The organism is Paraburkholderia sp., assembly GCF_047605525.1.
GTDB lineage: Bacteria > Pseudomonadota > Gammaproteobacteria > Burkholderiales > Burkholderiaceae > Paraburkholderia.
Genome location: NZ_JASGFN010000011.1, coordinates 1 through 57,671, shown reverse-complemented (window position 1 = coordinate 57,671; position 57,671 = coordinate 1). Strand labels below are relative to the sequence as shown.

The 57,671-nt window shown below is 62.4% G+C and carries 48 protein-coding genes and 1 pseudogene (1 of these 49 running past the window's edge); 8 read left to right on the top strand and 41 right to left on the bottom strand.

Features of this window, described 5'->3' with window-relative positions:
* On the top strand, positions 1-1,064 hold the 3' portion of the coding sequence (ampC, locus tag QM685_RS17100; RefSeq protein ID WP_415117558.1) for a class C beta-lactamase. It extends 154 nt beyond the left edge of the window; only the last 1,064 of its 1,218 coding nucleotides appear in the window; its start codon lies off the left edge, out of view; the stop codon is at positions 1,062-1,064.
* Positions 1,065-1,138: 74 nt separating this feature from the next.
* Here the strand turns inward: ampC and QM685_RS17095 are convergent, their stop codons facing one another.
* The 7 genes from QM685_RS17095 to QM685_RS17065 form a co-directional block, all read right to left on the bottom strand.
* Positions 1,139-2,569 (bottom strand): MFS transporter, encoded by a 1,431-nt coding sequence (locus QM685_RS17095; protein WP_415117557.1) that lies wholly within the window; start codon positions 2,567-2,569, stop codon positions 1,139-1,141.
* 165 nt (positions 2,570-2,734) lie between these two features.
* Entirely contained in the window at positions 2,735-2,998 is a 264-nt protein-coding gene (locus QM685_RS17090; protein WP_415117556.1) for a hypothetical protein, read from the bottom strand.
* An 84-nt stretch (positions 2,999-3,082) separates the two neighbouring features.
* A complete protein-coding gene (locus QM685_RS17085; protein ID WP_415117555.1) occupies positions 3,083-3,739 on the bottom strand; it encodes a sarcosine oxidase subunit gamma in 657 nt (218 codons plus the stop codon).
* Positions 3,729-6,731 carry a sarcosine oxidase subunit alpha family protein gene (locus tag QM685_RS17080; protein WP_415117554.1) on the bottom strand — a complete coding sequence of 1,001 codons (3,003 nt, stop codon included), beginning with the start codon at positions 6,729-6,731 and terminating at the stop codon, positions 3,729-3,731. Before QM685_RS17080 ends, QM685_RS17085 begins: the two co-directional genes overlap by 11 nt.
* The gene (locus tag QM685_RS17075; RefSeq protein ID WP_415117553.1) at positions 6,728-7,075 is read right to left on the bottom strand and encodes a sarcosine oxidase subunit delta; all 348 of its coding nucleotides are present in this window, start codon (positions 7,073-7,075) and stop codon (positions 6,728-6,730) included. Before QM685_RS17075 ends, QM685_RS17080 begins: the two co-directional genes overlap by 4 nt.
* A gap of 32 nt (positions 7,076-7,107) precedes the next feature.
* Positions 7,108-8,352: a sarcosine oxidase subunit beta family protein gene (locus QM685_RS17070; protein WP_415117552.1), complete on the bottom strand. Its 1,245-nt coding sequence runs from the start codon at positions 8,350-8,352 to the stop codon at positions 7,108-7,110.
* Positions 8,353-8,410: 58 nt separating this feature from the next.
* Positions 8,411-9,805: an L-serine ammonia-lyase gene (locus QM685_RS17065; protein ID WP_415117551.1), complete on the bottom strand. Its 1,395-nt coding sequence runs from the start codon at positions 9,803-9,805 to the stop codon at positions 8,411-8,413.
* Positions 9,806-10,135: 330 nt separating this feature from the next.
* Between QM685_RS17065 and QM685_RS17060 the strand changes: the two genes are divergently transcribed.
* Positions 10,136-11,218 carry a GlxA family transcriptional regulator gene (locus QM685_RS17060; RefSeq protein WP_415117550.1) on the top strand — a complete coding sequence of 361 codons (1,083 nt, stop codon included), beginning with the start codon at positions 10,136-10,138 and terminating at the stop codon, positions 11,216-11,218.
* Between the two features lie 49 nt (positions 11,219-11,267).
* Here the strand turns inward: QM685_RS17060 and QM685_RS17055 are convergent, their stop codons facing one another.
* The 6 genes from QM685_RS17055 to QM685_RS17030 all read right to left on the bottom strand — a co-directional run bounded on the left by QM685_RS17055 (position 11,268) and on the right by QM685_RS17030 (position 17,832).
* Positions 11,268-12,266, bottom strand: coding sequence for a GlxA family transcriptional regulator (locus QM685_RS17055; protein WP_415117549.1), 999 nt, complete (start codon positions 12,264-12,266; stop codon positions 11,268-11,270).
* Positions 12,267-12,272: 6 nt separating this feature from the next.
* On the bottom strand, positions 12,273-13,175 hold the full coding sequence (gene choW / locus QM685_RS17050) for a choline ABC transporter permease subunit (protein WP_415117548.1): 903 nt from the start codon (positions 13,173-13,175) through the stop codon (positions 12,273-12,275).
* Positions 13,168-14,343, bottom strand: a complete 1,176-nt coding sequence (locus QM685_RS17045) for a quaternary amine ABC transporter ATP-binding protein (RefSeq protein ID WP_415117547.1) — start codon at positions 14,341-14,343, stop codon at positions 13,168-13,170. Before QM685_RS17045 ends, choW begins: the two co-directional genes overlap by 8 nt.
* Before the next feature lie 388 nt (positions 14,344-14,731).
* Positions 14,732-15,037 (bottom strand): hypothetical protein, encoded by a 306-nt coding sequence (locus QM685_RS17040; protein WP_415117761.1) that lies wholly within the window; start codon positions 15,035-15,037, stop codon positions 14,732-14,734.
* A gap of 200 nt (positions 15,038-15,237) precedes the next feature.
* A complete protein-coding gene (locus QM685_RS17035; protein WP_415117546.1) occupies positions 15,238-16,944 on the bottom strand; it encodes a long-chain fatty acid--CoA ligase in 1,707 nt (568 codons plus the stop codon).
* A 114-nt stretch (positions 16,945-17,058) separates the two neighbouring features.
* Positions 17,059-17,832 (bottom strand): SDR family oxidoreductase, encoded by a 774-nt coding sequence (locus QM685_RS17030; RefSeq protein ID WP_415117545.1) that lies wholly within the window; start codon positions 17,830-17,832, stop codon positions 17,059-17,061.
* Positions 17,833-18,112: 280 nt separating this feature from the next.
* Between QM685_RS17030 and QM685_RS17025 the strand changes: the two genes are divergently transcribed.
* Positions 18,113-19,918: an acyl-CoA dehydrogenase gene (locus QM685_RS17025; RefSeq protein ID WP_415117759.1), complete on the top strand. Its 1,806-nt coding sequence runs from the start codon at positions 18,113-18,115 to the stop codon at positions 19,916-19,918.
* Positions 19,919-20,177: 259 nt separating this feature from the next.
* Positions 20,178-20,564 (top strand): BON domain-containing protein, encoded by a 387-nt coding sequence (locus QM685_RS17020; protein ID WP_415117544.1) that lies wholly within the window; start codon positions 20,178-20,180, stop codon positions 20,562-20,564.
* Positions 20,565-20,710: 146 nt separating this feature from the next.
* Here the strand turns inward: QM685_RS17020 and QM685_RS17015 are convergent, their stop codons facing one another.
* Positions 20,711-21,280 carry a helix-turn-helix domain-containing protein gene (locus QM685_RS17015; protein WP_415117543.1) on the bottom strand — a complete coding sequence of 190 codons (570 nt, stop codon included), beginning with the start codon at positions 21,278-21,280 and terminating at the stop codon, positions 20,711-20,713.
* Between the two features lie 235 nt (positions 21,281-21,515).
* Between QM685_RS17015 and QM685_RS17010 the strand changes: the two genes are divergently transcribed.
* Together QM685_RS17010 and QM685_RS17005 are read left to right on the top strand one after the other, a co-directional pair.
* A complete protein-coding gene (locus QM685_RS17010; RefSeq protein WP_415117542.1) occupies positions 21,516-22,922 on the top strand; it encodes an LLM class flavin-dependent oxidoreductase in 1,407 nt (468 codons plus the stop codon).
* 74 nt (positions 22,923-22,996) lie between these two features.
* The gene (locus QM685_RS17005) at positions 22,997-23,524 is read left to right on the top strand and encodes a flavin reductase (protein ID WP_415117541.1); all 528 of its coding nucleotides are present in this window, start codon (positions 22,997-22,999) and stop codon (positions 23,522-23,524) included.
* Between the two features lie 28 nt (positions 23,525-23,552).
* On the opposite strand, the gene QM685_RS17000 is transcribed toward QM685_RS17005, so the two are convergent.
* The 6 genes and pseudogenes from QM685_RS17000 to QM685_RS16975 all read right to left on the bottom strand — a co-directional run bounded on the left by QM685_RS17000 (position 23,553) and on the right by QM685_RS16975 (position 28,534).
* Positions 23,553-24,704: a DUF1501 domain-containing protein gene (locus QM685_RS17000; protein ID WP_415117540.1), complete on the bottom strand. Its 1,152-nt coding sequence runs from the start codon at positions 24,702-24,704 to the stop codon at positions 23,553-23,555.
* A gap of 5 nt (positions 24,705-24,709) precedes the next feature.
* A complete protein-coding gene (locus tag QM685_RS16995) occupies positions 24,710-26,218 on the bottom strand; it encodes a DUF1800 domain-containing protein (protein WP_415117539.1) in 1,509 nt (502 codons plus the stop codon).
* Positions 26,219-26,300: 82 nt separating this feature from the next.
* Positions 26,301-26,831 (bottom strand): periplasmic heavy metal sensor, encoded by a 531-nt coding sequence (locus tag QM685_RS16990; protein WP_415117538.1) that lies wholly within the window; start codon positions 26,829-26,831, stop codon positions 26,301-26,303.
* Entirely contained in the window at positions 26,828-27,247 is a 420-nt protein-coding gene (locus QM685_RS16985) for a hypothetical protein (RefSeq protein ID WP_415117537.1), read from the bottom strand. Before QM685_RS16985 ends, QM685_RS16990 begins: the two co-directional genes overlap by 4 nt.
* Positions 27,244-27,828 (bottom strand): annotated as a pseudogene (locus tag QM685_RS16980) (RNA polymerase sigma factor); the annotation flags it as partial. The gene QM685_RS16985 and the pseudogene QM685_RS16980, both read right to left, overlap by 4 nt.
* Positions 27,829-28,216: 388 nt before the next feature.
* Complete coding sequence (locus tag QM685_RS16975; RefSeq protein ID WP_415117536.1) at positions 28,217-28,534, bottom strand: hypothetical protein; 318 nt, start codon at positions 28,532-28,534, stop codon at positions 28,217-28,219.
* A 231-nt stretch (positions 28,535-28,765) separates the two neighbouring features.
* On the opposite strand from QM685_RS16975, the gene QM685_RS16970 reads away from it, so the two are divergent.
* Positions 28,766-29,452, top strand: a complete 687-nt coding sequence (locus QM685_RS16970; RefSeq protein WP_415117535.1) for an HAD family hydrolase — start codon at positions 28,766-28,768, stop codon at positions 29,450-29,452.
* Between the two features lie 221 nt (positions 29,453-29,673).
* Entirely contained in the window at positions 29,674-29,913 is a 240-nt protein-coding gene (locus QM685_RS16965) for a hypothetical protein (RefSeq protein ID WP_415117534.1), read from the top strand.
* Between the two features lie 37 nt (positions 29,914-29,950).
* Here QM685_RS16965 and QM685_RS16960 read toward each other — a convergent pair whose 3' ends face one another.
* The 21 genes from QM685_RS16960 to QM685_RS16860 form a co-directional block, all read right to left on the bottom strand.
* Complete coding sequence (locus tag QM685_RS16960) at positions 29,951-30,742, bottom strand: GNAT family N-acetyltransferase (RefSeq protein WP_415117757.1); 792 nt, start codon at positions 30,740-30,742, stop codon at positions 29,951-29,953.
* Between the two features lie 77 nt (positions 30,743-30,819).
* On the bottom strand, positions 30,820-32,295 hold the full coding sequence (locus QM685_RS16955) for a glycosyltransferase (protein ID WP_415117533.1): 1,476 nt from the start codon (positions 32,293-32,295) through the stop codon (positions 30,820-30,822).
* Between the two features lie 13 nt (positions 32,296-32,308).
* A complete protein-coding gene (locus tag QM685_RS16950; protein ID WP_415117532.1) occupies positions 32,309-33,394 on the bottom strand; it encodes a CgeB family protein in 1,086 nt (361 codons plus the stop codon).
* A 5-nt stretch (positions 33,395-33,399) separates the two neighbouring features.
* Positions 33,400-34,713, bottom strand: coding sequence for a glycosyltransferase (locus tag QM685_RS16945; RefSeq protein ID WP_415117531.1), 1,314 nt, complete (start codon positions 34,711-34,713; stop codon positions 33,400-33,402).
* A complete protein-coding gene (locus tag QM685_RS16940) occupies positions 34,710-35,681 on the bottom strand; it encodes a polysaccharide deacetylase (RefSeq protein ID WP_415117530.1) in 972 nt (323 codons plus the stop codon). Before QM685_RS16940 ends, QM685_RS16945 begins: the two co-directional genes overlap by 4 nt.
* A 5-nt stretch (positions 35,682-35,686) precedes the next feature.
* Positions 35,687-36,238, bottom strand: coding sequence for a hypothetical protein (locus QM685_RS16935; RefSeq protein ID WP_415117529.1), 552 nt, complete (start codon positions 36,236-36,238; stop codon positions 35,687-35,689).
* Positions 36,235-37,347, bottom strand: coding sequence for a glycosyltransferase (locus QM685_RS16930; protein ID WP_415117528.1), 1,113 nt, complete (start codon positions 37,345-37,347; stop codon positions 36,235-36,237). Before QM685_RS16930 ends, QM685_RS16935 begins: the two co-directional genes overlap by 4 nt.
* Complete coding sequence (locus QM685_RS16925) at positions 37,344-38,513, bottom strand: nucleotide sugar dehydrogenase (RefSeq protein WP_415117527.1); 1,170 nt, start codon at positions 38,511-38,513, stop codon at positions 37,344-37,346. The genes QM685_RS16930 and QM685_RS16925 overlap by 4 nt, the downstream gene beginning before the upstream one ends.
* Positions 38,514-38,664: 151 nt before the next feature.
* Positions 38,665-39,759 carry an alginate lyase family protein gene (locus tag QM685_RS16920; protein ID WP_415117526.1) on the bottom strand — a complete coding sequence of 365 codons (1,095 nt, stop codon included), beginning with the start codon at positions 39,757-39,759 and terminating at the stop codon, positions 38,665-38,667.
* Positions 39,760-39,863: 104 nt separating this feature from the next.
* Positions 39,864-40,556, bottom strand: a complete 693-nt coding sequence (locus QM685_RS16915; RefSeq protein WP_415117525.1) for an acyltransferase — start codon at positions 40,554-40,556, stop codon at positions 39,864-39,866.
* Positions 40,553-41,650, bottom strand: a complete 1,098-nt coding sequence (glf, locus tag QM685_RS16910) for a UDP-galactopyranose mutase (RefSeq protein ID WP_415117524.1) — start codon at positions 41,648-41,650, stop codon at positions 40,553-40,555. Before glf ends, QM685_RS16915 begins: the two co-directional genes overlap by 4 nt.
* The gene (locus QM685_RS16905) at positions 41,643-43,700 is read right to left on the bottom strand and encodes a glycosyltransferase family 2 protein (RefSeq protein WP_415117523.1); all 2,058 of its coding nucleotides are present in this window, start codon (positions 43,698-43,700) and stop codon (positions 41,643-41,645) included. The genes glf and QM685_RS16905 overlap by 8 nt, the downstream gene beginning before the upstream one ends.
* A 98-nt stretch (positions 43,701-43,798) precedes the next feature.
* Positions 43,799-46,555: an FkbM family methyltransferase gene (locus QM685_RS16900; protein ID WP_415117522.1), complete on the bottom strand. Its 2,757-nt coding sequence runs from the start codon at positions 46,553-46,555 to the stop codon at positions 43,799-43,801.
* Positions 46,548-47,819 (bottom strand): UDP-N-acetyl-D-mannosamine dehydrogenase, encoded by a 1,272-nt coding sequence (gene wecC, locus QM685_RS16895; RefSeq protein ID WP_415117755.1) that lies wholly within the window; start codon positions 47,817-47,819, stop codon positions 46,548-46,550. The genes QM685_RS16900 and wecC overlap by 8 nt, the downstream gene beginning before the upstream one ends.
* A gap of 98 nt (positions 47,820-47,917) precedes the next feature.
* A complete protein-coding gene (locus QM685_RS16890; protein WP_415117521.1) occupies positions 47,918-49,090 on the bottom strand; it encodes a chain-length determining protein in 1,173 nt (390 codons plus the stop codon).
* Positions 49,087-49,749 (bottom strand): ABC transporter ATP-binding protein, encoded by a 663-nt coding sequence (locus tag QM685_RS16885; protein WP_415117520.1) that lies wholly within the window; start codon positions 49,747-49,749, stop codon positions 49,087-49,089. The genes QM685_RS16890 and QM685_RS16885 overlap by 4 nt, the downstream gene beginning before the upstream one ends.
* Positions 49,746-50,564 carry an ABC transporter permease gene (locus QM685_RS16880; RefSeq protein WP_415117519.1) on the bottom strand — a complete coding sequence of 273 codons (819 nt, stop codon included), beginning with the start codon at positions 50,562-50,564 and terminating at the stop codon, positions 49,746-49,748. Before QM685_RS16880 ends, QM685_RS16885 begins: the two co-directional genes overlap by 4 nt.
* A gap of 6 nt (positions 50,565-50,570) precedes the next feature.
* Positions 50,571-51,740 carry a polysaccharide biosynthesis/export family protein gene (locus tag QM685_RS16875; protein ID WP_415117518.1) on the bottom strand — a complete coding sequence of 390 codons (1,170 nt, stop codon included), beginning with the start codon at positions 51,738-51,740 and terminating at the stop codon, positions 50,571-50,573.
* Between the two features lie 16 nt (positions 51,741-51,756).
* Positions 51,757-53,091, bottom strand: a complete 1,335-nt coding sequence (locus tag QM685_RS16870; protein ID WP_415117517.1) for an aminotransferase class I/II-fold pyridoxal phosphate-dependent enzyme — start codon at positions 53,089-53,091, stop codon at positions 51,757-51,759.
* A 33-nt stretch (positions 53,092-53,124) separates the two neighbouring features.
* Positions 53,125-54,078, bottom strand: coding sequence for a UDP-3-O-acyl N-acetylglycosamine deacetylase (locus tag QM685_RS16865; RefSeq protein WP_415117516.1), 954 nt, complete (start codon positions 54,076-54,078; stop codon positions 53,125-53,127).
* Positions 54,048-57,671: SDR family NAD(P)-dependent oxidoreductase (locus tag QM685_RS16860; RefSeq protein WP_415117515.1), on the bottom strand; the 3,624-nt coding region annotated here is incomplete at its 5' end. The genes QM685_RS16860 and QM685_RS16865, both read right to left, overlap by 31 nt.

Sequence of the window (57,671 nt, the reverse complement as noted above, 5' to 3'; positions counted from 1 at the left end):
TCGATGCGGCGATCCAGCCGCTGATCGCGAAGTACCGCGTCGCCGGCATGGCGGTCGGCGTGATCGTCGACGGCAAGCCGTACGTGTTCGACTATGGTGTCGCGTCGACGCAAACCGGCAAGCCCGTCACGCGCGACACGCTGTTCGAAATCGGCTCGGTCAGCAAGACCTTCACGGCGACACTCGCGTCCTATGCGCAACTGAACGGCAAGCTGTCGCTATCGGACAGCACCGACCGCTATCTGCCGACGCTGCGCGGCCGTCCTTTCGGCAAGGTCAGTCTGCTGAACCTGGGCACGCACACGCCCGGCGGGCTGCCGCTCCAGGTGCCGGACGATATTCACGACAACGCGCAACTGTTGCAGTACTTCAGGAACTGGCAACCCGCTCATCCGCCCGGCACGTACCGGACTTATGCCAATCCGGGCATCGGCACGCTCGGGCTGATCACCGCGAAGAGCATGGGGCAGGATTTCACCGCGCTGATGCAGCAACGCGTGTTTCCGGCGCTCGGCATGAAGAGCACCTACATCGATGTTCCGGCGGCGAAGATACCCGATTACGCGCAGGGCTATACGAAGGACGACGCGCCGATACGCATGACGCCCGGCGTGCTGTCCGCCGAAGCGTACGGCGTCAAGACCACCGCCGCTGACATGCTGCGTTTCGTGCAGGAGAACATGAACCTGATCGCGATCGACGACACGTTCCAGCGCGCGATCACCGCGACGCACACCGGCTACTTCCAGGCCGGCGTGCTGACCCAGGACCTGATCTGGGAGCAATACCCGTATCCGGTCGATTTGAAGACCTTGCTGGCGGGCAATTCGACGGAGATGGTTCTCAACGCGACGCCCGCGACTGCAATCAAACCGCCGCTGCCGCCACAGCAGAACGTCTGGATCAACAAGACCGGCTCGACCAACGGGTTCGGCGCCTATGTCGCGTTCGTGCCGCAACAGCGCATCGGGATCGTGATGCTCGCGAACCGCAATTTTCCGAACGACGCACGCGTGAGCGCCGCGCATCAGATTCTCACGGCGCTGGTTGGCGAGGACCATTGATGGATTGAATAACCGGGACCGGTGCGCCATTGAGCATGGCGCACCCGGACCCTGACTTTTCATGCCGCTGGCGCTCACTCCCGCACGGGGTTCAACGCGTCGCGCGCATCGGTTTCGAGCGCTTCGGACACAAGCGTTTCCAGCGCCATGCCACGTGTTTCGATCCCGAGTACCCACACTGCCGCCGCGGCAATCAGGAAACACATCGCACCGAGCGAAAACACGCCGCCCTGCCCGAAAACCGGCAGCACGACGCCCACCACATAAGGGCCGATGAGCGAGCCGACCCGGCCGATCGCGGACGCGAAACCCGAGCCGGTTGCCCGCGCGCCGGTGCCGTAAAGCTCGGGCGTATAGGTGTACAGCACCGCCCACATCGCGAACATGAAGAACTGCATCGCGAGTCCCGCGCAGATCAACGGTACCGGCGTCTGCGCATGGAGAGCCGTTTGCCCGTACACGTACGCCATCAGCGCGCTGCCCGCGAGCGACGCGACACAGGTCGGCTTGCGGCCCCAGCGCTCGACGAGCCATGCCGCACAGATAAAGCCGGGCACACCGCCCAGAGAGATCAGTACCGTGTACAGCACGGATTTCGTCACGGCGAAGCCGGCCTGCTGCATCAACGCGCCGAGCCATGACGTCAGTCCATAAAAACCGAGCAACGCGAAGAACCACAGCGTCCACACCATGATCGTGCGGCGCCGGTACGCGAGGCTCCAGATTTCACGCAACGCGCCAGTGCCCTTCGCCGTCGCGGGTTCCGCCAGCATCGCCGGCGCGCGCAACTGGCTCACGCCCGTAGAACGCATCACTTTCGTCTCGATGTCGGCGAGAATGCGATCCGCTTCGGCATGCCGCCCGCGATGTTCGAGCCAACGCGGCGACTCGGGTACCACGCGGCGCACGATCAACACGAACACCGCCGGAATCGCGAGCAGCGCAAACTCGGTGCGCCAGCCGGGATCCGGCAGCACGAAATACGACACCACGCCCGATGCGATGAAACCGAGCGGCCAGAAACCGTCCATCAGTGCGATCAGGCGGCCGCGCGATGCCGCGGGCACGAACTCCGACAGCAACGTCTGCGCGATCGGAAACTCCATCCCCATGCCGATGCCGAGCAGCACGCGATAAAGGATCAGCGCGTCGACGCTTTGTGCGGTCGAACACAGATACGATGCGAGCCCCCACAGCACCATGCTCCACTGAAACACCGGCCGGCGTCCGAAGCGATCCGCCAGCAGTCCCGCCACCGCCGCGCCGAGCACCATGCCGAAGAAACTCGCGCTGGCGACGAGCCCCGTCGTCGCGGTCGACAGATGGAACTCGTTCTTGATCGATCCGAGCACGAAGGTCATCGTGCCGAGGTCGACCGAATCGAAGAAGAACGCGATCGCGATGATGATGAAGAGGGTTCGGTGATAGCTGGAGAACGGCAAGCGTTCGAGTCGGGCGGCTGCGCTGGCGCGTAGCTGAAAGCGAGGCTGAAAAGCGCTGGACATGTCATCCCCTCGTGGATACCACGGTTGACGCGGTGAATTCCGCGTAGATGGGCCGAACTGTGTCCTCAGTAGACGCCGACATAAATCGGCCACATAGAAGAAATGCGTCGTCGGGATGGAACGGGGGCGTCGTGATGAGTCCGCGCTGCCGCGAAGCGTCGAGCCTTATGTCCGCAGCCGCGCCCGCGCGGCGCCGGCAATGCGCGCAAGCGCATCGGCGCTCAGACGGGCCGCGATTTTTTCGACGTAGGCATGATGCCGCGCTTCGAGCGGCGCGCCGAGTTGCCGCGCGAGCAGATAGCGGATCAGCGCGATGCGCCGGTGACGCAGCGCGATGCTTTGCTCGAGCAGCGCGAGCGCGGCGCCGGCGTCGCCTTCATCGCGCGCCCGCGCGGTGAGACGCGCGGTGGCTTTGCGTGTCGACGTCATGGCGGAAAGTGGGCGCAAGAACGATGAAAACGGCAGGCGGTGGATACAGCCACAGCCACCGCCCGCCGCATCCGGGAACCGCGTCTAGGACATCAACGGCTCGGCGGCGTCGAGCATGATCCTGACGAAGTAGTCCGCGAAACTGCGGCGCACGACGATATCGAAACTGTCCGCGCCGGTCGGCAGCAACGTCATCGATGCCTTGAAATAGTGGCTCTGCGCGCACTGCCCCTCGCCGAACAGCCGCGGATGCAGATCGAGCGGACAGCCGCGCGCAAGCACGTCGCGCGTACGCGTGCCGCTGATTTCGAGCACCGTATAGCCGCTGCCGACATCGACCGCCGACGCGAACACGCCCGCAAACGCCGCGCCGAGCTTCGTCTGCAACGGCGCGCTGCGCGTCGCGTCGTGCGCGGCGGCCGAGCGCGCCAGCCACTCGTCCGGGCCGAGCCACAGCATGTCGTAACCGTTGCCGCGCGCGCTGGTGTTCGCCTTCTCCGGCGGTCGGCAGCCGATCACCTGTTCCACCGCGCGGATAAACGCCGCGTCGCGGGTGTCGCCGCGCACGTTCACGAGTTCGAGGAAGGGCCGCTCGCCGAGCCTGAATGCGGCGTTCGCGGTTGCCTGATGGTGCTCGAGCAGCGCAGCCGCGGCGACCAGCGGCGATTCCTGCCACACGCCCGTTTGCCGTCCGACCGTGCGGTCGACGATCGACACCGTTCCGCCTGTTTCATTCCACATGTTGACGTGCTCCTTCGCTGTCGTAGAACACCGAACTGGTGATCTTCGCCGCGATCTGTCTGCCGCTTGCGAGCGGAATCGTGACCGTTTCGCCGATCCGGTCGAGACCGCCCTTGACGACCGCCATCGCGATCGAGCGCTTCAGGATCGGGCTGAAATAGCTGGACGTGACGTGCCCGAGCATCGGCGCGGTATCGCCCTGGAACGGCCCCGCGACGATCTGCGAGCCTTCGGGTATCACGAACGACGCGTCCTCCGATAAGAGTCCGACAAGCTGCTTGCGCCCCGCCTTCGCGGTGTCCGAGCGGCTGAGCGAGCGCTTGCCGAGAAAGTCTTTCGACTTCGCGACGAGCCCGCCCATGCCGACGTCGTGCGGCGTCATCGAGCCGTCCGTATCCTGGCCGACGATGATGTAGCCCTTCTCCGCGCGCAGCACGTGCATCGTCTCGGTGCCGTACGGCGTGATGTCGAATTCCGCGCCCGCGGCCATCAACGCTTCCCACACCGCGCGCCCGACGTTCGCCGGCACGTTCACTTCATACGCGAGCTCGCCCGAAAAGCTGATGCGCATCACACGCGCCGCCGCGCCCGCGACGGTGCCTTCGCGATACGTCATGAACGGGAACGCCGCGTTCGCGAAGTCGATGTCGTCGCACACCTTTTGCAGCACCTTGCGGCTATTCGGCCCGACCACCGCGAAGGTCGCCCAATGATCGGTAACCGACGCGAGCCGCACGCGCAGGTCCGGCCACTCCGTTTGCAGCCAGCGTTCGAGCCACGTGAGCACGCGCGCCGCGCCGCCGGTGGTGGTCGTCATCATGTAGTGCTGGTCGGCGAGCCGCACGGTCACGCCGTCGTCGAAGATCATGCCGTTTTCGTCGAGCATCAGGCCATAGCGGCATTTACCGACTTCGAGCTTGCTCCACGGATTCGTGTAGACCCAGTTCAGCAGCTTCGCGGCGTCCGGACCCTGAATGTCGATCTTGCCGAGTGTCGACGCGTCGAGAATGCCGACGCTCGTGCGCACCGCGAGCGATTCGCGCGCGACCGCCGCATGCATGTCCTCGCCCGCCTTCGGGTAATACCACGGACGCTTCCAGTTGCCGACGTCCTCGAACGCCGCGCCGTTTTCGACGTGCCATTCGTGCACCGCCGTCTTGCGCACGGGGTCGAGAAATTCGCCCAGTTCGCGGCCGGCAAACGCGCCGAACGTGACCGGCGTGTAGTTCGGCCGGAACGTCGTCGTGCCGGTTTCTGCGATCGTCTTGCTGAGCGCCTGCGCGAGAATCGCCATCCCGTTGATGTTGCCGAGCTTGCCCTGGTCGGTGCCGAAACCCATCGCGGTGTAGCGCTTCACGTGTTCGACCGATTCGAAGCCCTCGCGCGCGGCAAGGAAAATATCGGCCGCCGACACGTCGTTCTGGAAGTCGACGAATTGCTTCGGCCCGCGCGTGGCCAGCTCGCGCCCGCCGACGAGCCACAGCGGCTGCAACCGGGTCTCGGTCAGCTCGGCCACCTGCACCGGCGCCGGGCGCGCGACGATGTATCCGGCCGCGCGCGCGGCCTCGACGCCCGCATCGACGGCGAAGCGGATGCCCTGGCCGAGCGTGAAGTCGCCCGCGCATGCGCCGACGCTCGTCTCCGCCTGCATCGCCTTGCCCGGTACGAAGCAGGCCTTGTCGTCGTGCCAGTGCGCCTTGCCGCCGGACTGCGCGAACAGGTGCAGCACCGGGCTCCAGCCGCCCGACATCGCGAGCAGATCGCATGGCAGCTCGCCCTGCTTCGCCGCGATCTGTCCTTGCGCGTACGACGCGATCTCCACCGCTGCGACGCGCAGCTTGCCGTGCGCGGCCGTCACGACCGTGCCGTTCATCACCTTGACGCCGTGGCGCCGCGCGAGCGCGGGCAGCGTGCCCTTCGATTCGCCGGCGCGCGGATCGATCACCGTCACCTGCGCGCCGGCCGCTTTCAGGTCGAGCGCGCATTGATAGCCGTCGTCGTTATTCGTGAACACGATCGCGTTGCGCCCCGGCAGCACCGCATAGCGATGCAGATAGATCGACACCGCCGACGCCAGCATCACGCCGGGCAGATCGTTGTTGCCGAACACGATCGGCCGCTCGTGCGCGCCGGTCGCGAGAATCACGCGTTTCGCGCGGATTTTCCACAGCAGCTCGCGCGTGCCCTTGCGCTGCGATACCGGCAGATGATCGGTGAGGCGTTGCGTAACCGTGACGAGATTGTGGTCCTGATAGCCGAACGCGGTGCTGCGGCTCAGGATCTTCACATCGGGCATCTGCCGCAATTCGTCTTCGATTTTCTGCACCCATTGCAGCGCGGGCTTGCCGTCGATTTCCGCGCGGCACGACAGCAGCGAGCCGCCCAGTTCAGGCTGATCGTCGACGAGCGTCACGCGCGCGCCGGACAAGGCCGCCGCATGCGCGGCCGCGAGCCCGGTCGGGCCGCCGCCGACCACCAGCACGTCGCAATGCGCGAAGCACTTGTCGTAACGGTCCGCGTCCGGCTGTCGCGGCGCGGTGCCGAGACCGGCGGCGTCGCGAATCGCGTCCTCGTACTTCGGCCAGAATCTGCGCGGCCACATAAAGGTCTTGTAGTAGAAACCCGCCGGAATGAAGCGCGCGATCTTCTGGTTGATCGCCATGCGGTCTTTCTCGATGCTCGGCTTCGCGTTCACGCTGTTCGCGACGAGCCCCTGATATAGCTCCACCTCGGTGGCCCGCGCGTTCGGCACCGTATAGGCGCCGGTTTCGAGTTGCACGACCGCGTTCGGCTCTTCGACGCCCGCGGTGACGATGCCGCGCGGCCGGTGATATTTCCAGCTACGCGCGACGAAATGCACGCCGTTCGCGAGCAATGCGGATGCGAGCGTATCGCCCTGATAGCCCTGATATTCGACGCCGTTGAACGTGAAGCGCAGCGCGATCGCGCGGTTGATGCGTCCGCCCGCGGGGAGTCGGTCTTTCTGGCTCATGATGCTTTGCCCTCTTGTGCGCTGCCTGCCTGTGCGTCGGCTACATTGCCTGCATTGGCTTGGTTGCCGTCCAGCGACAGCAGCGGACGTTCGAACGTCTCGTAGCCCTGGAACGCGTAGCTCACCGTGTCGCGCTGCGCCTTGAACCAGCGGCGGCAGCCCTGAGCATGCAGCCATTGCTCGCGATGCACGCCGCGCGGGTTCCTGCGCATGAACAGGTAGTCGCCCCACTCCCTGTCGGTGAGGTGTTCGGTGTCGAGCGGGCGGGCGATATCCGCTTCGCCGCCACAGGAAAATTCGGTTTCGGCGCGGGGACCGCACCACGGGCATTCGATCAGCAACATCTTTCTCTCCTCTTCGTCGCGGCGCGTGCGCGTTAGTGAGCCACCGCCGCGGCGCCATGCTCGTCGATCAGATGGCCGGTATAGAACCGGTCCAGCGAAAACGGCGCATTCAACGGATGCGGCTCGTCTTTCGCGATCGTGTGCGCGTAGACCCAGCCCGACCCGGGCGTCGCCTTGAAGCCGCCCGTCCCCCATCCGCAGTTGAAATACAGCCCTTTCACATCGGTCTTGCTGATGATCGGGCACGCGTCCGGCGACACATCCACGATGCCGCCCCACTGCCGGTTCATCCGCACGCGCGAAAACACCGGGAACATTTCGACGATCGCCTCGAGCGTGCCCTCGATGATCTGGAAGCTGCCGCGCTGCCCGAACCCGGTGTACTGATCGACGCCCGCGCCGATCACCAGGTCGCCCTTGTCGGACTGGCTGATATACGCGTGCACCGCGTTCGACATCACGACCGTATTGACGACCGGCTTGATCGGCTCGGACACCAGCGCCTGCAACGGATGACTCTCGAGCGGCAGCCGCACGCCGGCCATATCGGCGAGCGTCGACGTATTGCCCGCCGCGACCACCGCGACCTTCTTCGCCCTGATGACCCCTTTCGTCGTCTCGACGCCCGTCACCTGGCTGCCGTCGCGCCGGATGCCGATGACCTGGCAGTTCTGCACGATATCGACGCCCGCCTGATCCGCGCCGCGCGCGAAGCCCCAGGCCACCGCGTCGTGCCGGGCCACGCCGCCGCGCCGCTGGATCGACGCGCCGAGCACCGGATAGCGGCAGTTCAGGTTGATGGTCGGCTCGATTTCCTTGATCTGCGCGGGCGTGAGGAATTCGGCGTCGACGCCGTTCAGGCGGTTCGCATTCACGCGGCGTTCGGTGTCGCGCACGTCCTGCAGCGTGTGCGCGAGATTCATCACGCCGCGCTGGCTGAACATCACGTTGTAGTTCAGGTCCTGCGCGAGCCTTTCCCACAGCTTCATCGCCTTTTCGTAGAGCGCGGCGGATTCGTCCCACAGATAGTTCGAGCGCACGATGGTCGTATTGCGCGCGGTATTGCCGCCGCCGATCCAGCCCTTCTCGAGCACCGCGACATTGCGCACGCCGTGTTCTTTCGCGAGGTAGTACGCGGTCGCGAGACCATGGCCGCCGCCGCCGACGATCACGACGTCGTATTCGCCCTTGGGCTCGGGGCTGCGCCACTGCCGCTCCCAGTTCTCGTGATACGACATCCCGTTGCGCAGCAGGCTGAATATCGAATAGCGGCTCATCGTCGGTCCTTTGCGGTTTTGCTGGGTTTTGCTGGGTTTTGCTAATAGGGCTGGCGGTTCAACACTCGATGACGTTCACGGCCAGCCCGCCGCGCGACGTCTCCTTGTACTTCGTTTTCATGTCGGCGCCGGTTTCGCGCATCGTCCTGATCACGCTGTCGAGCGACACGACGTGCTGGCCGTCGCCCTTCATCGCCATGCGCGCCGCGTTGATCGCCTTGATCGCGCCCATCGCGTTGCGCTCGATGCACGGAATCTGCACGAGTCCGCCGACCGGGTCGCAGGTCATGCCAAGGTTGTGTTCCATGCCGATTTCGGCGGCGTTCTCGACCTGAGCCGGCGTGCCGCCCATCACGGCGGCGAGCGCCGCGGCGGCCATCGAGCAGGCCACCCCCACTTCGCCCTGGCAGCCCACTTCGGCGCCGGAGATCGACGCGGTTTCCTTGTAGATGATGCCGATCGCCGCGGCGGTCAGCAGGAAGTCGACGATGCCCGCGTCGCTCGACGCATGCATGAACTTCACGTAGTAGTGCAGCACCGCGGGGATCACGCCGGCCGCGCCGTTGGTCGGCGCGGTGACGACCCGGCCGCCCGCCGCGTTTTCCTCGTTGACGGCCATCGCGTACAGGTTGACCCAGTCGAGCATCGACAGCGGATCGCGCAGCGACTCTTCCGAGCGCGCGCGCAACTGCGCGCACAGTTCGGCCGCGCGGCGCTTCACGTGCAGCGGGCCGGGCAGCTCTCCACGCGCGTTGCAGCCGCGCTCGACGCACGCGGCCATCGCGCGCCAGATCGCCAGCAGCCCTTCGCGCACCTCGTGCTCGGGGCGCGTCGCGCATTCGTTGCGCAGCGTCACTTCGGCGATGGAAAGACCGCTTTCGCGGCACACGCGCAGCAGATCGCCGCCGGTGCGAAACGGATAAGGCACTTCCGCGCTCGCGCGCCGGCCGTTCACGCGGTCGCCGTCGCGATTGACGACGAAACCGCCGCCGATCGAGTAATACTCTTTCTCGACCAGCAACTGACCGTTTTCGTCGAACGCCTGAAAACGCATGCCGTTCGGATGCACGACGCCCGAACCCGGCGCGCCCGGCATCAGCTTGCGGTAAAAGCCGAGATGCTCGCGCTCGTCGAACCCGACCGGATGCCTGCCGAGCAGCGCGAGCTGCTTCGTGTCGCGGATCGCCCGCAGACGCGGCTCGATCAGGTCCGGGTCGAGCCGATCGGGCAGATTGCCTTCGAGGCCGAGCAGCACCGCCTTGTCGGTGCCGTGCCCCTTGCCGGTCGCGCCGAGCGAGCCGAACAGCTCGGCTCTCACGCGGCGCACGAAGCCGAGCAGATTCGCGTCTTCGATATGCGACGCAAAGCGGCAGGCGGCGATCATCGGCCCGACCGTATGCGAGCTCGACGGACCGATACCGATCTTGAACAGATCGAAAACGCTGACGTTCATCGCGTGCCCTGTGCGTTGCGTTGCCGGATTGGAGGTGCGTCTATTGCACCGCAGGCCCGGCGCAATCGATAGAATAAAAACGGCATCGCAGTGGGATGGCGGCGTCAGGGGTGTCACGGGCGCCATGAAGCGGGCTATGAATCGGGCCATGAATCGGGCTATGAAGCGGACCGCCGGCCGGACGCCGCGGCGCATTGGCGCTGACTTCCGGCGCATTGGCGCCCGGCAATCCTGAAGGTCCCGGTGCTATGCTTGCTTTTCACCCTTTGCGCTTATTTTCATGCCTGTTTCGTTTCTCTTTTGTTCTTCTTTTGCCGACCGGCCGCGCGCATGAATTCCGCTGAACCGCTTCCCCCTCGATCGATCGACGGTACCTCGAAGCAGCGCATCCGCTTCGGCATCGTCCTGCTGCCGAACTTCACGCTGACCGCGTTCTCCGGTTTCGTCGATCTGCTGCGCCTGTCCGCGGACGAAGGCGATTTCAGCAAGCCCGTGCGCTGTTCGTGGAGCGTGATCGGGGAAACCCTTGCTCCGGTGCGCGCGAGCTGCGGCATCCAGATCACGCCGTGGGAAACCTTCGAGCATGCCGAACCGTTCGATTACGTGGTGGTGGTCGGCGGCCTGCTGCACTCGGGGCCGGCCGCGAGCGAGGCGACGCTCGCGTTCATCCGTCGCGCCGCCGCCAGCAATGCGACGCTCGTCGGCATGTGTACCGGCGTGTTCTCGCTGATGCGCGCGGGCGTGCTCGACGGCCATCGGATCTGCGTGAGCTGGTTTCACTACTGGGATTTCATCGAGCGCTTTCCGTCGGTCGACGAACAGATGCTGGTCGCCGACCGGCTGTTCGTGATCGACCGCCGGCGCATCACCTGTTCCGGCGGACGGGCGTCGATCGACGTCGCCGCCGCGATCCTGCTGCGTCATTTCGAAACCGCGACGGTGCAGAAGGCGCTGCGCATCCTGCTCGTCGACGACCTGCAGAAAGGCAACGCGCCGCAGCCGCATCCGCCGGGCCTCGCGCCGGCCGCGCATCCGAAGGTCAAGCGCGCGATCCTGCTGATGGAGCAGCACGTGGGCCGTTCGCTGCCGCTCGACGAGCTCGCGCGCAAGCTCGACCTGTCGCCGCGCCAGCTCGAACGGCTCTTCAAGGCGCAGACCGGCAAGGCGCCGCAGGCTTACGCGAAGCAGGTGCGGCTGCGTACCGCCGCATGGCTGCTGACGAGTTCGGACAAGACCGTCGCCGATATCGCCTCGAGCTGCGGCTTTTCGGACGCGTCGCATCTGGGTCGCGAATTCCGCAAGCAGTTCGGCCTGCCGCCGATGATGTACCGCGAGCAACGCGGCACGGCCGCGCAGGCCGACGACGGCTCGTGCTACGACGAAACGTTTCCGGGCCGCGCGCAGGCGATCTGAATTCGCGGCGCCACCCCGTGAATGGCGGCGCGACCGGCGCAGCGAACCGCTACGCCGACAACCGCCGCTCGACGCTCGGCGCATGCCCGAACTGCGCGCGATACGCCTTGCTGAAATGACACGGCGAATGAAAACCGCATACGGTGGTCACGCGCGCGATCGACGCATCGGTGTTGCGCAGCAATTCCCGCGCGCGGCGCAGCCGCAAGCTCAGGTAGTAATGCGTCGGCGATACGCTCAGGAACATCTTGAACATGCGCTGCAAATGACGCTGCGACAGTTTCACGAGCCGCGCGAGTTCATCGAGCGATAACGGTTCTTCGATGTTCGCTTCCATCAGCCGCACCACTTCGATCAGCTCGGCGCGGGAGAAGCCGACCCGCGCGTCGACCGGAATATGCTGATAATCGGTCGAACCGCGAATCCGCTCGACGACGAACTGTTCCGACACCTGCGCGGCCACCGCGGACCCGAGCCGCAGGCCGACCAGATGCAGCATCAGATCGAGCGGCGCGGTGCCGCCGGTGCAGGTCAGCCGGTCGCGATCGATCACGAACAGCTCGTCGGCGAAACGCACGTGCGGATGGCGCTGATGCAGCGGCGACATGTCCTCCCAGTGCACGGTCGCGCGATAACCGTCGAGCAGGCTGGCCGCGAGCAGCGCATACGGCCCCGTGCAGATGCCGCCGAGCGGTACGCCCTGCGCGGCCGCGTCGCGCAGCAGCGCGATCACCGCGTCGTCCACGTAGTCGCGCACATGCCAGCCCGCGCAGACGAACAGCACGTCCGGCAGGCCGGCTTCGGCGAGCGTGGTGGTGGGTCTGACCGTAATGCCGTTGCTCGCGCGCGCCGGTTCGCCGTCCGGCGTGATCACCGACCACCGGTAGTGCTGCGCGCGGCCCACGTAGTTCGCCATGCGCAGCACCTCGACCGCGCTCGTGAACGCGATCATCGAAAAATTCGGCAACGTCAGAAAGCCGATGTGCGCGAGCCCGGACAGCCGCGCATCGGCGTGAGGCTCGACGGATGCGATCGCGTCGCGCTTCATCGGGAATCAGCCGTGCTGCGCGGCCGGCTCGCGGCGCACTTTCATCGCGTTGCGCAATCCCGCGAACAGCGGCGCGCGGGCCTTGCCCGGCGCCCGGCCGAAGCTCTCCGTGATGCGGTCCAGAATGATCGCGAGCATCACGACCGACAAACCGCTTTCGAAGCCGAGCCCGATATCGAGCCGCTGGATGCTCGCAAGCACGTCGTTGCCGAGGCCGCCCGCGCCGACCATCGACGCGATGATCACCATCGACAGCGCCATCATGATGGTCTGGTTCACGCCGGTCATGATCGACGGCAGCGCGTTCGGCACCTGCACCTTGTAGAGCAGTTGCCACGGCGTGCAGCCGAACGCCTGCCCCGCTTCGACGATTTCGCGATTGACGTGCCTGATGCCGAGCGCGGTCAGGCGCACCGCGGGCGGCATCGCGAAGATCACCGTCGACAGGATGCCCGGCACGCGGCCGAGGCCGAACAGCATCGCGGCCGGAATCAGATAGACGAACGCGGGCATCGTCTGCATCAGATCGAGCACCGGACGCACGACCATCTCGACGGTGCGGCTCTTCGCCATCCAGATGCCGAGCGGCACGCCGAACAGCAGGCTGATCACCGTCGACGACAGCGTGAGGCCGAGCGTGATCACCATCTGATCCCAGAAGCCGGTGCCGTAGATCAGCAGCAGCGCCGCCAACGTGAAGAGCGCGAAGCGCCAGCCGACGCGCCACAGGCCGACGCCGACGAAGAACGCCATCAGCGCCCACATCGGCACGGCCTGCAGGCCGTGCTCGACCGCCGCGGCGAAACTCTCGATGACCTTGCCGATCGTGTCGAAAGTCTTCGCATCGTGATCGAGCAGATAGTGAACGCCGTGATCGACCCAGGCGCCAAGCGGAACGATTTCAGACATGGGAACCTCGATGGCGCGTGAGAACGTTCAGCACGTTCGTCTGGTTGACCGAGCCGCAGTAGGAGCCATCCGCTTCGACGACCGGCAGCGGCGCGCGGCTCGCCACCACGCGCTCGACGACGTCGTTGAGCGGCGTGCTGCGGCGGATGCATTCGATCGGATTGAGCCGCGGCGACGCGCTGCCCGCCGCGTCGCGGCACACGAAGCCGCGGATCCTGCGCGCGCCGTCGAGCACGAACGCGTATTCGGCGCTGCCGTTCAACGTCGCGGCGACGCTCGACGCGTCGAGCCGCGGCGCGTGCAGCAGCGGCACCGCGTCGGTCTGCATCAGGTCGCCGGCGGTCAGATAGCGGCTCGTGTCGATGCCTTCGAAGAACGCGCGCACGTAGTCGTCGGCCGGATTTCTGATGATTTCCTGCGGCGTGCCGATCTGCACCACGCGTCCGCCTTCCATGATCGCGATGCGCGTGCCGATGCGCATCGCCTCCTCCAGATCGTGCGATACGAACAGGATCGTGCGCTGCTGCTCGCGTTGCAGATCGAGCAGCACGTTCTGCATTTCCTTGCGCTTGAGCGGATCGAGCGCGGAGAACGCTTCGTCCATGATCATCAGCGACGGGTTGACCGCGAGCGCCCGCGCGAGCCCCACGCGCTGCTGCATGCCGCCCGACAGCTCGGCCGGCAGCTTGTGCGCGAACGGCGCGAGACCGACCTGTTCGAGCACCGACAACGCGCGCGCCTCGCGCTCCCGGCGGCCGATGCCCGCCACCTCGAGCCCGAACGCCGCATTGGACAGCACGCTGCGCTGCGGCATCAACGCGAACGACTGGAACACCATGCTCATGTCCCTGCGGCGCAGCGCGGTGAGCTCGGCGCGCGGCACGCCGGCGACGTCGCGCCCGTCGATCAGCACCTTGCCCGCGGTCGGCTCGACGAGCCGATTGATCAGGCGAATCAGCGTCGACTTGCCGGAGCCGGACAGCCCCATCAGCACGAAGATCTCGCCCTCGCGGACCTCGAACGACACGTTGTGAACGCCGACGATCTGGCCGGTGCGGGCAAACACGTCCTCTTTCGTGGCGCCGCCCGCCAGCATGGCGATCGCCTGCTTCGGGCTTGCGCCGAACACCTTGCTCAGCCCTTCGACCACGACCTTGGGGGAATTCATCGAATGCTCTCCTCGCGTGGCGGACATCCGTCCGCGCCGTGCCTACATAGTTGCCAGAAAAAAGCGGGGGTAGCCGACTATTTACGACAACCACATGAGGAAATGCGACACCTGGGCGCGGGGGCACGGCCGATGTTTTCGGGACGGGCGGGCTCAGGCGATTCGAGTTCGAGGAAGGGAAAAGGCGTCGGGGGCTCCCCGCGCGCCGTTCAGTTCAATTGAAACCAGCGATGGATGCGCCCACCGCGTAGCGGGATGAAGAGAACGATGGCTGGTTGCATCGGCATTTCATCCGCCACGGAATTACGAAAGACGCCCGGCGTCCATTAATCCGGCCATCCCGCGGGGCAACCCGCGAGTTGCCCCGCGCCGGGCGTGCGCGCCGCTGTTACTGGCTCGCGGCCGCGCCGACCCCTGCCTTCTTCTGCGCGTCCTGCAGCTTGTTCGGATAGTTCGGGTCGTTCTGCGCCGGCTGATAGCCTGCGTCCTCGAGCTTCTTCAGCTCGGCGTTCTTCTTCGCGCGAGCCTGTTTGCGGGCCGCCTTGCGCTCGGCCTTGGTCGGCTTCGCGGTGCTGGTGCCCGGCTGGGCCGTGGTGGCGTTCGTGTCCTGCGCGACGGCGAGCGGAATGCTGCCGGCCACCATTGCGGCGACCGAGATCCCGAGCATGATTCGTTTAATGGCGAAGCTCTTCATGACTGACATCCCCTCTGGAGAGTTGGTAATAGTGTCGAAGCCCATCTGCGAATCCTGATTCACCCAGCGGGTTGCATAGGCTTTCATGCCCCCGCCGGCACAGCTTACAGGCACTTGAGAAGCAGAATAAGTACCCGGTTTCGGATCCAGGTGTTTTCCCCAGGAAAGACGCACATCCGATTCGTCCCGCTCCCCGGACATCAGCCCAAGCCCTGCGTTTTCCCATCCGCGCTTCCGTTGCTGGCCGCATCTTCCTCCTGCAACTTGCGCCACAGAATCTTGCCGCTGCCCGACTTCGGCAGCGACGCGACGAACTCGACGATACGCGGTGCCTTGTACGCGGCCATCTGCTCATGCGCCCAGTCGATGATCTGCTGCGCGCCGATCTTGCCCGCGTGCGCCGCGTCCGGCACCACGAACGCCTTCACGGTCTCGCCGCGCTTTTCGTCCTTCACGCCGATCACACAGACCTCATGAATCGCCGGATGGCGGTACATCAGCGCTTCGACCTCGGCCGGCCAGACCTTGTAGCCCGATGCATTGATCATGCGTTTGAGGCGGTCGGTCATGAAGAAATAGCCGTCCTCGTCGATATGCCCAAGGTCGCCGGTGCGCAGGAAACGTTTGCCGTCGAGTTCGACGAACACTGCGTCGGTCGCCTTCTGATCGCGCCAGTAACCGCGCATCACCTGCGGCGCGTTGACGACGATCTCGCCGGTCTCGCCCTGCGGCAGTTCCCGCAATGTGACCGGATCGATCACACGCGAATCGACGTCGAACACCGGAATGCCGAGGCACTGCGGCTTCGGCCGATGCGGCGGATTGATGTGCGTGCCCGCGATCGTCTCCGACATGCCGTAGCCTTCGACATAATCGAGCCCGGTCAGCGCCTTCAGTTTCTTCGCGATCGCATCGGGCATTGCCGCGCCGCCGCCGCGCGTGCCGGAGAGGCTCGACAGATCGTATTCGCCGAGCTGCGGATTCGACAGGAAATCGACCATCATCGTCGAGATCGACTGCCATGCGGTGATGCGATATTCCTGCATGCAGAGCGCGGCCGCGTCGCGGTCCCAGCGCGACATCACGACGATCGTCGCGCCCGAGAACAGCGCGCTGTTCATGCCACCCTGCATGCCGGTCACGTGAAAGAACGGCAGTACCGACAGGTGCACGCCATCGGCCGCCGAACCGAACCACACGCAGCCGCCGAGCAAGGTGCTCATCACGCTGCGATGCGTATGCATGCAGCCTTTCGGCCGGCCGGTCGTGCCGGACGTGTACGGCATGACGCACAGATCGTCGGGACCGGTGGTGAGCGGACCCGGCGCGATATGCCGTTCGAGCACGTGCTGCCACCGCGTGACGCCGGCGCGAGCGAATGTTCTACGCGGCGCGGCGACGAATTCGGGCACCGTCACCGGCGACGGCCGTTGCAGATAATCGCCGTACGTCGCGACGATCACGTGCTCGATCCCCCGGCCGGGGCCAGCGCCGATCAACGGCTCGACGTTGTCGAACAGACACTGCGGCGCGATGATCGTCGTCGCGCCGCTGTCCTCGACGTAGTGCGCGAGTTCGGTGCTCATGTTCATCGGATTGACCGGCACCACCACCGCGTTCGCGCGCAGAATGCCGTAGTACGCGATGATCCATTGCGGACTGTTCTGCATATAGAGCAGCACGCGGTCCCCCGCCTGCACGCCGCATTCGTGTTGCAGAAAGCCCGCGATGCGCTCGGCTTCGTCCTTGAACCGCGCGAACGTGACGGGCGTGCCGTAGTAGATGATGAAAGGCTTGTCGGGAAAACGCGCCGCCGAGACTTCGGCGTTATAGAAAAGGTTGGTCCGCGGCAGTGTCAGATGCAACGGCACTTGCGGCGGCCAATGCGGATAATGGCGTTCGTTCATAGGCGTCTCCGGCTTTTTCTGTCTGCGCGCCGTGCGGCGGCGGCGCGCTTTGCTTCGCGTGGCTCGGCTTAATTGCGTTGCAACAGTGTGTTGAAACGCTGCCTTGACTTGGCTTCAGACGATGATCGAACCGCCGTCCACCGCGAGATACTGGCCGGTGACGTGCCGCGATGCTTCGCTCGCGAGAAACACGACGGGGCCCATCAGATCCTCGTCGCCGCCCAGACGCCGCAACGGTGTGCGTGCAACGATCGAATCTTCGAGCCTGTCGAGAAGTCCCGCCGACATCTTCGACGGAAAGAAGCCGGGGCAAATCGCGTTGACGTTGATGTTGTACTTGCCCCATTCGGCCGCGAGTGCGCGCGTGAAATTGATCGCCGCGGCCTTCGATGTGTTGTACGCAATCGTGTTCATACCCGGCGGCGAGCCCTTCAGCCCGGCCACCGACGCGACGTTGATGATCTTGCCCGCGTGCCGCGGAATCATGCTGCGCTTGCCGACCTCGCGCGCGAGAAAGAACGGCGCGTTGACGTTCAGGTTCATCACCTTGTTCCACGCTTCGTCGGGATATTCCTCGGCCGGCGCGCCCCACGTCGCGCCCGCGTTGTTGACGAGAATATCGATGCGGCCATGCGCGCTCATCACTGCGTCGACGAGACCCGGAATGCCTTCGAAGCGCTGCAGATCGTTGACGACGGTATGCACTTCGATGCCGCGGCGTTGCAGATGCGCTTGCGCCTCGGCGAGTTCGTCGGCCTTGCGCGCGGTGATCGCGACGCGGCAGCCCATCTCGCCGAGCGCTTCGGCCATTTGCAGACCGAGTCCGCGCGAGCCTCCGGTGATCAATGCAACCTTGCCGTCGAGTTGAAACAGGTCCTTCACTGACATGCGACGCTCCTCCAGTTTGTTCCGCCATGCAGATTCTGATTCCGGATTTTTCCGGCCATCATACGTGCCGAAATTCGGCATGTAAATAAAAGCACGATCATTCTTTTTCGTTATAAACTGATGCGTATCGTCGACGCGTGGTTCGTCGGGACTTACCCGCATAGCGCGTTTTTCAATCGATTCAGGCTGTTGAAGCGGCATGCATCAGCGAGCATCGAAAACGATGCTTATCGGCGATGCTGTTCCGCGCGGCGGCTTACCTTTGGACGGGCTTTCACCGATGCAGAATGCGCTGATCATCAACACGCGGGATCTGGATTTCCAACTGTTCGAAGTACTCGAGGCCGAGACGCTGACGCGGCGCGCGCGCCATGCCGATCACAGCCGCGAAACCTTCAACGCGGCGCTCGAAACCGCACATGCGGTGGCCGTCGAGAAATTCGCGCCGCACAACCGTCTGTCCGACGAGCACGAACCGCAGTTCGACGGCCAACGCGTGACGCTCCCGCACGAAGTGCAAGACGCGCTCGACGCGCTGCGCGCGACCGGCTTTCTCGCGGCGGGCAAGGATTACGAATGGGGTGGCATGCAGTTGCCGGCGGTGATTTCGTTCGCGTGCCTGTCGCTGTTCAAGAGCGCGAACATCGCGACTTCGTCCTACGCGATGTTGACGAGCGCGAATGCGAACGTGATCGAACGATTCGGCTCGCCGGTGCAGAAGCGCAAGTACCTGCATGCGCTGTTCGAAGGCCGCGCGTTCGGCACGATGGCACTGACCGAACCACAGGCGGGCTCGAGTCTCTCCGATCTCACCACCACCGCGACGCCGAACCCGGACGGCACCTACTCGATTCGCGGCAACAAGATTTTCATTTCGGGCGGCGACCATGAATTGAGCGAGAACATCGTGCATCTGGTGCTCGCGCGCATTCCGGGCGGGCCGCCGGGAGTCAAGGGCATCTCGCTCTTCACGGTGCCGAAATTGCGCGTCGACGACGACGGCAGTCCCGGCGAACGCAACGACGTCGCGCTCGCGGGTCTGATTCACAAGATGGGCTGGCGCGGCACGACATCGACGATGCTGTCGTTCGGCGAGCATGGCGAATGCATCGGCGAACTGGTCGGCGAGCCGCATCACGGTCTCGCGTATATGTTCCATATGATGAACGAGGCGCGCATCGGCGTGGGACTCGGCGCGGTGATGCTCGGCTATCGCGGCTATCTGGCCTCGCTCGACTACGCGCGCGAACGGCCGCAGGGACGTCACCCCAGCAACAAGAATCCGCTCGATCCGCAATTGCCGCTGATCGAGCATGCGGACGTGCGCCGCATGCTGCTCGCGCAAAAGGCCTACGTGGAAGGCGCTTACTCGCTGTGCCTGTACGCGGCGCGCCTCGTCGACGAACAGAACACCGGTGAGAACGACACCGCGCGCGCGGAAGCGGCGCTGCTGCTCGATCTGCTGACGCCGATCGTGAAGTCGTGGCCCTCGCAATGGTGTCTCGAAGCGAACAGCCTCGCGATCCAGATTCACGGCGGCTACGGCTATACACGCGAATATCCGGTCGAGCAGTTCTATCGCGACAACCGCCTGAACATGATTCACGAAGGCACGCACGGCATTCAGGCGATCGACCTGCTCGGCCGCAAGGTCACGATGAAACACGGCGCCGCGCTGAAGCTGTTCGCCCGTGAACTACAACGAACGATCGATACCGCGCACGGGCACGCGCCGCTACAGGCCCACGCCGATGCGCTCGGCGCCGCATGGCGCGATGTGAGCGGCACGCTCGACGTGCTGCTGCCCGCGCTCGCGAGCGATACCGAACGCGCGCTCGCCAACGCGAATGCGTTTCTCGAGGCATTCGGCCATATCGTGATTGCATGGACATGGCTGCGGCAGGCGATCGTCGCGCAGGCCGCGCTGCCTCGCGCGAGCGGCGCAGCGGATCAGGACTTCTATCGCGGCAAGCTGCACGCGTGCCAGTGGTTCTTCCGTTGCGAATTGCCGCGCGTCGCGTCGATGCTGACGCCGTTGCGCACGCTCGACGACACGACGCTCAGCATGTCGCCGCGATGGTTCTGAATAAAACGCGACGTTTTTGACGGCTGCGCTTATGCGCACCGCATGCGTGCCGCAAGCGGATAGTCCGCTCAATGTCTCGTTGCGTCACTTTTTTCAGCATGGGTTCGTCGACTGAACTATTGTTTAAACGCGCCGGGCGCGCCGCAGCGGCATTCCTATATAAGACAGGCGTTTCCCAGAGAGTCCGGACCTGCTCGACAAAGCGCACCATTTTTGACATGCAACGAAGCGACATCAACTTATCGAGGATGGTGAAAACGTGAAAACAGTCAATCTTCTGAAGGCGCTCGGTGTGGCGGTGTGCGTGGCAACCGCATCCAGCGCCTACGCCCAGGCGAGCGACGCGACAGCGCCCGCCAACACGGCGGCGGCGCCGGCCGCGAACGCAAAGTCCACGCGTCAGGCGGATCGCAAGCTCGGCCGCGACGTGCGGCGCGCGCTCGCGAAAACGTCGGGCTTCAACGTATCGAACGTATTCGTGCGGGCGCGCGGCGGCGCGGTGACGCTGACCGGCTCGGTGCCTCAGGGCGCCATGATCCAGCAGGCCGCGGACGTCGCGAAAGGCGTTCCGGGCGTGACCTCCGTGAACAACAGGATCACGCTCGGCGTACGGGCGGGTGGTGGCGGCGGAGGCGGTGGAGGTTGAGCGCCAGCCGGCGGCGGTATGCTTCGCACTTTGCGCATTTCGCGCAAAGTGCGCCGCGCAATTCATTCAACCGACCACGGGAGAGTCGCAAACAGGCGGCACGCGGCGCCTCCCTTCATCCCGCAATCTCCTGCTATCTGGAACGTTCAGCGCCGCACCAGACCTACCACGTAACGGCATACGTCATCGCCGGCATTGAAAAACTCGCATTCGACCGGCGCGCCTAGTTGCAGACAATCCCCCGTTTCGAGCCGATACGTCCGCGAGCCCTCGCGGAAAACCAGCACCCCTTGCATGACCCAGATCTGCTGATGCTGAAACACGAACGCATCCGACGGATAAGGCACCTTCACGCCCGCCGGCAGTTCGATCTCGAGCAATTCCAGCACGCCGCCGGTCGGCGGTGAGATGCGCCGCCGCGTATAGCCGGTTTCGGGGTCCTGCCAGAGCGCCTGATCGGCATGGCGCACGAGCCGCTCGCCGGTCTGCTCGGCCAGCGCGAGCAGGGTCGACAGCGTCAGCCCGAATGCACCCGACAGCCGTCCGAGCACCGTGGCCGTCGGACTCGCCTCGCCGCGCTCGATCTTGCTGATCATCGCCTTCGATACGCCCGAGCGTTCCGCCAGTTCGCTCAACGACCAGTTGCGCGCCTCGCGTTCGACTTTTACGCGCGCGGAGATCGCCTGGGTCAGATCGATGGCGGAGGATTCGGACATGGTGGAGTCGTCTGGGCAAGAGTGAGCACCGCAAAATTATATCGGCGCGCCGGCGCGACCGGCACCTCGCCCAGTCCCACTGCCGGCGGCGGCCAACAAGGGGCAACAATGTCTTGCATAGTGATTTTTCGTCCACTATATTAAACAAAACCGGGCCCGACAGGGTTGCATGAACCGATGCATCGCCCAAACGCCCTCTTCGCTTCTCACCCGTCCAACCCAGCCGGAAACCGCCATGCCGAAGGAAATCGTTCTCAACGCTTTTGACATGAACTGCGTAGGCCATATCCAGCAAGGCCTGTGGACGCATCCGCGCGACCAGTCCGCGCGCTACACGGACCTGCAGTACTGGACCGACTACGCGAGCAAGCTCGAGGCGGGTCTGTTCGACGGCATCTTTTTCGCCGACGTGGCGGGTGTCTACGACGTCTACGGCGGCAGCCCCGACGCGGCGATCCGCGGCGCGGTGCAGGTGCCGGTCAACGATCCGACGCTGCTGATTCCGGCGATGGCCGCGGTCACGCGTCATCTGTCGTTCGGCGTCACGTCGAACCTGTCGGTCGAGCAGCCGTATCTGTTCGCGCGCCGCATGTCGACGCTCGATCATCTGACGCGCGGCCGGGTCGGCTGGAACATCGTGACCGGCTATCTGGACAGCGCGTCGCGCGCGATCGGCCTGACCGGCCAGATGGCGCACGACGACCGCTACGACCTCGCCGACGAATACATGGAGCTCGTCTACAAGCTGTGGGAATGCAGTTGGGAAGACGGCGCGGTGCTGCGCGACAAGGCGCGCGGCGTCTATGCGGATGCGTCGAAAGTCCACGTGATCCATCACCACGGCAAGCAGTATCGCGTCGATGCGATGCATCTCGCCGAGCCGTCGCCGCAGCGCACGCCGGTGCTCTACCAGGCGGGCTCCTCCGCGCGCGGCAAGCAGTTCGCGGCGGCGCACGCGGAATGCGTGTTCGTCAATGGCCAGGCGAAGCCGGCGGTCAAGGCGATCGTCGACGATATCCGCGCGCACGCGGTCGCGGGCGGCCGCCGCGCGGACGACATCAAGGTGCTGCTCGGCCAGACCGTGATTACCGGCCGCACCGATCGCGAGGCCGAGGAGAAGTTCGAAGAGTACCGTCGCTATGTGAGTTCGGAAGCGGCGCTGGTGCACGCGGCGGCCTCGCTCGGCATCGACTTCGCGCGCTACGATCTCGACGAGCCGATCGAGACCGGCAAGAGCCAGGCGATCGTATCGAACGTCGAGGCGATGACACGCGCCGCCGGTCCGCAATGGACCAGGCGCAAGCTGCTCGAACAGATGGTGCTCGGCAGCCGTCAGCGGCCGCTCGTCGGCTCGGCGCAAAAAATCGCCGACGAACTGATCGGGTGGACCGAGGAAACCGGTGTCGACGGTTTCAATCTGTCGCGCACCGTCGTGCCCGAGTGCTTCGACGATTTCATCGAACTCGTCGTGCCGCTTCTGCAGGAACGCGGCGCGTACAAGCGCGCGTATCGCGACGGCACGCTGCGCGAAAAGCTGTTCGGCCACGCACGTCTGCCCGAAAGCCATACGGCGGCGCGCTTTCGTTCGCCCGCATGCGCGGCGGCGCCCGCAGATGACACCGCACACAAATCGCGCGTATGACGCACATCACTCGCACCTGCGGTACCACGGGCGGCACGCCCCAGCGGCGGCAGGACTTTTCAGAAGAGGCGCCCATGCTTGACAGGAACACGTTCCGGGACGCGATGGCCGGGCTCGGCGCGGCCGTCAACATCATCACGAGCGACGGCGAAGCCGGGCTGGCGGGCTGCACCGCATCGGCGGTCTGCGGTGTCACGGACGAACCGCCCACGCTGCTCGTCTGCATCAATCGCGGCAGTCGCAACAACGCGGCGTTCCGCGCCAACGGCAAGCTCTGCGTGAACGTGCTCGGCGCCGAACAGCAGACGCTTGCCGCGCACTTCGCAAGCGGCACGCTGCCGATCGGCGAGCGCTTCGCCGCCGCGCAATGGAAGCGCCTCGCGACCGGCGCACCGGTGCTACAGGACGCGCTTGCGTCGCTCGACTGCGAGATCGAATCGGTAACCGAGGTCGGCACGCATACGGTGTTCTTCTGCGCGGTGAAGGCCGCGCGCACGCATGACGGCGAGCGGGACGCGCTGATCTATTACGGCCGTCGCTATCATCGTGTCGGAACGGATTCGGTGCATGCCGCGCACGCGGCGGCGCGCCCGGCGCAGTAGTCGCAGTAGTAGAACCGGGCTTGCGGCGTCACGCCGTTCGCACGATCCCCGTCACCGGTTTGCCCGCTCCCGTCCGCCCGAACAGCGCCGCCACCGTGCGCTCGGGATCGAGCCCGAGACTTTCACTCGCGGTGCCGGCGATCAACGCATCGAGCGACGCGGTCGGCCGCAGATCACGCCCCTGATATAGCTGATGCGACGCGAGGCCCGGCCAGTCCGCGATGACGCGACCGCCCTGCACGGAACCGCCCAGCAGCATCGCGACAGAGCCGGTGCCGTGATCGGTGCCGCCGGTGCCGTTCGCCGCGGCGGTCCGGCCGAACTCCGTCGCCACCAGCACCGTGGTCCGGCTCCACGACGTCTCCATCCCGTCGCGTAACGCCGCGAGCATCGTGTCGAGCGCCTTCAGTTGATTCGCGAGCCGCGCGTTCTGCGCGCTGTGCGTGTCCCAGCCGCCGGTTTCGATCATCGCGATGCGCGGACCATCGTCGCGCGCGAGAAAACTCGCGGCGAGCTTGCCGAGGCTCGCCGGGTCCTGACGCGCGCCGGCATCGCCCGCGAGGCCGCGCGCGGCCATCGCCGATTCCCACAGCGGCCGCAGTTGCGCATCCTGGTCGTATAACTGCGATACGCGCGTGAGCAGATCGTCGGGCGCCTGCGGCAACGCCGATGGCGCATAGGACGTCACCGCGGCCGGCCCGCGCAGCGCCATCGGCACGGTCGGCGCGAACGCGATCGCGGTTTCGCGCGTGGCAGGCAACTGCGCGGCAAGCCGGTTCAGCCAGCCGTCCTTCACCTGATACGGCGACGCGCCGCCGGTTTCCAGCACGTTCTGTCCGTCGAAATGCGAGCGGTCGCGATACGGCGACGCGACCGCGTGCACGAACAGCGCCTCGCGATCCGCGTACATCTTCGCGAGCTGGGCGAGCGCCGGATGCAGCGCGAACGTGCCATCGAGATGCGGCGCGGCCGACGCGTCGATCGCAAGCGGACCGCGCAACGTCGCGTAAGCGGGATCCGCGTACGGCACCACGATGTTCAGCCCGTCGGCCGCGCCGCGCTGGATCACGAACACGAAACGGCGTTCGGTCGCGACGTGCGCGAACGCGATGCGCGGCGACACGAGCAACGCGCCGGCGCCGGCGGCGGCGACGCTCAGAAATTGGCGGCGTGACAGCATGGCATTCATCTCCGTTGAAAATCGGGCGATACGAGCAGCAGCGCTATCGCGGTCGAAGCGCTTTCCGCGCGCCCCACCGCGCTGGCCGTCGGCTCGCTGAGCGAGCCTGCCAGCAGTGTGTGGCCGAGGGTGCGCGCATCGAGCCGGTCGCCGACGCGCGCGGCGAAACGCTGCGCGACTTCGACGCGGCGGACCAGCGCATCGGGCGCGGCCCAGCTCGCGGCGATATCGTCGTAGCCCGCGGGCGAGCCGGGGCGCCACACCGGCTGGCCGAGCTGGGTGAGAATCGGCGCGCTCTGCAGATTGCCGAGGTCGTGCCAGCCGAGTCCGCGCATCGACGAAATAGTCCACTCCCACGGCGTCTTGAACTTCACCGCGGCCGGCGACCACGCCTGCGGCATCTCGAGCAGCGCGCGATAGACGGTGGGCAGATCGCCGCTGCCGCGCTCGAACGCGTCGGCGAGGCGCTCGCTCACGCCGGGCGGCGGATTGTCGGCGACGAAATGGCGCGCGAGCTTCGCGCCGATATGCCGCGCGGTGGCCGGCGAACTCGCGAGGTCGTGCAGGATCGCCAGCGCCTGCTGTTCGCCGGGTTCGTCGTAGCGGCGTCCCATGATCGTGCGCGAGCCGGGTTCATGCAGCGCGGGACGGAACACGAAGCTGCCGGGTTCGGCGTTCTGCCGCGGCCCGCGGCCGCCTGCATTGGCTGGATTGCCGACGACACTCCAGCCGGTCAATGCGCGCGCGAACTCGGTGACGTCGTCCTGGCTATAGCCGCTGCGCACGCCGAGCGTATGCAGCTCCATGATCTCGCGCGCGAGATTCTCGTTGAGCCCGCGCTTGTTCTCCGGATTGCGTTGCGCGGCGCGCAGCGCGGCCATGCTGTCGGGCCCCACCGAGCGCGCCTGGTCGAGAAACAGTTGCATCGCCGGATGACGCTCGACCGCCACGAGCATGTCCTCGAAACGGCCGAGCACGTGCGGGCGGATCGCTTCCGCCTCGAACGAACCGGCGAGCGCGGCGACGCCGGGTTTGTCCACCGATACCGCGAAGTGGTTCGCCCAGAAATGCACGAGCCGTTCGACGAAGGGCGTCGGCGTGGTCAAGGCGCTTGCGACGCGCGCATTGACCGACGAGCGGTACATGTCGAGTATTTCGACGCGCAATGCTTTTCGTTCGGCCTGTTTCGCCGTCTGGGCATCGGGTTGATTGTCGGCCTGATTTTGGGCCTGGTTTTGGGGCTGATTACCGGCCATGTTCGCGGCCGCGTTGCTCGCCGTCCCTGCATTGCCCTTCGCCTGTTGCTTGAACTGCATGCGCTGCTGCACGAGTTCCGTCGACAGCGCGATCGAATCGGGCTGGCTCGACCATGCGGCCGGCCGCGGCTCGTAGTGCTCGAACTGCGCGAGCAGCCAGCCTTTCGGATCGGCGGGCGGGGTGTCGTCGGCGCGCGCGCCGAGACCGAAGCGGTTCAGCGCGATCGCCGCGGCATTCAGGTTCGGTGAGTTGGCCATACGATCCTCGTCGGCGTTGAAGACGCTCGAATACCGGTTAAACGGCCGGCACAGCGCAATCCGTCGCCGCGGTCCGTCATTTTCAGTCGTCCGCCGCCGGGTTGGCCGACGCGCTGTCCGGCGCGCTCGCCGGCTTCTTCGCATTCGGCGCCGGCAGTGCTTCGCGCCATTGCCCGCGCTGCTTCAGGCTATCGGCGAACTCCACGCGCTCCGCGGGCGAGAGTGTCGCCGCGAAATCCGCGACGCTCGCCTCGACCATCGCGCGCAGGTTGCTGTCGGCCGAACGGGTGCGGGCGAGCGCGGCATCGAGCGCCGCGCGATCGAACTGCGGCGCCGCGAGCAGACGCAGCACCTCGCGACGCCCCTCCCGTCCTTCGCGCGCATACTGCCGCCCTTCGCGGCGCGCGTTCTTCAGACCGTCGATAAACGCCTGCTGCCGCTCGGGCGGCAACGGTTGCGCGGCAAAACGCAGCGCGCGCTGCTGCGCGGCCGCCGGCTGATTCGCACCGTGCGCGGCGAACCATTGGTACGCGCCCCCGGCAATCGCGCCGAGCAGAAACACGTTGAGCGCCGCGGAGCCCAACAGCGCGAATTTCCACGACCGGCCGTTCATTCGCCGCTCCAATCGGCGGAAGTGCCGCCGAAGCTCGAAGTCAGATAGGAAGATTCATGCACGAGCGGCGGCGGGTTCTCGGTGAGCACGAAGAACGACACCGCGAACGCGCCGGCCATGCCGCCGAGCAGTCCGACGCCGGCCACCGCCGCGCCGGACCACCACAGGCGCCGGCGCGCGGCCGGTCGCCTATGCGGCGCGGCCTCGACGATCCGGCGTTGCAGTTCGAGGCTCGGCGGCTCGACCCTGTCGATCGCGAGCCACGCGTCGAGGCCGGCCGCGTCGCCGAGCAGCGCCTCGGCTTCGGCGCGATGCGACTGTGCCCACGCGTTCGCGTCCGCGCGTTCGCGCTCCGGCCAGCGGCGCGCGTCGGCGCCATAGGCTGCGACGATCTGATGGAATCTTTCGGGCGTCATGACTTGTCCTTGCTAAGACCGCTGCCGGTCAACTGGGCGCGCAGATTGCGGCGTGCGCGCGCCAGCAGACTTTCCAGCGCATCGACGCTGACACCCATCAGGGCGGCGGCGTCGATATTCGACATCTCCTGGTAATAGGTCAATACGAGCGCTTCGCGCTGTCGCGCCGGCAACGCGGCGAGTGCCGCGCGCACGCGCGCGCTCTCGGCGAGCGCTTCGAGCCGCGCTTCGGGCAGCGCGGCGGGATCGATCGAATCGGGCAGCTCGTCGTCCGGCACTTCGCGCCGGCCACGCAGACGGTCGTAGCAGAGATTGAGCGCGACCCGATGCATCCACGTGTCGAATTTCGCTTCGCCCTCGCGCCAGCGCGCGGCCTGTTTCCAGATTCGCACGAACACCTCCTGCGCGACGTCCTCCGCTTCCATGCGATCGCCGAGCATGCGGGTGGCGAGCGCGAGCAACCGCGGCAGCTTGCGCGCGACGAGCGAGCGCACGGCGCCGGGTTCCTCGCGGCCCACCTGCGCGATCAGCTCGGCGTCCGGATCGGGCGGGACTTCGCTCAAGACATGCGGCTCCGTCGCGACATGACGCGCGTCTGCGTGGACCGCCTCCGGGGATGAACGTCATTCACCTGTGCCGCTCCTTCCATATCGATTTCAGCTTGCCTGCCGGCATCGTTGCACGGACGCCGTATCGAACGGCGCGCGTGCGCTTCGCGGATTCGCCGCCTGTCGCGCATGATGGCGCGAGACCGCAATCAATAATCAATATACGACGACTGCCGGCCGGTAATAGGCCGGCCGCGCCGGATACACCACACAGCCGGCGAGCGAGGCCGCCAGCAGAATCGTCACGAGCGTTTTCATCGCAAACCTGCCTGAATAGCGGGATGAGGCCGCGCGTCTTCAAACGCGCAGCACGTGGTTGGGCAGCGCATGGATTCATGCGGAATTCGGATCACATCCGGACTCAGGCCCAATGCCCTTCGATCCAGCGCCAATGCGGCCCATACTGCGCCCAATGCCCGGGCACCCAGTGATAACCGACGCGCACCGGCTGCCAGTGGCCGGGCGCCCACACGTAGCGGCCGTGGTTCCAGCGCCAGCGGCCCTGATCCCACACATAGCCCGCACGCGGCGCGGGCACGACTTCGACGCGCGGCGGCGGGGGCGCCATCGGCGCGATGATCACTTCGGCGAATGCGGATGCGGCGCTCAGCGTGCCGGCGCAACACAGCGCGGCGGTGAGCACGTGACGTAGCAGCCGGTTCGGGCGGTTCGAGGCCATCGTGGTTTCTCCCTGTCAGAGTCAGAAAAAACCGGGGCCGCCGAGCCAGGAACGGCCCCGTTTCTTCTTGAACGCGGCAGCGGGAAAAATCCGTCGCGCTATCGGCAGCCAATGCGCAGGGCATGGCCGCAGGGATGCGCGCGGACGATGGCCGACGCGATGCGCGACCCGGCGAGGTAGCCGCTGAGGTATGCTTGGCCGGTCCGCAATCTCGTTCCCTTCTCTATCCCGATGGCTGATTTCCCCTTCGACGCCGTGCTCTTCGACTGCGACGGCGTGCTCGTCGATTCCGAACCCATCACGAACCGCGTGCTCACCGAGATGCTCGGCGAGCTCGGCTGGCACCTGAGCGTCGAAGAGACGATGCGCATTTTCGTCGGCAAGATGGTGAAGGACGAAGCCGCGCTGATCGAGGCGCGCACCGGCTTTGCGATCACCGCCGACTGGCTCGCGCAGTTTCGCGCGCGGCGTAATGTGGCGCTCGACAGCGAACTGCGGGCGATCGACGGCGCGGCCGACACGGTGCGCGCGTTGCAGCGCACGCTGAACGGGCGCATTGCGGTCGCGTCGGGCGCGGATCGCGTCAAGATCGAGTTGCAGCTCTTGAAGGCAGGTATGCTCGACTGCTTTGAAGGGCGTATTTTCAGCGGTCACGAAATGCCGCGCAGCAAGCCGTTTCCTGATGTTTATCTCGCGGCGGCGGCCGGGCTTGGCGTCGATCCGCGGCGTTGCGCCGTGATCGAGGATACGGTCACCGGCGCGACCGCGGGCGTCGCGGCCGGCGCGACGGTGTTCGGGTATTGTCCGGCGCAGCTCGGGCATAGCAGCGCGACTGCGTTGCATGGCGCGGGGGTGGTGCAGGTGTTCAGGGATATGGCTGAGTTGCCGGGGTTGCTGGCGGGATGGATCACGCGCTGATCTACCGGCGTGTTGGCGGCTGATGTTGGCGGCTGAACGACACCGGCCTGTCGCAAGTTGGCCGGGGTCGTTCAGTTTTCGGATGCGCAGATGCGGCCGATCAACGCGCGAGCCAGCACAGGCGGTCAAGCGCGCCGCATGGCATGGTGCGTGCAGCGGGAACGCCCGAGCGCGGAGCCTTTACGCGCTCCTTGCCCATCCAACGTTGCTGGAGATTCATCATGACCACCTTGACCCTCACCGACCTGTCGTGCTGCGACGCACTCGACCACGCCGCTGCGCAATCCGTGCTCGGCGGCAGCTCGTGCTTCACGCGCGAAAACCCGCTGTCGTGCCACGGCAGCAAGCCGCCGGTTTACAACCCGCCGCACTTCAACCCCTGCCCGCCGGTACATTTCGGCTGCGGGCCGGTCTATACCCCGATCTGCCATCCGCAGCCGGGCCACATCGTGCCGCTGTAAGCGGCGACGTCTCGCGCCGCTTCGCTGAACGGCGCAATCAGGGATGCGGCCCGGGTGGTACGACCGGGCCGTAAATGGGTCGCTTTGATGTCGTCGTAGCAGGTTTTGACTTCGGGACGCGCGCCGCGTGTGCACCCGCATCGAAGCACATACGCACCGATTCCAGTTCCGCCGGCAGACGCGGCGAACGCGGCTTGCGGCGCGGCAGATCGACGAAGCCTAGCCGGCGATAAAGCGCTGCCGCACGCGAATTGCTCACGAGCACGTCGAGCACGATCTCGCGATCCGCCGTCTCAAGGCCGCGCTGGTGTGCGACCTCACCGCGAATTGCATGTTCGAACAACGCGGAAAAAACACCCGTGCCGCGCGCATCGGCCAGCGTCGCACAATGCGCAACAAGTGTCTGCGCGCGCTTCGGCTTCGGCAGCTCGGTTTCGAGGACGAGGCCGCGCAACAGCATCGGTACCGCGCGCAGCGGGCCGAAGTAGCGCAGCAGCGTCCAGACGATGTGCGGATCGTCACTCAGTATACGGCGCCCGTCGTGGGCCGCGAGAACGGCCACGATCTGGCCACGCGCATCGACGGCAACTTCGTGGCGCCGCCACGAAAAACGTCCGCCGGAAAGCGCAAACGCGTGCTCCAGAAACGCAATGCATTGATGAGCCGGTACGCCGATAAAAAACTCGAACTCGTGCTCGCCCGAGGCGAATACGAGCGGTGCGCACGCGGCCGCATCACTTGCGCGCGCGGGGCGAAACGACAAACCGGGAGAGGCGATCGCGAACTCCCGTGCCGTGTCCAGCTTCGTGTTTGCGAGGACGGAATTCATCGTCATGTTCGATACCCTGATGCGACTGCGGCGACTTCGCGCCACGGCAGCCGTTGTGATACGGGACTTTCGCCTGCCTACACGCGCTTATGCGCCTGTCTCTCCTGCCACGACCAGTAGATCACCATCCCGAAGCCGACGCACACGGTCACGTCCAGCGGAACGAGGCAGTAATTCCCGCGTTGAAACCCCACCCAGACCGCTAGTGCCGAATAGAGGAACGTGAATATCTCGCCTGCGAGCAACACCGAGTTGATGCGCGGCACGGTGGCGCGATAACCGTCCTGGCCCTTCGGCGTCCGGTGAAAATCGCCGTGCACGCCGAGCAATGCGCGCATGCCGCCGACGAAGTAATACCAGGCCATCGGCAGGAACATCGCGATATATCGGTAGGTATCCCACAGTGCTTTCAGGGCGCCCGGCCTGCTATCGAATCGCGCGCCCCTGCGCGCGGCAAATGCGTTTTCCAGCCCCCAGAGCGCAACGAGGCCGAAGAATGCGAGCGCGCCCCAACGCACGCCCACGCTGTCGAAATGCACGAGGTACGTGAGCGGCAAGCTCAGCAATACCAGCACATAAATCGATGCAAGCAGCACCGAGGAGAACATGACGGAAATCGCATGCATGCGCTTCATCAACGGCATACGCTGCAGCAGCATCTGCTTGAGGTGCTTGAAGGCGCTGTGAATCAGACCACGCCCCCAACGCTCGCGCTGAATGCGATATGCGCTGATGGTCTCGGGCAGCACCGACATCGACACCACGTCGCGCAAATAAGCGTACTTCCAGTCGCCGAATTGCGCGCGGTAGCCGAGATCGACATCTTCTGTCACCGTCGACGCGTTCCAGCCGCCCAGCGCATCGACGCACACCTTGCGCCATACGCACGAACTGCCGCTAAGCGATGCCATGTCGCCATCTTCGCTCAGGCCGACCGTCACGTATTGCTGATGGCCCATCTCCATCGCCTGGAAGCGCGTGAGAAATGACACGTCGCGATTCTCGTAACCGATGCCCGTTTGCAGGAATCCCAGTCCGGGATCTCTGAAACACGGAATCGTTTTCAGCAGGAAGTCGTTGGGCGGCACGAAATCCGCGTCGAAAATTGCGAAGAATTCGCCGCGCGACTGCTGAATGCCGCTGACCAGATTGCCGGCCTTGTAGCCCTTGCGGTCGCGCCGCCTGAGCAGACGAATATCGACATCTTGCGCAGCGTAATGCTCGACTTTCCCGCGCGCGAGTTCGGTGGTGCCGTCCGACGAATCGTCCAGCACCAGAATTTCGAGCAATCCCGACGGATAGCGCAGACGGCAGGCAGCGTCGATCAGCCGCTCCACCATCTCGGATTCGTTGCAGATGGGCAGCAGCACGCTCACCGACGGCCAGCGCTCGATGTCGGCTTCGGCCGCCGAATGCGCGAGTTCGGTCAATTTGCGCCGCTCCACTTTTCGCGAGATCAGAAAGACCCGCAATTCAAGGAGCACGTACAGCGCGAAGTAGACGACTACGACGAGAAATACTGCCTGGCAAAACCAGGAAAGCAACGCGAGCATCGTGGTCAATTCCTCACAGCTTCACGACCGCGCCGATTTCCTCCAGCCTCTGTGCCCATGTGTGGTTCTCTCGCACATATTTCGCGCCGGCCTCGGCACGCTCGAGATCTTCCCGCGAAGGTCCGTGACGCAGCCGCGCGAACAGATCACGCGTCTCGTCGTAAGTATTCACAACGTGGCAGAAATCGCGGAAATGGCGATCCACCGCACGGCTAGGGTTCGTCACCGCAATGCCCCCGCACGCCAGAATCTCCAGCAGGCGGCGGGAAAACATCGTTGCCGAACTCGTGACCGAATTCACGTTGATCGAAACCACGTGCGACTTGTAGACGTTCGCTGTTTCGCGGTGCGGCACCTTGCCGTGCAACCGCATCTGACTCGTCTTCGGAAAGCGGAACTCGAGATGGCGCGACAGCCGGTCATGATTGCGGTCGAACACGTTGAGCGGCATCTGGTTGTGCTCGCAAATTTCGAACACCATGTCGAGAAAACGACGCCGCTCATTCAGAATGCGCCGGTAATAGCTGCCCGTAAAACAGACTTCATTGCGCGTGAAATTGAAGCCCGTGAAGCTGTGAAACGCCGGCTGAAACGGCATGATCAGCGTATTCACGGGCACGTGCGCGGGCACCTGCCGGCGATAGCGTTCGAGGCATTCTTCGTCTGTCGTAAAGACGTAATCGAATACCTTCGCCACGTCGATGAACGCTTCGAAGAACGGACCGTCGTCCTTGTTCCAGAACACCGTGGGAATTCCGGCTTTCCTCGCGAAATCGACCAGATGGAAAATCGCCTTCGGCTTCGTGAGGCGCAGAATTTTTGGCTGCTTCGCCAGTTCGTAGCGCCAGCTTCCATCCACGCCGTGAAAGGCCGATTCGACGAGCACCAGATCCGGATTCCAGTGGCTAATGACGTCACGGTAATTCGAGGGCGTCATCACGCGCACACGGCATTCGGCGGACAGACAGTCGGCCGTGAAATAGTCCGTGACGAGCGCGATCTTCAGCCGGCCGAAACGCCCGGCTCGCTCGACATCTTCCGATACTTTCGGATAGTCGTAGACCAGTGAACCCAGTCTTCTAATGACCCTGCCAACCATTCCCCTTACCCCGCACTTTTCGGTAGTGCTTCGATGACAAAGTCGCGCCAGCAACGCTTTGTGGTCGCGTATTCTTTTGCTTGCTCGCCGAGCGCGGCAAGTGCCGCGCGATCACTCATTGCCACCTCAATCACGCGCGCAAGATCGGTCGCATCGCCGGCATTGAAAAACCAGCCCGCGGGACGCTCGCCCATTTCGTCGCGAAACACCGGCAGATCCGGCACGATGACCGGCTTGCCCATTGCCAGCGCCTCGACGAGCTTGATCGGCGGCACGATTTCGCAGACCTTGAACGGCTTGCGCGGAATACAGACCAGCGCACAGCGGCTCAACGTTTCCTGCGCCTTTTGCGGCGCCATGCGACCCAGAAAGCGGATCTGTTCCGACAAGCCGAGCCGCTGCACCTGCGCTTCGAGCGACGCACGCGCTTCACCGTCGCCGATGAGACTCACGGCAATCCGCACGCCGCGTGCGCGTAATTGCGCCACGGCGTGGATCAGCGTGTCGAGTCCTTCGTAGGCCATCAACGAGCCCGCATAGCCGATCGTGTCATGCTCTATTTCCCGCGACGCGAGCGATACGAAGCGTTCGGGCTCGACACAATTGGGCAGCAGGAACATGCGTTCCTTATCGATGCCCCAGCGCGCGCGCGCAAAGCGCCCCAATTGCTCTGAGATCACGAACACGCGGTCCGCGTGGCGCGCGACGAGCCCTTCGAGTTCGAGTCCTTGCCTGAAGCCCTGGCGCCGTTCGTAATGCGGTGTGCGCGAAATGCGCGTGAGTTCCCACAGGCCACGCATTTCATACTGGAACGGAATGCCCAATTGGCGTGCCGCCAGCAATGCCGGTAACGCGTTCACGTGATTCGACGCGGCGTGAATGACCGACACGCGATGTTGCTTCGCCCACTGCGCCACCACGCGCGCCGCCTGCATCGCATACAGCAGCACCGGACGATTATTGGCCGGCCCCGCCGCATGCAGATACCGTACTTCGCCAACCCGGGTTTCTCCGCTCACGGCATCGTGCAGGCGGTCGATTCGATCGAACGGATAGCCAGGCCGTGTCAACGCATGCACGCGTCCGCCCGCCGATGTCATCGCGCGAATGACCTCGTGCGTGCGCGTCGTGTAGCCGCTCGTGTGATACGGCAATGCGCTTGCGGCCACATACAGCAGCCCGCTGCCATCGGCCTCGAATGACGCAGCAGGAGCACGCCGCTTTGCCTTGCGATCCAGCGTGCGGACCGTAAGCCACCGGCTCAATCCCAGATACGGCTCGCTGACGAACGTTTGCAGAGAATCGAATGCGCTACTCATGCCCGCACGGTCCCTTGCGGCTTGAGTTCCGCCCGCGCGAGATCGACAGTTTGCGACATCCTGATCTTGCCGCGCGCGTGCAGATCGAGAAATTCTCCAGTCGTGATTACGTCGTAGTCTTTCGTCAGACGACGCAGAAGCTTGCGATAGCCCTCGACACGCTGATCGTCGCGATAAGTCGCGTAGCCATTTTCATCCCAGTACAGCAGCGACCACGAATGCAGCAGGAAAATGGAGAACGTCGGGCTGCCGCTGAACGTATCGAGCAGCAATTTGCCCCACCAGGGACGGAAACGGAAATACGGCGACTCCGGATACGTGAGGCGCGCCCACCATTCGTCTTTGCCCACTTTCGGCAAGATCTTCTTTTCCGTCATCGGCACTTCGATCACGCCGTTCGACCATGCGTACGGCAGATTCGTCGGTTCGCTGAAAATGGCCTGTTTCGCGTAGACGGCGCACATCGAATTGTTGAACGATGCCCGCACGCCTGCGGCTTTGAGCGCGCGTATCGTGGCCGAATTCCAGCGGAACGAACCCGCCCGATGCGCGAGAACCGGCTTGCCCGTTTGCTCCGAGATAAGCCCGCCAAAATGTTTGATGACGAACTCGGCGCGTGCGTCGTCGGTATATTGATTCATATACTGCGGCCGGCGCGCGAGTCCATGCTCGGCCCAGAACGAATCGGGCAAATATTCCGGGTGCGTATGCAGTTGCACGTCCTGCCCCACGGAATCGAGCCAGCGCACGACTTCACGCGTTTCGTCCAGATACGACCACGCGCCGCATTGATCGACGAAATAAACGTGCCTGGCGCCGAACTCGTCGCCGATCTCGGCCATTTCACGGATTCCCGCCGTTCCACGTTCGTGTACGCCCCACATGAGCCGCTTGACGTGATCGTGCGGCGCGCGTTTGGGCAGCGCTTCGGTATCGACCGTCAACATGGCATAGCGATTCTTTTGCATCTTTCTCAACTCGATTTCAGCAATGCATGCCATTCCGCCTCGCTGGCCAAACCAGCGCTCAACGGCAAAACGGTTGCATTGCGATAGCGCCACGCGAGATACGCCTGCTTTCTCCGCTGTAGCGATGGGCCCTCGCCGCTCAATGACGGCACATATTCGACCAGCCAACCCAGCCGGGAATAAAAGGCGAAATCGGCGATATCCGTCACCAGAACCGGCGCCAGATCATCGCCGCCTTGAAGCTTTTTCGACAAACTTTCGCACGCGGCGCGCAATTGATGACGATCCGCGTCGAGGGCCCAGATCATCACAGTCTTTACATCGGCCGAAACCGGCCTGTGCTTGAGGGTCGGCAGCCACGGATATCGCGTAACGTGCGGCGAAATCAGACTTGTCGACGCCAGTAGATGTCGAATGCGCCGCCACACGCCCTCCTGCCATGAGGACGGCGGTTTTTTCCCGAGCAGGTCGTAACGGGCGAGCAAATCCCATTCGGGTTTGGCTGCGAGCCTTTTCACTTGACGCCGCAATGCTTTGGCTTCCGCGATCACGCTCACTGCATGCGCTCCCGTCTTGCCGCCAAAGCGAGGATTTTTTCCGCTGCAAGCACTGCGCCGTTCATCGGAATCGTTGCGCGTTTGGCGGGCGTGCCGTTCAGCATATCGAGCAGTTTGTCGACCGCGGCCTCGCATTCGTCGTCGGTCTCGCAGGCAGACACGACAGCCGGCATGACGTCGGCGACCATGTGAGCGCGACGCACCTGATCGTCGGCGAGTTGCGCATTGGGCACGAGCAGCGCGGGCACGCCCGCCTGCACGAGTTCGCAGCAAGTGTTGTACCCGGCGGCGCCGACAAAGGCGTCGAATGCACGCAAATAGCGCGCGAGCGGATAGACCGTCAGCGGCATCACGCCGGCCGGCAATTCAATGTCGCGCACGGAAATAGGCGCACGCACCCAGACTACGTTGAAACCGGCCGCATCGAACATACGAATCAGACTGTGCCCGATTCCCGCCACGTCCTTCAGATTGCCAGGGCCGAGCGCGAACAGGACGAAACGGCCATCCTGGGGAAGATTCAACGCCTCGCGCGCTGCGGCGCGGTCAAGCAACTCATGATCGTCAAGCACGCACACGGGCGGCACGAGCGCACGCGTGCCGCCGCCTTCGAGCGGCGTCTCGCTTTCCTGCGCGCCCAATTCGCCGGGCTGGATCACGAGATCGAAGTGCGACTCGTCCACGGAGACCGTCTTGCCGTCTTCCTTGAGCAAACCACGGTTCGACCAGACGAGCGCTGGCGAGCCGAACGTTTCGCAGGTTGCCAGAAACCCTTGAAACGGCCAGGTGCCGTCGAAGACGATTACGTCGGGACGTACGCGTTCGAGCACCATGCCGAAACGCACTGCCAGCTCGCTATTCCACGCAAACGTGGAGCTCGTCGACCAGTATGGCGAAACGAAGTAATCCGCCTCGAATCCCATCTCTTCGATGAGCTCGATGGCCGACGCTAACGAAAAGAATACCGGTCGAGCACGGCCGCGCAACTGCCGCGCATACGAAAGACAACGATTCAGATGGCCCATGCCTGAGCCATTCACGTTGAAGAACAGAATGCGGGGAAGCGCCGGGCCGATTGAATCGTTGCGAGCCGGTTGCGGATCGTTCATGCGTCGCCGCCGAACAGATCGCGCGTGTATACCTTGTCCGCAACGTCTGCCAGATCGGTCGTCATGCGATTCGCGACGATAACATCGGCCGAGCGCTTGAATTCATTCAGATCGTTGATCACCGACGAATTGAAGAAACTCGATTCGTGCATCGCCGGTTCGTAGACGATGACTTCGACGCCCTTCGCTTTAATGCGCTTCATCACGCCCTGAATGCTCGACGCACGGAAATTGTCGGAACCGGCTTTCATCACCAGACGATAGATACCGACCACCTTCGGGCTACGCTTGAGCACGCTCTCGGCGATGAAGTCCTTGCGCGTGCTGTTCGATTCGACGATCGCGTGAATCAGGTTTTGCGGCACGTCGCTGTAGTTCGCGAGGAGTTGCCTGGTGTCCTTCGGCAGACAGTAACCGCCGTAGCCGAAGCTCGGATTGTTGTAATGAGAGCCGATGCGCGAGTCGAGGCACACGCCTTGAATGATCTGGTGCGTATCGAGGCCGTGCTGCGCGGCGTATGTGTCGAGTTCATTGAAATACGCAACGCGCATGGCGAGATACGTATTAGCGAACAGCTTGATCGCTTCTGCTTCGGTGCTGTCGGTGAAGAGCGTGGGAATGTCCTGCTTGACGGCGCCCTTCTTGAGCAGATCGGCGAAGACTTCGGCGCGCTCCGAACGCTCGCCGACGACGATACGCGACGGGTACAGGTTGTCGTACAGCGCCTTGCCTTCACGCAGGAATTCCGGCGAGAAGATCAGGTTTTGCGTGCCCAGCGTCTCGCGCGTGCGCTCCGTGTAGCCGACCGGGATGGTCGACTTGATCACCATGACCGCTTGCGGATTGATTTCCTTCACATCGCGGATGACGCTTTCGATCGAGCGGGTGTTGAAGTAGTTCGTTTCCGGATCGTAGTCGGTCGGCGTGGCGATGATCACGTAGTCGGCATTCGCGTAGGCTTCGACCTTGTCGAGCGTGGCGCGGAAGTTGAGCGGCTTATGCGCGAGGAATTCCTCGATCTCGGTATCTTCGATCGGGGATTGTTTGCGGTTGAGCATCGCTACTTTCCCAGGAACGATGTCGAGAGCGATGACCTCGTTATTCTGAGCGAGCAAGACAGCGAGAGAAAGGCCGACGTAGCCGGTGCCGGCGATTGCGATTTTCATTGGCTTACCTTTTTAAAACAGAGAGGGCCGCAATGCAGCTCCCAAAAATCACCGAGACCCGCAAGTCGCTCAATACCAAGTTGCGCGTTTACCATCTATCCAGATTTTGAATTAACGACCACAGAGTTTGTTCTTTTAGAACATTTTCTGTTTAGCCGCCTCGTTTCACAAAGTTCACCACACTTGACCAGTCTACGAAACGCTGATGGGGCGTGCCGCACCACACCTTGACTGCGATGTTCCCGGCACCAGGGTCAACGCAACTTGCATCCGAAAACACAGGCCCTGCTTCACATGTATTCCACACGTGCTCAGAGTAGTCCTTCTCGCCAGCCTTCGATCGAACTCGATCGAAGTTGACTTTTGAGTGAGCAAAATCAACGTGCTTTTTCTCACCTAGCGCATATGGCTTGATGAAATCCACGGCCCGATGCAACGATGCGCCTGACGCCGCCTGATAGTCGTACCAGTCGTGGTGACGTTGTTGCGCGACGCACGCGAGCGTCAACAGAGGTTCGACGCTGTACAAATGGTAGTGCATCGCGTCGCGGAGTCCAAAATCCGTACTCGCTCCGTTCGACAAGAAACTATGACTTATTTGCTCCTCGAACCCCGTTGTCACTGTCTTCCACAGTGAATCGTCGTCAAGAATAGTTGCGATCAATCCGACAATCTTCAAACGATGGCTTTGCCAATTTTCGGTGCGATGTCGAGGATCGTTCCACAATATGATTGCTCGATTTCTCAGCCAACCATCAATGAACGTCCTGTTCTCCGGCGTGAATCGGGAGCGCAGCAGGTCATATCCGACAATCAACGGTTCCAGTTTGGTTTCGTTAATCGGATCACCGTCCGGTCGATTCACCTTGGCCCACGCCAAAATGAATTGCATGCCCTTATCGCCGAATTTATCGTCATGACTTACCAGCCATACCCATGCCAACGCGGAGATCTTCTGCATATCTGCGAGAGCCGCATCAGATCTGATTTTCTCGGGATCTGAATTGAGCTTTCCTTCTCCGACCAGCACGGGAACCGGATGGGGATCGTCGTTCAGTGCTGCGCTCGCAATTTTGTACTCGTGCTGATATTGCATTCCGGCTTCGCTGTCCTGCTTTACCAGTTCCACCAACTTCGAAACCTGAGCTGCATCCAGACTGACCGGCCCCGCCCAGGCGGAAGATAAAGACAACGTGCAAGCGCACACCAGCGACCACACACTGCGATGAATTATTCGCGCGTTCATTTATATGTTCTCAACTCAAATTCTTCAGATAATCAAAAATCGGCCATCTATTTATTTTCCAGGAAACAAGCTTCGCCTCCAGTGCACTATAAAAATCTGAAGTTTCAAGATTCAATCTGGTAGTTATCGATATAAGTTCGACTCCAGCCGCAATTCCTCTTCACAATCTTTCCCGGTACACCCGCGATCACAACATTTTTTTCATCGAATCGAGAAGCAACCAAAGCACGAGTGCCCACAATACTGTTGTTGGCAATGATCGCACCCTTCATAAAAAGTGCCTCCGACCCAATCCAGCAGTTGTCTCCAATGATGATTGGTCGTGACCGATTCAAAAGCTCGCGGGTCTCCAGATCGAACATCGCATGCCCATCGGTAGCACGGAATATGATATTCGAGCTCAACATACAATCGCTTCCGATCTCAATGTGAAGATCACTTTCGTTCGCCATAGCAAACCGGGCGCTCTCGATGGAGACTCCGGACTTAATTACCAGAGTTTTGTTTGTCCCAATGCCGGACATGTCGACTGTTGTATTGATGAGACCGCGCTTGTGAGTCTCGCCGATACTGATCTTACTGCCCGCACCCACGATAAATTTGCAGTTCCGGAACAGCGCGCCTTCGTGCACGAGCACTTCCGAGCCTTTCGCCCTGAAATCGACGACCAAACCATCGATGTTCGGATTATCGACAACCGATCCATTCGACAACTGCAATCTGAAAATATTCATCGAAAAACTCACTGAAGAAAGGCTCGCGTTTCGAATCTCCGCCACATTCATCGTAACGTTCACACCAACGACTTGTACTTCGCAAACGCCGATCCGATAACCTGGTGCATGTCGTAGTACTTGTATTCAGAGAGTCGTCCGCCAAATACGACCTTATCCTCTTTTTCCGCAAGCTCGCGATACTTCGCGTAGCGGTCTGAGTTGACCTCGTCGCCGACCGGGTAATATGGAACTTTCCCGTTTGCCCAAGTCGCCGGAATCTCCTTCGTGACCACGGTTTTCTCGCTCCTGTTGCCCGGTGCGAAATGCTTGTGCTCGATAATACGGGTCCAGGCCACGTCAGAATCACCGTAATTGACAACCGCATTACCTTGATAATTGTCGGTATCTTCTATCCAGGTCTCGAAATCGAGGGTTCGATATTCGAGTTCGCCGAATCGGCAATCGAAATAGTCATCGATCTTGCCAGTGAAGACGACAGTCTTTGCTTTCGCATTCCATGCTTGGCGATCGGCAAGATAGTCGACACCGAGCTTCACATCGATCCCTTCAAGCATTTTCTCAAACATGGCCGTGTACCCGTCTTCGGGCACGCCCTGATACTTGTCATTGAAGTAGTTGTTATCCCACGTCAGGCGCACAGGCAATCGTTTGATGATCGACGCCGGCAAATCCTTCGGGTCGCGCTTCCACTGCTTTGCCGTATAGCCGCGAATCAGCTTTTCGTAGATATCCGTGCCGACTTGCGACAGCGCCTGTTCCTCGAGATTGCGTGGCTCGCGGCCTTGAAGATCGAGTTTTTGCGATGCGATCTTCTCCTTCGCTTCTTGCGGCGTCTTCACACCCCACATGTGGTTGAAGGTATACATATTGAAAGGAAGCGAATAAACCTTCCCATCTGATACGGAGATCGGCTGATTCCGGAAGTTATTGAAGCGTGCAAAGCGATTCACGAATGACCAGATGCGCTCGTCGTTGCAGTGAAAAATATGCGGCCCGTAGACGTGAACCTGAATTCCTTCTTTTTCTTCCGTGTGACAGTTGCCCGCAATGTGCTCGCGCTTATCGATAATCAGGCAGGTTTTGCCGTCATCGGCGGCCAGACGCGCAAAGGTAGAGCCGAACATACCGGCGCCAACGATCAGATAGTCATACATTGTGGGTTTCCTCTTCTTGCCGGCTTGCCAGCAGATCTAATAGTTTTGCTTTCCTGGCCTCGTAAAGAGACTGTAAATCCTCGGGAACGCGGTCTTTCACCCATTTCACGAGGTTGCTGCCGAACTCATTCCAGACGTCGAGCAGATAAGTGCCGTTCGTGTGATTGATGATGCGATGATGAGTAAATTCCAACGCATCGAACGCAGCCAGACGCCGATGATCCGAGACATTCGTGATTTGCGACCGTTGCTCGAACTTGCGGTGTGTGCACACCTCTCCTTCGCCGTAGCCAATGTTGTTGGCAGCCAGCAGGCTTTCCCAATGAAAGGCAATGTCGTTATGAACCACCGTGGCGCCGAAAAAGATATTCGCGTCATGAAGCAACTCTGTCTTGATAATTCGATTCCACGGATAGTTGATCAGCGACGAAGCGATACGGCGCAATTCGCTGTTGTCCTTTGCGTGACGGAAGTTCTCCCACAACGCCTTATCCGCATTAAACATGTCGCGAACCTGATTCTTCTCGTGGTATTCGATTCTGTATTTCATGAAATACAGGTCGTTGCCGTGCCGTTTCGCTTCGATAACCGCTTTGCCAAGCTGTTCGCCATCGACAACGTCGTCCGCGTCGAGGAAGAACGTGTACAGCCCCGTACACAAAGGAATCACAGCGTTGCGCGCGCGCCCCGCTCCGCGATTCTTCTGCTGGAAAAAATGCAGATTATCGTGCTGTTCCTCGAGCTTGCGGCAGATCTCCGCGGTGCGATCCTGCGAGCCGTCGTCGATCACGAGGACATTGGTCGTGATGCCCGGTACATTCAGTACGCAATTGAGCGTTTCTTCAACGAATGTCTCGCAGTTGTACGTGGGAATCACGACGGTCAGATCGTGCTGCGCGTAACCCTTGTAAAACTCCTCGATACGGTTATTGAAGTTCGAGCGAAGATTTTTTGCCGGGAGCCGTTTCTGATTTTTCGATACGATCTGGGCAATGCGTTTCCCGATAATTGCCTTGACCTCTTCCCGCTCCTGACGCTGCGAAATCCAACTGCTGCGATAACAGAAATCATAGAACTCGTCGACGATCAGTTGATCTTCTGGCAAATCGACGTGACCGGCCAGGAAGCAGCCAATCGTGTTGATATGGCTGCACATGGCCGCGAGCTTGAAATCGGCCGCGCCCATCGTTTGACCTTCGCGCGCCATCCGATGGTAGCTGATAATGTCGTCGATCTTGACGAGCGTGCCATGCGATGCGAGTACAAACCAGTGAAGCGGATTGTCTTCGTAGAAGTAGTCGCCTTCCGGATACGCAATCTGATTGTCTTCCAGAAAAGCCCGACGATAAAGTTTTCGCCACGGCACCGGTGAAGTGCGAAATACCTCGGGCACGGACTTGGCCGTAAAAGCTTTATCGGTCGGAATCTTTTCGAACATCTGCAGATCGTACGCTTCCGAATAGTGGCGACTGTGCTCGACGAACGTCCGGAAACCGCCAATGACGATGTCTGCCTTATGCCGCTCAGCAGCGGCGACCATATTCTCGAATGCCGTCTCTGTAATCCAGTCGTCACTGTCGACAAAACCGATATACGTACCTGTCGCGGCGATGATACCGATATTGCTCGGAATGCCCGCACCGCCCAACGTGTTGTGATCGAGATGAATCACGCGGATGCGGCTGTCGAGTTCCGCGTGCATTCTGATGATTTCCTTACCGTTGTCGGTGGAAGCATCATCGACAATAATCAGCTCGAAGTTGCTATAGGTCTGGTAACGGACCGACAGAATACACGCGTCAAGATACGGTCCTACATTAAAGACCGGCATGACAATCGAGATTTTTGGCCCGGCATGGCTCACGTCGCGATGCGGTTTTCGCGGTGCCGGAATTGCGGCCCCATCGAGGCAAAGCTTTTTCTCAGCCCAGGCGATATTAAATTCGGCGAACTTATACAGCGGATCGCTATTCGCGATTTTTTTGTACTCCCTGATCGCACCGACGAGATCGCCAGCGCGAACCAGATCGTTTCCCTGCTTGATACTCATCACTACCCCGTTAGGACGGACGCTGCCGCATTAACCGAATCAAAGTTCTGTCGTAAAAGATCGACCGTTGGGTACAATATTCGAAAAACTACCCAAGACTATCTTTCCGATTTTAACATGCCATCCGTTAGCTCATTGAGCCGATTTTTCAATTCCTGAAGCTCCTGCATCAATTTCAACGGATGAGCATTTGCAAACTTTTCACTCATATATGCAATATTCGCGCGCCGTAACAACGGCGAATCTCGCATCCATTCTTCCTTCTGCTCATAAATGCGCAGTACCCGATAACCGAATGTCTGCAGGAATTGATCAACTTCCGCGAAATAGGTCTGCTGCGTTCCAGAACGATTGAAACCGACCTCGATATAAAGAATGTCGATGCTCTGGCGCTCCAGCAATTTGCGTGCACTTGCTAGCACGTCCATTTCCTTGCCTTCGACGTCGATCTTGAGCAGGTTGATCTTGCCATCGGTGAATATCGGAGCCTGACTATCAAGGCTTACGCAGCGCGCGGTAAACACATCACCTGGACCAGGTTCGGACACCAGGTCAACCGACAAAGCCTTGGTCATGCTTTTTGCCGGGATGAAGCGATGCGTATCGCTCGATTCAGCAATCGCGAGATTGTACGTGTGCACGACCGTACTATCGGACCCGGAAATCTTGCTCGTAAGTTGCGCGTAGCTGTTCGGATTAGGCTCGAACAAATGTGCTTCGTGAATCCGGAATCTTTTACTCGAACGCTTGATCTTCAGGAACACGTCGCCCACATAGGCGCCGACGTCCACGTAGATAATCGCCTTACCGTTAAAAAACAACTCCAGATCCACCAGCAAGTCGTCGATATCAGCGTCGCCCTTATTCGTTTTGGGAACAATCGCCCGTTTCAATTTCTCTAACGCAGCCTTTTCCTGTTCCAGCTTGGCTTTGGCCTGCTTCAATGACGTCAACTCGCCTCCACGCTCTTCTGCTATGCGCGCTTGCATGTCACGTCCCTCGATCAGCAATTGCTTTTCCTGCTCCAGTTTCGTCTTCGCCTGTTTCAGAAGATCGATCTGGCGAGTGTGCTCCTCCACGACCTTGGCCTGAGCTTCCTGCGTAGTCGACAACGCGTGTTTTTCCTGCTCCACCTGCATTTTTGTTTGCTTCAAGGCATCAAGTTCCTTCGCGCGTTCCGCGGCGACGCCCGATAGCACCTCATGCCTGACCGTCAGCGAATGCTTTTCCTGCTCCAGCTTCGTCTTCTCCTGTTTCAGAAGATCGATCTGGCGAGTGCGCTCCTCCATGGCCCTTGCCTGAGCTTCCTGCGCAGTCGTCAATGCGTGTTTTTCCTGCTCCAACTGCATTTTCGTTTGCTTCAAGGTATCAAGTTCCTTCGCGCGTTCCGCGACAACGTTCGATAGCACCTCGTGCCTGATCGTCAACGACTGCTTTTCCTGCTCCAACAGTGCCTTTGTCTGCCGCAGCGCGTCGAGTTCTCGAAGGCGTTCTTCGGCGATGCGAAGTTCGACTTCGTGCCGGACCGCCAACGCCTGCAGTTCCTGTTCGACGGTCGCTTTTGCAGCCTTGAGCGCTTCCAGTTCGCGCGCGCGTTCTTGCGCGTCGCATACCTGCGCGTCGAGTTGCACATTGACGCGCTGCAGACTCTCGCGCTCGGCAAAAACCTGCTCCAGTTCTTCCTGAACCCGATGCAGATTTTCCAGCAGCAACTCGTTATCGCCGCTCTTCTGAATCGACGCGTCAAGCGCGTCGCGCAATTCGGTTTCGCTTTGATCGCGCTGTTCGACTAGCAGCGCGTTCTCTTTTTGCAATTGTGATTTTGCGTGCTTGAGCGCTTCGAGTTCGCGATTGCATTCGTCCAGCAGACGCGCCTGCGATTCGTGGCGTGCCGATAGTATGGTTTTTTCCTGCTCCAGCTTCGCCTTCGACTGCTTCAGCGCTGTAACTTCGCGCTCCCGGTCAATTGCGAGCCTGGACTGTTGATCACGTTCGCGAGCGAGATTGCTCAACTGCTTCTCGGCAGCCGCACGACGCTCCGCAAATGCGGTTTTCTGCTTCGCTTCGCTGTCGCGCGCACGCTTTGCCTCATTTCGCAGTTGTTTGGCCTGACGAGCTTCGGACTCACTGAATTGCGTGTCGACAGGCAGCAATTCGAGCATGGCTTCCGCCTCGACGACGTCGCCAGCCTCATGCAGCCGGAACGCCAGCCATTTCAGACGAAACGCCTTCGGATCGAGGTCGTAAGCACGGCGAGCCGCTTCCGCCGCATTTGCGCGATCGTCTTTTCCCAGGTGTCGTGCGAGTGCCGTGTAGCCTTGGGCCTGCATCGCGGGAGCGATGGACTGTGCGCCAATGACTTTTTCGACGGCGTTGAAACCACCGCTTTGCCACGCTGCGATAACCTTACTGAAATCTTTGCCGCCCAGCGCCGCTGGCGGAATCCGACGAGTCGATTGACGCCATATCCTGACGAGCTTGCCGGGTACCGAAAAGAGCGAAACAGGCGCATCCACACCCTCGATCAGGATGTTGCCTAGCCAAGCATTCAATGCGTGATTCGATTCGCGTTCGTGGATCTTCTTCTGCGCGTCGACGAGCGCCTGAAGGCGGCGGTTTTCCGCGTGCATTTCCGGCAGCTCATCGGCGACCCAACCGCTCGCGATTACGGATGCATTCGTCACCCCGGATTTCGAACCGGTCGTCAGGCTTGGGGCTACAGGTTGGGTCCCAGAATAATTGCGCTCCAACTCCTCTTGAGCGTGATGAAGCTGAACGAGCAACAACTCGTTTTCCCGCTGAAGTTCCGAGACGAGAGATTCGAACGCGTCCTTGTTATCGGTATTGTTAGCCATGTTTCCTCTCCCAGACTCCGCGAGTGTCGATGAGTTTTTGAAAACGGGTCAATTGCGGGGAAATGCTCTTGAACTGCGAGTGATCGACCAGCAGCACAAGAACGCTGGCGCGTTCTATCGCGGCTCTCAAATCCATTTGCGCAACGCGACGATCGGTCAGGCTCTGCGGCAGACTCTCCAGGTTCGGTTCTACGACAAAAACCTTACCTGCATGACGATCTGCCAATGCCTCCGCGATATGCAGTGCCGGACTTTCACGTAAATCGTCGATGTCCGGCTTGAACGTGAGACCGAAGCACGCAATGCCGATATCGGTCGCCGTCATGCCGTGTGCTTTCAGTTCCGCGATTGCTTCATCGACTTTCTGAAGCACCCATTTGGGTTTCGTATCGTTGACAGATCGCGCGGTCGCGATCAATTTCGCGGTTTCCGGTGCGCTATTGACGATGAACCACGGATCGACGGCAATGCAATGCCCGCCCACGCCACAACCCGGCTGCAAAATATTCACGCGCGGATGCCGGTTTGCAAGACGGATCAGTTCCCACACATCGATGCCCTGGTCGTCGCAAATCATCGACAATTCGTTGGCGAAAGCAATGTTCACATCGCGGAAACTATTCTCGGCCAGCTTGCACATTTCGGCCGCACGCACCTGTGCCACCACGCATTCGCCCTGCACGAACGACTTGTAAAGCGCAACTGCCGCCTCCGAGCATTTGTGCGTCATGCCGCCAATCACGCGGTCGTTGGCAACGAGTTCGTGCACGATGCGCCCAGGCAGCACCCGCTCCGGACAGTAAGCGATGCGAATGTCGGAATCGCTACCGGCCTGCTGTGGAAACGTCAGATCGGGACGCATCTCGGCCAGCCATTGCGCGAGCTTTTCCGTGGTGCCTACTGGTGACGTAGACTCCAGAATGACGAGATTGCCTTTTGCGAGCACTGGCGCGATCGATTTCGCTGCGGCCTCGATGCAGCTCACATCGGGTTTCTGCCCGGCCGTCAACGGCGTCGGCACCGCAATGACGAACGCATCGGCAGGCTCTGCCTGCATGGTCGCGCGCAAATAGCCTGCGCCAACCGCCGCCTGAACCAGAATATCCAGTTCGGGCTCGACGATATGAATATTTCCCCGATTGATGGTATCGACAACATATTCCGAAACGTCGACACCGATCACTCGCATTTTGCGCGACGCGAACAGTGTTGCCGTCGGCAAGCCGATATAACCCAAGCCTATTATTGATATTGTGTTCAAGATGCGTTTACCAGAATTTCGTGAATGAGCTGCGATGCCGCGCTGTTATGCCGACTTTCTTGTCGATGTCCTCATTGAGGGTGTTCATGCTTTTGTCGAACTCAATCCACGTGATCGAGAATGATGCTTTCGAGCAGCTTGATCATACCGATCAATGCCAGCGCAATGAGCAACGTAATAAACGCGTTATAGATGCGCTGCGGTTGCATCGGATAGCCCGGCATGGTGGGCGATTGAAGAATAGATACCATCTTCAGTGTACGTGCTGCATCCATACGCCCTTGCTCTAGTGCGGAAAGCGCGGTTTTGTAGAGATCCTGTGCGAAGGTCACCTGCAATTGCAACTGCTTGAATTCATCGATCGTGTAATTAAGCGTTTTGCTCGACGGCGCCGCCAATTCCGCACGTTTCTGCGCAATTTGTTGATCCAGTGCCGCGAGATTCTTCTTCAGCATCATCACTGTAGGCTGATTCGGGCTCAGATTGGGCGGCAACGCGGCAAGCTGCGTCTGAATGTCGGCCTTCTGCCCTTCAAGTCTCGCTATCAACGTATTAATGCTGTCGGCTGTCGATGCAGGCGCAGCCAAACCCTTCTCGTTCTGGAACGTCAGCAGGTTTTGCGAAGCCTCCATCAGACGATCGTGCGCAAAGGTGACCTGCCTCTGCAAAAAGTCCACCTGCGACTGAGCGAGTTGATGGCCCAGTTCGTTCATATGCTGCTCGCCAAATTTGACCATGAGGTCCACGATGGCCTGAGCGGTTTTCGCGTCGTAGGCTTGCACCTGAATTCGGACAACTCCGCTGTAGTCGTCGTATTCGACATCAATGCGATTGAGCCAGTACTGATAGAACCACTCCACCGGTGCATTCTTGAACCACATACGCGAAATCGGATCGCGATGCCAGTTGCTGTAGTGCGATCGAAGGTCCAGCTTCGCATCGATCTTTTCGAGCATGTCTTCCGACAGAAGATATTCGATCAACAAGAGTTGATCTGCACTATTCGCACCGCCAGTTGCTGTGAGGGCTGCAGGGATGGCTACGCTCGGACCGTTGATCTGGTCTGTTCGTTGAATGATTACGGTCGCCTGCGAAACATAACGGTCGGAAGCGAAGAATAGCCAATACGGAATGGCGACAATGGCGGCGATTATCACCAACCGGATGCTCAGTTTGAAAATCCGGATGGAAAACAGTGCATTTTTTGCTTTCTCGTAAACACCGGCCCACCCACTACTCGAGCGGAAACTTTCAATTGCCAACGGTTCTTTCATGGGAGAAGTTTGGTCTTGTAAGCGTTCAATCCATCGGCAAGATCGTCGAACCAGTGCGCCTGGCCCTCGTCAATCCAGATTGCCGACTGACAAAATTGTTTGAGCGTACTTTCATCATGGGAAACCATGATCACGCTGGCTTTGCTAGCCATGCCTTTAAATGCATCGGCAGCCTTTTTTCTGAAGCGGGCGTCGCCGGCAGAGGTAACCTCATCGGAAATGTAGACATCGAAATCGAATGCCAGCGACAGAGCAAACTGGAGCCGCGACCGCATACCCGAAGAATAGGTTTGAACCGGTTCGTCGAACGCGCCCCCCAGTTCCGCGAAATCCTGGATGAATTCGAGTCGACGAGATACTTCATTTTCGTGACCATGAACACGGCAGACGAACTTCGCGTTCTGGCGTCCGGTAAGCGTGCCCTCCAGCCCACCACCGCCCATCGGCCACGAAACGCGGCATAGTCGCTGAACTCTGCCTTTAGTCGGAAAATCGATGCCACCGATGATCCGTAACAAGGTGGATTTCCCGGCGCCGTTGTGACCGATCAGGGCAACGCTTCGACGGGGCGGAATGGTCATGCTGATGCCTCTCAGTACCCATTTCCCGGCGCCGTGTTCGGTCACGTAGCGCTTATGAACGTTTTCGATCAGTATCAACGCATCACCAGCTTTCTGGAATAACGCTTGTACAGCGCGAGGCCAACCAGCATGAGTCCTAGTGCCCAGGCGTAAAGATAGGCAAGACTCACTCCCTGAAGAGTGTGATAGGTGGGCAAAAAGCCCTGGCGCATCAACTCAAGTCCATTGACGACAGGATTGGCAACGAAAATATACTGATATGGTTTCGGTACATACAGGGAGATCGGCAGCAACGCTCCTGAGATGTAGTAAAGAGGTAAATAGAGAAGCTTGAAAATGTGGTCGAGTTCTGGAACAACGCGCATCGCCACGGATGTGATGAGGCCAAGGCCCAATCCAAGCAACCACAGTCCGATAAAACTCAGGATAACGAGCAACGGATCAGCCGGAAGCCATTTCGGATTCGTTGTATCCATGGTCATGCCGTGGCCCGCAGCGATCGCGAGCACAACGATCATTACAGATATCGGTACCATGAGGAATGCCTCCAGGACAGCTCTCACCAGAGCAACATCAAATGGCTTGACCTGCCTGTAAGCAAAGAATGCTTTATTGGAGTCTATCCCGTGCAGTACCTGCGTCCAGGTCCGACGCCACAGCAAAAATCCGATAAAGCCCGCGATAATCCACATATTGATAGCCATTCCACCAATCTGATGCACGTGGAATGTCTCCAGCCCGAACGCATGGAGCGAAATATAGATAATCGGCTCAACCATCAGCCAAAGCCATGCCGCCCGCGCCTCGAACAGACGATCGAGCGCCTCGCGCAGAAACATGGCGCGCCAGACAGAAAAAGTAATTTCGCCAGCGCTGCGAACTCTTGCTGTCATAACACGTTACTGCACATCATGAGTAAACGTCACCGTCGGATCGGCCACCATCACGACATACGTAAGGAACTTCCGGAATTCCGCGCCAGGCGAATTCGAAACATAAATCACGTCGTGGTTTTGAACCGGGAAATTCTGCGTGACAAAGAACGCAGCCGGATCGCGCAAATTGATCTCGTACACCACTGGCACCTTGCCTTTGTTGACCTTGACCGAGGGATCCATGTTGTCCACGAGCTTTGCATCTTCGAAGCGGAACACGAAGATACCGCGCGCGTCTGCACGACTATCACTCAGCCCCCCCGAACGAGCCAGCGCCTGCGCCAGTGAAATACCCTGTGCTTCGAAAGGAATCTCGTCGTTCTTGCCTGTTGCGCCGAGCACCGAGAATGTCAGCGGCTGGAAAAGCGCCGTCACCACGTCGCCCGGCTTGAGCAGCACGTTCTGCTTCGGATCTCGAATCACAGATTCGAGTGACATGGTGGCTGTCGTGTCACCCCGCGACAATTGCACCGCCATATGACTGACCGGCTGCTTCAACCCGCCCGCAAAGGCGAGCGCGTCCAGCAGGCGCTCGCCCTTCGGCGTGAGCGGCATCATCGTACTGGTGTTGACTTCGCCCACAACCGTGACGTTTGAAGCGTTGTTCTTCACCACGCTCACGAGCACCTGCGGCTGATTCGCTTTGCCCTTGAGATGATTGACGATACTAGTCTCGATCTGCTCGGTGGTGTGACCAGCCACTGCGATGCGGCCCGCGAAGGGAATGGAGACGGTGCCGTCGGCGGCCACCATTTGCGTCGGCAGCGTAACACTGCTCGATGAGCCCGAGCCGAGCGACGGCAGGGAAACCGGCGCGCTCGCGCTGAACAGCATGGCGGGCGGCGTCTCCCAGATCGTCACTTCGATCACGTCGCCAGGTCCGATCACGTAGTTGTTGGCCGTCTTGCTCGCGAAGGTGCTCGAGAACTGGTCCAGCCGTTTTGCGTCGGCGAGCTTGCGCGCCAGCCCGTCGTTGACATCCACCACCTGGATACCCTCAACGCGCCCCGAATCACTCTGCTCCCGAACCTGTTGACGGCTCGGACCGGATGTCGGCAACCAGTCCGGAAACGTCCCGCACCCCGTAAGCATCAAAACTGCAGGAAGGCAAACTGCCAAAAATTTCTTCTTCATGAATGCTCAAATCTGATCACGAATTACCCGCCAACCGCGCCACCGCCGTCACCGTCCGACTAATCTGCTCCGCCCCATGCGTCGAACAGATAAAAAACCGCAACCGCGCCGCCTTCTCCTCGACAGCCGGATAAAAAATCGGCTGCACGTTAATGCCTTGCTCGAACAACGCGTTCGCCCACTGCGCGGCCTTCAACGAACTGCCCGTAATCACCGGCACGACCGCATAGCCCGCGCTCGTGCCGACATTGAGTCCAGCCGCACGCGCTTCGGCAAGAAACTGATGCCCCCGCTCCCGCAATTGCTCGACCCGTTCGGGTTGCGCAATCAAACTTTCGAGCGCCGCGAGCGACGCTTCGGCGAGCGCCGGCGCAAGGCCCACGCTATATAAAAATCCCGGCGCCAGATGACGCAGCATGTCGGCAAGCGGCTGACAACCAGCGATAAACCCCCCACAACCCGCCAGCGTCTTGCTCATCGTCCCCATCCACAGATCGACACGATCCGGTGCCACGCCGCACTGCTCACGAATGCCCCGCCCCGTCGCGCCGAGCACGCCGAGCGAATGCGCCTCGTCGACCAGCAGAAACGCGCCGTACCGCTCCTTCACCTCGCAGAAACGCTCGAGATCGGGGAAATCGCCGTCCATGCTGTACAGCCCTTCGATCGCGATCAGCACGTGACGATACTCGCGACGCACGCGCGTCAGCAGTTCGTCGAGCGCCTGCCAATCGTTATGCGCGAAGCTCAATCGCTTCGCGCCGCTCAACTGCGCGCCCTGCACGATACTGTTGTGCGCGAGCGCATCGTGCACGATCAGATCGCCGGGTCCGAACAGTGCGCCGATCACCGTCACGTTGGTCGCATGTCCGCTCACGAACGCGACGCAATCGTCGGTTTCATAAAACGCCGCAATCGCGCGTTCGAGTTCGCGATGCACGGGCCGTTCTCCCGCGACAATCCGGCTCGCCGATGCCGACGTGCCATACCGATCGATGGCGGCCTTCGCACGCGACGCGATGACGGGGTCGCCCGCGAACCCGAGGTAGCTGTAGTTCGCGAAGTTCACATACTCGCGGCCGCCGATTTGTGTCGTCGCGCCCGCAATACCGTCATGTACCCGAAAAAACGGCGACTCGACTCGCAGCGTCTCGCCCATTTCGTGCATCAGCCTGACTTGCTGATATTGCGGCATCTCTTCGAAGCGGCTGCGTGCGGAGAGCGTCCGCGCGGCCGGTGCCGCCTGCACATCGGGCATGCCGGGCGCCGCGGCCGCATCGGTCGCGCGCTCCAGTTGCCGCTTCAGTGCCTTGGCCGCCAGTTGCTGCCGTAGTGTTTCCCCGAGTCCCATGTAATCCGATCCAGCCTGTATGTGCGCCACGCGTTACGCGTGCGCCTCGACCCACTCGTACGCGCCGGGCGTTCCCAGCAACGCGGCGAGCAGCCGGTAGTTCATTTCATGTGTCGGCCGCCGCGCGCTCACGTGGCCCAGCAACGGCGCACCCGCGAGCGCGAGATCGCCGACCAGATCCAGCACGCGATGCCGGACGAACTCGTCGGGCCGGCGCAGTCCGCCGACCACCCGCTTGCCGACGATCGCGGCCGTGCATGACAGCCGTGCGCCGCGCAGAATCGGCCAGCCGCGCAGATAGCCGACCACGATCGCGGGCACCGCCCATTTGATCTGCCCATACGAGCGCGACGATGCGATTTCGTCGGCGAAGGCGCGCGGCGTGAGCACGCCGTGCCACTCCATGTCGCCGAATCCCTTGAGGTCGTTGTTATGCACGCTGAGTGCATAGTCGTCGGCAGGTTCGACGCGCATCTCGCGACGCGTGGCGCCCTCACCGTCAGCGACGCTCACACTTTTGAGCACCCGCAAAAAGAGCTTCGGCTGCGGCAACGCGGTACGACCGCACGCGCGAATCGCGTCGATCCACGGCTGCGCGCTGCCGTCGAGAATCGGCACCTCTTCGGCATCGAGTTCGACGATCGCGTGATCGATCTCGCAGGCGAGCAGCGAGGCCAGCAGGTGCTCGACCGTGCGCACGCCGAGACCATCGTTGCCGTGCAGCATCGTGCAGAGCGGCTGGCCCCGGCGCAGCGACGGATCGGCGGCCACCGTGCCGAGCGCTCGCCCCTTGTGAGTGCGGCGAAACACGATGCCGTGCCGCTCGCCCGCGAGCCGCGCCGAGTCAGCCGGAAGAATGCGCACGTTCACGCGCCGCCCGGTATGCAGGCCATGCCCCGACAGTTCGAGCGGCCGCGCGAGCGTGCCTTCGCTCGCCTGCCAGCCCGCGGGCAGCTTTACTCCGCGAACGCCGGCGTCGACTGACATGACTCGTCTCCCTGTTGATCGTGAGTGTGAGTGGCGTTGCCGCGATTGCGTTCGAGCAGCGCGCGCGCTTCGTCTTCGTCGAGCGCATGGCGCTGGGCCAACGCCGCGACCTCGTCGCCCGCATCGTTCGACGCAGCCTGAGCGCCGTCGGCAGCGCTCTCGTCGAGCATGTCGACGATGCGCACGGCGAGCGTATGCACGGTGGCACCTTCGGCGATCGCCATGATCGACAGCTTCACACCGAACGATTCCTCGACCGCCATGCCGAGCTCCATGCCCATCAGCGAGTCCATGCCCAGCTCGAGCACGGAGCGATCGAGCGCGACGCGCTCCGGCGACATGTGCAGAATCCGCGCGATATGCCCACGCAGCGCGGTCTCGACCAGCGCGATCGCGTCGGCTCGCGGCAGCGCGCGCAACTGCGCGAGCAATGCGCCGTCTTCGTTCGTCGTCTCGGCTGCCGCGCCGCCTTGCATCGCCATATAGCGCCGCGCTTGCGCCGCGGGCATACCGCGCGCGATCGCCGCCCAGTCCAGACGCACCACGGCCTCGCCGGCTGCACCGCTTGCGAGCGCGCGTTCGAGTGCCGTCATCGCCTCGTCGGAGGTGATCGACGCACCGCCGATGCGCGCTTGCAGCGCTTCACGCGTCGTGCTGTTGCGCGCGAGGAAGCCGACGTCCTCGATCGGCCCCCATGCCATGAAGGTGGCGGGCAGCCCGGCCGCGCGGCGATGCGCGACGAGCGCTTCGAGGAAGCTGTTGGCCGCAACGTACGCGCCCTGGCCCGGATTGCCGAGAAACGTCGTGGCCGACGAATACAGCACGAAGAAGTCGAGCGCGCAGCGCCGCGTCGCGCGGTGCAGGTTCCATGCGCCCGCGACCTTCGGTTCGAGCACGGCGAGCATGCGCGCGTCGTCGATATTGCGCAGCAGGCCGTCGTCGATGCGCATCGCGGAGTGCAGCACGCCCTTGAGCGGGGTGCCGCACGCCTCGATCGTCTCGACGAGATGATCGAGCGCCGCCGCGTCGGTCACATCGCACGAGACCACGGTCACGTTCACGCCGTGCGCGGCCAGCAAGCGTTCGAGCTCCTGCTGCTTCGCGGCGTCGAGTTCGCCGCCGCGGCTCGCGAGCGTCAGATGCCGCGCGCCGCGCGCGATCATCCAGCGCGCGCTTGCGTAACCGAGACCGCCCGTGCCGCCGACGATCAGATACGCCGCCCGCGGATCGAGACTCAGCGCGGGCTGCGCGACACCGCGCGTGGGCGCGGGCGTGCCAGACGCATAGGTCACGAGCACCTTGCCGATCTGGCGCGCCTGCTGCATGTAGCGGAACGCTTCTTCCGCGCGCGCGGCGGGGAAAGCGCGATACGGCAGCGGATGCAGAACACGGCTCACGAAGAGCGCCATCACTTCCTCGAAGAGGCGCGTGGTGAGATCCGGCAGCACGCCCATAAGCTGGTCGGCGTCGATGCCGAAATAGCTGATGTTGTTGCGGAACGGCCGCAGACCGATCTGGCTGTTCTCGTAGAAGTCGCGCTTGCCGAGTTCGAGGAAGCGGCCGAACGGACGCAGCGTATCGATGCCGCGAACCATCGCCTCGCCCGCGAGCGAGTTGAGCACGATGTCGACGCCCTCGCCGTTCGTACAGGCGCGCACCTCGTCGGCGAACGCGAGGCTGCGCGAGTCGAACACGCGATCGACGCCGAGCAGGCGCACGAACTCGCGCTTCTCGTCGGCACCGGCAGTGGCGAACACTTCGGCGCCGAGATGGCGGGCGATCTGGATCGCCGCGATGCCGACACCACCCGCGCCGCCGTGAATGAGCACGCGCTCGCCGCGACGCAGTCGCGCGAGTTCGCACAGCGCGTAGTACGCGGTGAAGAACGTGGTGGGAATCGTAGCGGCTGCTTCGAAGGAAATCGTTTCGGGCTTGCGCGCGATCGCGCTCGCTCGTGTGACCACGTGCGTGGCGAACGAAGCCGGTGCGAAGCCGAGCACGGCGTCACCCGGCGCCCAGCCTTTGACGCCCTCGCCGACCCGCACGATGCGGCCCGAGAGTTCCATGCCGATCGTCGCCCCGGCAAAGCCGGTCTCGACCGCTTCGTCGGAGAGCAGGCCCATCGAATACATGACGTCGCGGAAGTTCAGACCGGTTGCGATCGGCGCGATCTCGACTTCGCCCGGATTCAACTCGCGCGCGGGCAAAGCGAACCATTCGAGGTTGCGCAGCGAGCCGGGCATGTCGAACGCCAGCACCGCAGGCACGGCGTCGGCCACCTGTTCAGCCGTGGCTTCGTCGCGGAGAGTCTGCCGTTCGACGGTTTGCGCCGGCAGCATGCGCGGCACGTAGCGGCCTCGCGGCGTGAGCAGCACTTCTTCCTCGCCGTCGTCGCGCGTGAGCACGTGCGCCAGTTGCGATACGGCTCCGCCGTCCGCGCACGCGACGTCGATGAGGCGCAACGCAAGCGCCGGATACTCGTTCGCCATCACGCGGCCGAGGCCCCAGAGGCTCGCCTGCTCGGGGTGCGCGGCCGAGCCCGCGGCTTGACCAAACGGTGCGCCGCCGCGCGTCACCACGCACAGGCGTGCCCGCGCGGCCATGCCGGCTGCATCGAGTTCGCGTGCGAGCGCGGCGAGTGCGAGCGCACCGCGCTGCTGCGCGTGCATCACGTCGGCACCGCTGGCGTCGTCAAGCTGCGTGAGCGGCGCGACGAACACGATCTGCGCTTGCGTGTTCCTGCGTTCGAGCCACGCGACCGCTTCGCGCGCGCCAGCCGATTCAACCTCGCAGCCTTGACGCGCAAGTTCTGTCGCGAGCGCGCAGCCGAACGCATCGTCGCCGCTCTGCACGATCAACCAGGGTTGAGCGTGAGCCGAACCGGCTTGCCTCTGCCGCGCGGAGGCGGGCTTGCGCGCGACCATCAGTGTCGGCGCGCCTTCGAGATCGAGACCCTGCTCCGTGTGGCGCACGACATCCCGCAGGCCGGCGCGCTCACACAGCGACTGCAATGCGGCGGGCTCGAGCGCGCCATAGGCCTGTGCGGCGACCTCGTGGCCCGCCACGCCGAAGACGATGTCGGTGAAACGGCTGCGGCGCGCGTCGGCGAGCACGACAATGCCGCCCGGCGCGAGCCGTTCGGCAATCGCCTGCAGTACGGAGAGCGGATCGGCCTGCTCGCCGAGCATGCGGTTGACGACGACCACGTCGAACGGCGCCGCGTCGTGGCAATGCGTGAAAAGCGGCTCGTTTTCGCCGAGCTGCAGCGTTTGAACGTGTGCGTGTGCTTCCGCGTCGAGCGCGGCGAGTTGCTGGTGCGTACCCGCAAGAACGTGCTCGCACTGTGCAGCCGGCAGGCCGAGGTCGAGCGGCTGGAGCACTTCGCCGCTCGTCGCACCGATTTCCAGTATGCGCAGGCGACGAGTGCGCGGCCACGCCGCTAGCGCTTCCTTCACGCAGACGGAGAGCATCGCGCGCGCATGCGACCACGTGGGCGACGCGTCGAAGAACTGCTCGACGAGGCTGCGCCCCGTCGACGAGAGCAGCGCGGGCGCGGCGGCATCGGCCGGCACGCCGCGCAGCACGCGCGGCAG

Coding starts and splice junctions, on each gene's coding strand:
- QM685_RS17095 (WP_415117557.1), bottom strand. CDS start 2,569: ATGTCCAGCGCTTTTCAGCCTCGCTTTCAGCTACGCGCCAGCGCAGCC.
- QM685_RS17090 (WP_415117556.1), bottom strand. CDS start 2,998: ATGACGTCGACACGCAAAGCCACCGCGCGTCTCACCGCGCGGGCGCGC.
- QM685_RS17085 (WP_415117555.1), bottom strand. CDS start 3,739: ATGTGGAATGAAACAGGCGGAACGGTGTCGATCGTCGACCGCACGGTC.
- QM685_RS17080 (WP_415117554.1), bottom strand. CDS start 6,731: ATGAGCCAGAAAGACCGACTCCCCGCGGGCGGACGCATCAACCGCGCG.
- QM685_RS17075 (WP_415117553.1), bottom strand. CDS start 7,075: ATGTTGCTGATCGAATGCCCGTGGTGCGGTCCCCGCGCCGAAACCGAA.
- QM685_RS17070 (WP_415117552.1), bottom strand. CDS start 8,352: ATGAGCCGCTATTCGATATTCAGCCTGCTGCGCAACGGGATGTCGTAT.
- QM685_RS17065 (WP_415117551.1), bottom strand. CDS start 9,805: ATGAACGTCAGCGTTTTCGATCTGTTCAAGATCGGTATCGGTCCGTCG.
- QM685_RS17060 (WP_415117550.1), top strand. CDS start 10,136: ATGAATTCCGCTGAACCGCTTCCCCCTCGATCGATCGACGGTACCTCG.
- QM685_RS17055 (WP_415117549.1), bottom strand. CDS start 12,266: ATGAAGCGCGACGCGATCGCATCCGTCGAGCCTCACGCCGATGCGCGG.
- choW (WP_415117548.1), bottom strand. CDS start 13,175: ATGTCTGAAATCGTTCCGCTTGGCGCCTGGGTCGATCACGGCGTTCAC.
- QM685_RS17045 (WP_415117547.1), bottom strand. CDS start 14,343: ATGAATTCCCCCAAGGTCGTGGTCGAAGGGCTGAGCAAGGTGTTCGGC.
- QM685_RS17040 (WP_415117761.1), bottom strand. CDS start 15,037: ATGAAGAGCTTCGCCATTAAACGAATCATGCTCGGGATCTCGGTCGCC.
- QM685_RS17035 (WP_415117546.1), bottom strand. CDS start 16,944: ATGAACGAACGCCATTATCCGCATTGGCCGCCGCAAGTGCCGTTGCAT.
- QM685_RS17030 (WP_415117545.1), bottom strand. CDS start 17,832: ATGTCAGTGAAGGACCTGTTTCAACTCGACGGCAAGGTTGCATTGATC.
- QM685_RS17025 (WP_415117759.1), top strand. CDS start 18,113: ATGCAGAATGCGCTGATCATCAACACGCGGGATCTGGATTTCCAACTG.
- QM685_RS17015 (WP_415117543.1), bottom strand. CDS start 21,280: ATGTCCGAATCCTCCGCCATCGATCTGACCCAGGCGATCTCCGCGCGC.
- QM685_RS17010 (WP_415117542.1), top strand. CDS start 21,516: ATGCCGAAGGAAATCGTTCTCAACGCTTTTGACATGAACTGCGTAGGC.
- QM685_RS17005 (WP_415117541.1), top strand. CDS start 22,997: ATGCTTGACAGGAACACGTTCCGGGACGCGATGGCCGGGCTCGGCGCG.
- QM685_RS17000 (WP_415117540.1), bottom strand. CDS start 24,704: ATGCTGTCACGCCGCCAATTTCTGAGCGTCGCCGCCGCCGGCGCCGGC.
- QM685_RS16995 (WP_415117539.1), bottom strand. CDS start 26,218: ATGGCCAACTCACCGAACCTGAATGCCGCGGCGATCGCGCTGAACCGC.
- QM685_RS16990 (WP_415117538.1), bottom strand. CDS start 26,831: ATGAACGGCCGGTCGTGGAAATTCGCGCTGTTGGGCTCCGCGGCGCTC.
- QM685_RS16985 (WP_415117537.1), bottom strand. CDS start 27,247: ATGACGCCCGAAAGATTCCATCAGATCGTCGCAGCCTATGGCGCCGAC.
- QM685_RS16975 (WP_415117536.1), bottom strand. CDS start 28,534: ATGGCCTCGAACCGCCCGAACCGGCTGCTACGTCACGTGCTCACCGCC.
- QM685_RS16970 (WP_415117535.1), top strand. CDS start 28,766: ATGGCTGATTTCCCCTTCGACGCCGTGCTCTTCGACTGCGACGGCGTG.
- QM685_RS16965 (WP_415117534.1), top strand. CDS start 29,674: ATGACCACCTTGACCCTCACCGACCTGTCGTGCTGCGACGCACTCGAC.
- QM685_RS16960 (WP_415117757.1), bottom strand. CDS start 30,742: ATGAATTCCGTCCTCGCAAACACGAAGCTGGACACGGCACGGGAGTTC.
- QM685_RS16955 (WP_415117533.1), bottom strand. CDS start 32,295: ATGCTCGCGTTGCTTTCCTGGTTTTGCCAGGCAGTATTTCTCGTCGTA.
- QM685_RS16950 (WP_415117532.1), bottom strand. CDS start 33,394: ATGGTTGGCAGGGTCATTAGAAGACTGGGTTCACTGGTCTACGACTAT.
- QM685_RS16945 (WP_415117531.1), bottom strand. CDS start 34,713: ATGAGTAGCGCATTCGATTCTCTGCAAACGTTCGTCAGCGAGCCGTAT.
- QM685_RS16940 (WP_415117530.1), bottom strand. CDS start 35,681: ATGCAAAAGAATCGCTATGCCATGTTGACGGTCGATACCGAAGCGCTG.
- QM685_RS16930 (WP_415117528.1), bottom strand. CDS start 37,347: ATGAACGATCCGCAACCGGCTCGCAACGATTCAATCGGCCCGGCGCTT.
- QM685_RS16925 (WP_415117527.1), bottom strand. CDS start 38,513: ATGAAAATCGCAATCGCCGGCACCGGCTACGTCGGCCTTTCTCTCGCT.
- QM685_RS16920 (WP_415117526.1), bottom strand. CDS start 39,759: ATGAACGCGCGAATAATTCATCGCAGTGTGTGGTCGCTGGTGTGCGCT.
- glf (WP_415117524.1), bottom strand. CDS start 41,650: ATGTATGACTATCTGATCGTTGGCGCCGGTATGTTCGGCTCTACCTTT.
- QM685_RS16905 (WP_415117523.1), bottom strand. CDS start 43,700: ATGAGTATCAAGCAGGGAAACGATCTGGTTCGCGCTGGCGATCTCGTC.
- QM685_RS16900 (WP_415117522.1), bottom strand. CDS start 46,555: ATGGCTAACAATACCGATAACAAGGACGCGTTCGAATCTCTCGTCTCG.
- QM685_RS16890 (WP_415117521.1), bottom strand. CDS start 49,090: ATGAAAGAACCGTTGGCAATTGAAAGTTTCCGCTCGAGTAGTGGGTGG.
- QM685_RS16880 (WP_415117519.1), bottom strand. CDS start 50,564: ATGACAGCAAGAGTTCGCAGCGCTGGCGAAATTACTTTTTCTGTCTGG.
- QM685_RS16875 (WP_415117518.1), bottom strand. CDS start 51,740: ATGAAGAAGAAATTTTTGGCAGTTTGCCTTCCTGCAGTTTTGATGCTT.
- QM685_RS16870 (WP_415117517.1), bottom strand. CDS start 53,091: ATGGGACTCGGGGAAACACTACGGCAGCAACTGGCGGCCAAGGCACTG.
- QM685_RS16865 (WP_415117516.1), bottom strand. CDS start 54,078: ATGTCAGTCGACGCCGGCGTTCGCGGAGTAAAGCTGCCCGCGGGCTGG.